The sequence below is a fragment of the Nonomuraea sp. NPDC050451 genome (assembly GCF_044458585.1).
This window is the reverse complement of sequence record NZ_JBITHZ010000048.1, coordinates 1-53371: the sequence shown is the minus strand read 5'-3', so window position 1 is coordinate 53371 and position 53371 is coordinate 1. Positions and strand designations below refer to the sequence as shown.

Genomic DNA, 53371 nt, shown 5'->3' with positions numbered 1-53371 from the left:
GCGGGGGCGGGTCAGGCGAAGACCGTACCCGCCCCCGTGAACAGGGCGTTGAGCGCCCACATGCCCGCGCGCATGCGCGACTGCAGGTCCATGTAGTCGGCGAAGGCGGGGTCGAGACTGCGTACGGCCTGCCGGGTCGGCGCGGGGATCGGGCTGGTCTGCCCGTCGGCGACGATCAGGTGCCCGTCGCCCGTGGGCCGGGCAGGCCCTGCTCGCGTTCAATGTCGACCAGGCGGGCCGGCGCCGACAGGGCCGCCGGGTAGCCGCGCCGCTCGGGAGCAGTGCGCACCACGGCCGAGGTGCGGCGCTGCATGGACGCCGGGATCGCGCCCGCATCCCTGAGCTAGGGATCTTTGATCTCTGGGGCTGTCGGGTGATAAAAGGTTGATTGGTGCGATTCCAAGGTGCGGCGGTGACAGCCCGCCGGTTCTGCCGGTTCCGGCGGGACGACTCGGTGCGATTCCGGGCCACGCGGTGACACCCCGCCACCTCTCGGGCCTGTCCGGCCCCTGGTTCCTGCTGTCGAGAGGTGGTGTCGCATGTTCACCGGGAACATCCAGGAAATCGGCACGGTGGTGGCCGTCGACGAGGCGCGCATCGCGGTCAGCGCCCCCAGGGCCGCCGCGGGCGCGCCGGGTTCGATCTGCCTGAACGGCGTGGGCCTGACCGTCCTTCGGACCGCGCACGAGACGCAACTGCTGGAAGCCGGGCTTTCGGCGGAGACCCGGCGCAGATCGACCCTGGACGAGATCAGGCCGGGCACGCGGGTCAACGTGGAGACTCCGTTGGCGCTGGGCGACCCGCTCGCCGGTCACCTGGTCCAGGGCAACGTGGACGCCGTGGGCAAGATCGTACGGATCGACGACGAGCGGGCCGCCCGGCGTGTGTGGATCAAGCCGCCCGAGCGCTTCCTGCCGCTGATCGTCGCGAAGGGGCAGATCGCGGTCGACGGCGTCAGCCTGACCGTCGCCGAGGTGGCCCGGGACCGGTTCTCAGTGGCGCTGATCCCGCTGACGCTGGAGGCCACCACGCTGTCGGAGCTGTCCGTCGGCGATCGGGTGAACCTGGAACCCGACCTGGTCGTCCGTCTGGTACGGCGCCGCCTGCCCGACCTGGCGCGGTCGGTGACCGAGGTGGTCGCGGCTCTTCCATGGGCCGGACGGCTCTCGGGCGGTCGCGGTGTGCAGCAGGCGCTCACGCAGCTCGCCGCCGGAGGAGCCGTGGTGATCTGGGACCCCGAGCGGGAGGGCGAAGGTGACGTGGTGTTCGCCGGGGCCCGGTTGCGCCCGGAGGCGTTCACGTTCCTGCTCACCCAGGTGTGCGGCCATCCGACCGTGCCCTGCGCGCCCGAGGTCCTCGACCGGCTGGAGATCGGCCCCGTACCCGGCCCCGGCGACCGGCACGGCACCCGCCCGCACATCCCCGTGGACCTCACCTCCGGGACGGGCACCGGGGTGTCGGCCGCCGAACGCGCCGCGACCGTGCGCCGCCTGGCCCACCCGGAGGCCAGGCCGGCCGACTTCCTGCGGCCGGGACACGTCTTCCCGCTCGCCGCCCGCCCCGGAGGGCTCCCCGAACGCGCCGGACACACCGAGGCCACCGTGGCCATGTGCGTGGCGGCCGGGCTGCCGCCCGTCGGGGTGTGCTGCGAGGTCATGAACCCCGACGGCACCATGGCCGACGCCGCCGACCTGGAGATCGCCGCCCTGCGCTGGGGCCTGCCCCTGCTGGACGTGGCCGACCTCAGGAAGCACCTGTGACCGCCAATCCGTACGAGACGATCGGGCTCGGATACTCCCGTCACCGCCGCCCCGACCCCCGGATCGCCGGCCTGATCGACCAGGCCCTGGGATCCGCCCGGACGGTGATCAACGTGGGCGCCGGAACCGGCTCCTACGAACCGCGCGACCGGCAGGTCACCGCCGTGGAGCCGTCCACGGTGATGATCGGGCAGCGTCCCCCCGGTTCCGCGGCGGTCGTCCAGGGGTGTGCCGAGTCCCTGCCCTTCCCCGATCAGTCGTTCGACGCCGCGATGGCGATCCTCACCGTCCACCACTGGACCGACCCGGCCGAGGGACTCGCCGAGCTGCGCCGGGTGTCCGCCCGGCACGTCGTCCTCACCTGGGACCCCGCCGTCACGGCGCGATTCTGGCTGGTCGCGGAGTACCTCCCGGAGATCGCCGAAGCCGACGCCCGGCTCGCCGCGCTCGACGTCGTCGAGGCCCACCTTCGGCGTGGCGGCATGCCGGTGACCGTCGTCCCGGTCCCGGTGCCGGCCGACTGCGCCGACGGGTTCCTGGGCGCGTACTGGCGACGCCCGCACCGCTACCTCGATCCGCAGGTCCGCGCCGCCGTCTCCGCGCTGGCGATCCTCGACCAGGAGCGGGTCGGGCGGGCGGTGCGGCGCCTGGCCGCCGACCTCGCCACCGGGCGCTGGCACGAACGCCACCGGGCTCTCCTCGACGCCGACACCCTGGACCTCGGCTACCGCCTGGTGGTCCGCCCCGGCCGCCACCGGTCAGAGGAGGTGGAGGGTGGCGACGGCGCCTCCGTCGGGGGCGTTGGCCAGGGTCAGGTCGGCGCCAATGACATGAGCCTGCCCTAGCGCGATCGTCAGCCCGAGGCCGTGGCCGCGGCCGCGTTCGGCGGCGCCGGTGCGGAAGCGGCTCGGGCCGTCGGCGAGGAGCTCGGGAGGGAAGCCGGGTCCCCGGTCGCGGACCTCGATCAGGTGGTCCCGGACCGTGATCTCCACCGGGGGCGCGCCGTGGCGGTGGGCGTTGAGTACGAGGTTGGCGAGGATCCGGTCCAGGCGGCGCGGGTCGGTCTCGGCCACCGGATCCCCCGAGGCCAGCACCCGGGCCTCGACCCCCACCCGAGCCGCGGACTCCTGGGCCAGCTCGGCCAGCGGCACCCGTACGCGCTCGGCGACCTCGGCGCCCGCGTCCAGCCTGGAGACCTCCAGCAGGTCCTCCACCAGCGAGCGCAGGACCCGGACCCGGTCGCGTACAAGATCGGTGGCCTGGCTCTCCTCCAGCAGTTCGACCGCGGCGACCAGGCCCATCAGCGGGGTACGCAGGTCATGGGCGACATCGGCGGTGAAGCGCTGCTCGGCCTGCAGCCGGTGCTGCAGGCTCGCCGCCATGGAGTTCACGGCGGCGGAGATGCCGGCGATCTCGTCCCGCCCGCCCCACCGTGCCGAGCCGCGGCGGACGCGGGCGTCCAGGTCGCCGTCCGCGATCCTGCGGGCGGTGGCGGCGACCCGGCGCAGGCGCCGGTTGGCCAGCTCGGCCAGGCCCATCGAGACCGGCAGCACTACCGCGAGCGCGGTCAGCGCGGCCCGGACCATGGCCCGGTCGAGGGCACCCAGCCCTCGCATGTCCGAGGTCATGTCGATCTTCGGGGCGGCCACGAGCCCGTCGCCCACCGGCTGTGCCGCCCACATCCACAGCTCTTCGGACTCCAGGTCGTCGTACCAGGTGGCGGGCGACTCGACGGCCAGCCGCTCGCGCAGGGGGGCGGGGAGCCGGTTCACACTCATGATCGATTCGGTGTACGGGACAAGTCCCTCCTCGGGAGGGGCGTTCACGCGGTGCTGCTCGGCGACCACCGCGGCCGACTCCAGCGCCCGCTCCTCACCCAGCCGCATCGTGCGCTCAAGAGTCGTGCGGTGGACCAGGATCCCGACCACGGTCACGATCGCGCAGCAGGCCAGCGTGATCAGTGCCGCCAGCTTCCACCGCAGCGAGCCCAGCATCATGACCTGCGCAGCTTGTAGCCGAACCCGCGCACCGTCTCGATCCGGTCCGTGCCGATCTTCCTGCGCAGCCGCTGCACGCAGAGGTCGACGACGCGGCTGTCGCCGTCCCAGCCGTAGTCCCACACGTTGCGCAGCAGCGTGGCGCGCTCCAGCACGATCCCCGGATTGGCGGCGAACTCCAGCAGCAGGCGCAGCTCGGTCGGCGCCAGCTCGACCAGCCGCCCGCCGAGCCGTACCTCCAGCGCGGCCGGGTCCACCGTCAGCTCGCCGAACGTCAGCAGGCCCGAGGAAGGGGCAGAAGCGGTGGTACGGCGCAGCAGCGACCTGATCCGGGCCACCAGCACCGGGATGTCGACCGGTTTGACCACATAGTCGTCGGCACCGGCCTCCAGGCCCGACACCACGTCCAGCGAGTCGCCGCGCGCCGACATCATCAGGATCGGCACCTGGCTGGACTCCCTGACCCTGCGGCACAGGCCGATGCCGTCCAGGCCGGGCAGCATCACATCCAGCAGCAGGAGGTCGTGACCGCCTGCCTGGGCCGCCTCCAGGCCGCTCAGCCCGTCGGCGACGGTGGTCATCCGGTAGCCGTAGCGTTCCAGGGCCAGGCCGAGCGATTCACGGATCACCGCGTCATCTTCGACGAGCAGCAGGGATGTCATGAAAGGGCACCATATCTACCGAAGTGCGTTGACCGGTTCCATGCGAGCGGCACGCAGGGCCGGGTAGAGGCCCGCGAGCAGCCCGACGACGGCACCGGCCACAGGGGCCATGAGGGCCAGCCGTACGTCCATGACCGGCGTCCACTGCTTGACGGCGCAGACCGCGACGATCACGACGATCCCTCCGGAAGCGCCGATGATGCCGCCGGTCAGCCCGGTGAGGGTCGACTCCAGCAGGAACTGTGCGGCGATGTGGCGGCGGGCGGCGCCGAGGGCGCGGCGCAGGCCGATCTCGGCGATGCGCTCCATCACGGTCACCAGCGTGACGTTGGCGATGCCGACCGCGCCGACGACCAGGGAGACCAGCCCGAGGACCAGGAAGAGGGCGTTGACGTCGCCTTCCACCGCATCGCGCGCCCTGGTGGGGCTGGGCGGCGAGCTGACCTGGAGCAGGGCCTCGTTGCCGGGGCTGAGCGCGGCCGGCGCCTGCTTCGCGATCAGCTCCGCGGCGCCGAGGCCGGTGTTGATCAGGACCCGGGTCACGATGCTCAGGCCGTAACGCTTGCCGGCGGCCGGTGGCAACATGACCGCGCTCGCGAGGCTCTTCTCGCGTCGCAGGTCGCCGAGCACGCCGATGACGGTGTACGCCTGCGTGCCGATGAAGACGGCCGGGGCCCGTGTCAGCCGGGTGATGCCCAGCAGCTTGGCCGCGTGCCGGCCCAGCACGACGACCTTGTCCCCGCGGGCGATGTGCCCGGCGTCGAAGTAGCGGCCCTCGATCATCCTGCCCTTGACCGCGGCGGGCAGGCCGGGGCTGCTGGAGACCACGGTGAGCGTCTGGTCGGTGACCCGGGTCGGGTCCACGATGTCGTTGGAGCGGACGCTGAGGTTGGCGCTCTGCTTGGACTCGGCGAGCGCGGCGGCGGAGACCACCCCGCGCAGCCGGGTCACCCGGCTGATGTCGGCCCAATCGACCAGGGGGAACGGGCTCTCCGGGACGTCGACCGTGACGGAGGTGGCGGTGAGCTCGTCGAAGCGGCCGACGATCTGGTTTCCCGCCGTAGCGGCGACGCCCAGGGTGACCACGAGCGTGGTGATGCCCAGCACGGTGCCCAGCGTGGTCAGCGCCGAGCGCACCGGGCGGGCCAGCAGCCCGGCCACGGCCTCGTTCAGCAGGTCGCGAGGGTGCACGTCTACTCCTCCGTGAGGACGCCGTCGGTGATGCGCACCCGGCGCGCGGCCCGGTCGCTCACGTCGCTCTCGTGAGTGATGACCACGATGGTCATCCCCTGGGCGCGCAGGTCGTCGAACAGGTCGAGCACGGCGTCGGTGTTCTTGCTGTCGAGGTTGCCGGTGGGTTCGTCGCACAGCAGGAGCGACGGTCCGCCCATGAGGGCGCGGGCGATGGCGGCGCGCTGCCGCTCGCCGCCGGACAGCCTGCCGGGCAGGAAGTCCACCCGGTGCGACAGCCGTACCCGCTCCAGGGCCCGCATCGCGCGTTGCCGCCGCCCCGCGCGCGGTGCCGCGCCGTAGACCTCGGCCAGCATGACGTTCTCCAGCACGCTGCGGTGCGGCAGCAGGTGGAAGGACTGGAAGACGAAGCCGATCCGGCTGCCGCGGATGGTGGTCCGCGCACCGTCCTTCAGGGTGGTGGTCTCGATGCCGTCGAGCCGGTAGCTGCCGCTGGTGGGCCGGTCAAGCAGCCCGAGGGTGTTGAGCAGGGTGGACTTCCCGGACCCCGAAGGGCCAACTATGGCGACATAGTCCGATTTTTCTACTCTTAGGTGGACGGCGGAGAGCGCTCTGACGGGAGGATCGGCAGGGAACTCCTTGGTCAGGCCGTCGAGCACGATGACCGGCTCAGGCACTGTTGACCACCACCAGGTCGCCCGGCTCCAGGTCGCCGGTCACCTCCACGGCTCCGTCGGCGGACAGGCCGGTGCGTACCTCGACCTCCTCGGTCCGGTCGGGCGCGATCTCCACCTGCACCCGGGCCCGGCCGTCCGTGGCGGTGACGACCGCCGCGGCGGGGACCACGAGCACTTCCCGGTCGGTGGCGCCGATGGTGACGCGAACCGTGACGGGCGCGCCGGCGAGCTTCCTGAGGCTCTTCATCGACGTGGGGGTGATCGTCACCGGCACGGCGCCCTTCGCGTCGCGTCCGCCGAGGGAGGTCACCGTGCCGGCGACGGTCTTGCCGGCCTCGGTTTCGATGCTCGCGTTCAGCCCGGGTTTCACCCGTTCGGCCTCGGCCACGTCCACCGAGCCCGAGACCACGAAGGACGAGCTGGTCACCGTGGCGATCGACTTGTCCACCGGCTCTCCCGCCTTGACGGTCGGCTTGTGCAGGCGGGCGGGCAGCCTGGGCAGGAAGACGACCTCTCCCGGCGGGACGGTGATGCCGTAGGTGCGGGAGAACTCGGCCAGCAGCGCCCGTGCCGCGGCCAGGTCACGCTGGGCGTTGGCCACCTTCAGCTTGACGGGCGAGAGCTGCCTGGCCTGCCTGAGCGCCTGCTCGGCGGTGGCGACGGCCTCGCGCGCCAGCCGGACGTTCTTCCCCAGCTCGGTCAGGCGCGCGGCCCGCGTGGTCCCGGCCTCCTTCAGCACGCGCTCCAGCGCCGACCTGGCGGCGGCCAGCTCCGCTGTGGCGTTGGCGACCCGGAGCTCGAGCAGGCGGGTGTCGCCGGGCGGCCCGGCCGTGGCGGCCCCAGTGGGGCTGGACGCGGGGGTGGGCGTCGCCGTGGCCTGGGCGAGCTCCTGCCGGGCCGCCAGCAGCTTCTCCTCAGCCGCCCGTACGGCGCTCTCGGCGGCCTCGATCTTGGCCTCGTCCTCGGTGGTGCGGTCCTGTGCCCGCGCGCTCTTGAGCGCCTGTTCGGCCTCCTTGAGATCCTGCCGGGCGTTGGCGAGCTTGGCCTTCAGCGGGAGCACGTCCTTGCCCTGGTCGAGGGCCACACGCTCGGTCGCGAGCACTTCCTGCGCGGTCCGTACGGCCCGGCGCAGGTCGTCGCGCTTCTGCCGGAGCTCCAAGGTGGGTTGCTGCGCCTCATAGCCCTTCTTGGCGTAGAAGCGCGACACCGCGGCGATGGTGGCCTGGTCGAACACGCCGGTCGCGGGGGCGCGGTAACCAAGCCTGCGCAGCGCCTTCTGCAACTGCTCGACATCGGCCCCCTTGGCGCCGGAGACGATGCTGCGGTGCATCGGCACCGTGCCGAAGAAGACGAACACCGGGCGCCCGTTCACCTCCATGATCACCGCGCCCTCGGCCAGGGTGCCCCGCCGGGGAGCGCGGGTGGCGCGCTGGGTGGTCTCGCTGCCGCCCACCACCCCGGCCAGCGACACCGGATAGGGCGAGCCGTACTCCAATGTCCCGCTGACCACGACGGTGGCGACCAGCTTGCGCCGTTCGACCGCGACGGTGACCAGCGACGGTTCGGGTGGCCTGCGCGCCGCCGCCTCGTCGGCCGGGGAGCGCAGCAGGGCGGCCACTCCCCAGCCGGTCCCCGCGACCGCCAGGACCACGGCCAGCACGAGCAGCAGCTTTCCGCGAGGGGTGCGCATCACCGCTCTTGGAACCCGTACTTCACCCTGGCCTCGTTGGTGAGCCGCTTCTGCAGGGGGATGAAGGCGGCGTAGAAGTCCTTGCCGCACTCCAGGTCGACCAGCGCCGACTTGATCTCCTTGGCGAGGTACGGCCTGGCCGCCTCCGCCGTGACGGTGCCCGCCTTGCCGAGCTGGTCGGCCTGCTCGCTCCACAGCACCACGCCGCGGCCGCTCAGCGCGACCGGCTTCTCGGAGGTCACCCGCTCGCCCTTGGACTTCAGGCACTCGGCGAACGGCGCGGCGAGCTCCAGCAGCTTGGGGTCGCCGTCGAGCGTCTTGTCGATGTTCTCGATCTCCGTGGCCATCTGGTCCTGATAGTCGGCGACCGAGGTGGCTTTGAGGCCGTTCACCTGGCGGAGGGCGGTGACCCGGCACTCGTTCAGGGTCTTGAGGTAGGCGTCCCGCCTGGCGCCGGAGAGGCCGTCGATCGTCGCCTGGTTGGGGTCCGGGGCCTGCGTTTCCGGCGGCTTCGGATAGACGACGGCGGAGAAGACGCCGAAGCCGTTCTTGCCGCGCTCGGCCTTCATCGCCGCGTAGTCAGCGGGGTTCGCCTCGGACTTCCTGGGCGGGCTGACCGAGGGGGTGTAGGCGAAACCCTTCTGCTTCATACAGGTGGCGATGACGGTCTCGCGCTCGCGGGCCTTGTCCACCGTGGCACCGCCGCCGCCGTCGGCCGCGGGGGCCGGGTCTCCCCCGCAGCCGGTCAGCACCGCCAGACCGAGCAGGCCGCACATCAGCACACGCATCGAGGACTCCTTCTCGGTGACTCGCGCCGCCCTTCACGACGCCGTGGCCACTTTGGAGCCCTCTTCCGGCCGATCTGTATTGACCGGGTATCCGCGCGTGCTCAGCTGTGTATCCGCCGCGTATCAACGCTCCTGTTCGGGGGCGTAGAAGGCGGTGGTGGCGGCGACGGAGGCCGCGACCTGGTCGGGCCGGCCGCCCGCGGCCAGGTGGGCCTCGCCCCAGGCCCGGCTGCTCCCGGTGATGTAGCGCCGTCCCTCGCTGGTCTCGTGGAAGGTGGCCTCGTCGACCCCTGTGTCGCCACCGGTCGCCAGGTGCAGGGCCAGGCCCAGCAGCGCCAGGTCCCAGCCCACGCCGGTCGCGCCCGGCCCGAACTGTCCCCAGAACTCGGGCGGCACCTCGGCGCTGTGGCGCAGCTCGAAGAGGGTGCCGCCGTCCTGGGCGGACAGGTGTACCTCCACCTCGGAGAAGCCGGGGTTCTCGCCGAAGAGCCAGCTGACCTTCAGCAGGTTGGGCGGCTCGCAGCGCAGGATCTCCCCGCCCGCGTTGCCCTGGAGCTGGTACGTCCCCCCGACCCGGAGGTCCCCGCTCACGGGCAGGAACCAGCGGGACAGGCGCGAGGCGTCGGTGCAGGCGTCCCAGACGTCCTCGACCTCGGCGTCGTAGTGGCGTCGCAGCACCACGGTCTTGACGTCGCCGTCCTTCAGCTCACGCTGGGCCTTGAGCAGCTCGTCCACGATATCCATCAGGTGTCCTTTTCGTTCATGCGGCGCTCGCGCTTGCCGCGGGCCAGCTCCGTCGCCAGCGCGTCCAGTCGTTGGGTCCAGAAGCCGCGAAATCGCTCCAGCCAGAGGTCGACCTCCTGCAGCGGCCCCGGCTCGACGGCGTAGAGCCGCCGGGTGCCCTGGGCTCGTACGCTGGCGAAGCCGTGGTCGCGCAGCACCCGCAGGTGCTGGGAGACGGCCGGTTGGGAGATGCCGAACTCGCGCTGGATGACGCCGGTGAGCTCTCCCGAGCTCTGCTCGCCGGCGGCGAGCAGCTCCAGGATCCGCCGCCGGACCGGATCGCCGAGGACGTCGAATGCGTGCACGACCCGATTGTTTCAGGGTGCGCTTATATAAGTCAAACCTGGGATAAGCGCGATCAGTCGTCCAGGCCGCGGGCGCTGAGGGCCTCGCCGAGGGCGTCGGCGTGGCGGAGGGAGCCGACCACCAGCGGCACGGCGAAGGCGCGGAAGCTGCGTTCGACGCCCCTGGCCCGCTGGGCCTCCCGGACGCGGGTGGCCAGCGCGGCCACCACGGGCACGCTGCGTACCGTCAGCGACAGCAGCAACGACAGCCGGAACGGGTCCAGCCCCACGAACCTGGCCGGCGACAGGCAGCGCTCCAGCGCCGACATCATGGCCGAGGTGCGGGTGGTGAGCGTGACCAGCCCGGCCAGCGCGACCGCGAGCACCACGCGCAGCGTCGTGGACACCGCCCCCGGCAGGTCCACGAGCACCCACTGCATCCCGAACAGCCCCACCGCGAACCACCGCACCGGCCTGACCTGCGCCCACGCCGCCGCCCCGCCGACCCCGGACAGCGCGTAGAGACCGGCCGCCACGACCGCCGCGCCGGCCAGCGCCAACGGCGAGCTCAGCAGCACCAAGCCCGTGCACGCCAGCGCCAGCCCGGCCAGCTTGGCCCCGGCCGGGAGCCGGTGCAGCGGCGAGGAGCCGGGGACGAAGGCGCCGGTGAGGCCGTTCACGACATGATCTTCCGGTAGTGGGCGACGGCCTCGTCCGGGGTGCCGTCGGCGACGACGCGGCCCTCGTCGAGCACCAGCACGCGGTCGAAGTCGGCCAGCAGCGGCAGGTCGTGGCTGACCACCAGCACCTGTTGCGGCAGCTCGCGCAGCAGGTCGGCGACCTGGCGGGAGTGGCGCAGGTCCAGCAGTGTGGTCGGCTCGTCCATGACGAGGATGTCCGGTTCGAGCACCATGACCGAGCACAGGGCGAGCAGCTGCTTCTGTCCTCCCGACAGGTGGTGCGCGGGGTGGTCGGCGTGCCCGGCCAGGCCGTACCGGCTGAGCACGTCGTGCACGCGCCGCTCGACCTCCTCGCGCGCCAGGCCCTTGCGGCGCAGGGAGAAGCCCACGTCCTCGGCCACCGTGGGCATCACGATCTGCGCGTCCGGGTCGGTGAACAGGAACCCGACGCCCCGCCTGATCTTGGCGGCCTGGCGGCGGGTGTCGAGGCCGAGCACGGTGACGCTGCCCGAGGTCGGCAGGGCCAGGCCGTTGATCAGGCGGGCGAAGGTGCTCTTGCCCGAGCCGTTGGCGCCGACCACGCCGATCCGCCGCTCGGGCAGGGCGGCGGTGACGCCGTTGAGGACGTCGCGGGCGCCGAGGCGTACGTGCACGTCGGCGAACTCGATCACGCCCGCGCTCCGTCCCGGCCTGGGCCGACCACTTCGAAAAGGGCTGCCACGCCGAGCCCGCCGCCCACCGCGGCCGCCGCCAGGCCCAGCGTCCCCGGCGGGGCGCCCCCGCGCACGAGGCGGCTGAACAGCCGGGTCACCACGACCGCGCCGGTCGCCCCCCACGGATGCCCCAGGGCCAGCGCACCGCCGTCGGCGCACACCCGATCGTCGTCCAGGGCGTCGATCCCGAGCGCGTCGGTGACGGCCAGCACCTGCGCCGCGAACGCCTCCACGATCTCCACCGCCGCGACCCGTTCCAACTCCACCCCCGCACGCGCCAGCACCCGCCGCACCGCCGGCACCGGGCCCCATCCGGGCAGCTCAGGGTCGCACCCGACGACGGACCCGGCCACCAGCCGCATCCCCGGCAGTCCCGCGCGCAGCCGCTCGGGCACGATGGCCACGGCCGCGGCGCCGTCGCTGACCGGGGAGGAATTACCGGCCGTCACTGTACCGTCCGCCACGAACGCCGCGGGCAGCCGGGCCAGCGACGCCGCCCGCAGCGGCCGGGGCCGCTGGTCGTCGCAGCGCCCGCCGATCGGGACGATCTCCTCCTTGAACCGGCCCGCCTCGCGGGCGGCCAGCGCCCTGGCATGGCTGCGGCAGGCGTAGGCGTCCTGGCGCGCCCGGCTGACGCCACGCGCCGCCGCCAGCGCCTCGGCGGCCGGCCCCATGTCGGGGTCGGGCCGGCCGTGCGGGGCGAAGGGCGCCCTGGGGTACGGCTCCGTCGCGCCCCGATGCGTACGCAGCGGCGCGGTCGAGGCGCTCTCCGCCCCTCCCGCGATCACCAGGTCCATCTCCCCCGCCCGCACGGCCTGACCGGCCACCAGGATCGCGGCCAGCCCGCTGCCGCACTGCCGGTCCACCGTCAGGCCGGGCACCTCGTGCCCCAGGCCCGCAGCCAGGGCCGACACCCTGGCCACGTTCCCGCCGGGCCCCATGCAGTTGCCCAGCACCACGTCGTCCACCCGCCGCCCGGCCAGCTCGCGCGCCACGGCGGCGATCACGGGCGCGGCCAGCCGATCGACCGTCAGGTCCTTGAACGCGTGCCCGGCGGTCCCGATGGGGGTGCGCCGGGCGGCCACGACGACGGGCTGGTGGCGCAGGTCGGAGTCGCGCATGTCAGATCAGCCGCCGGATGTCGGGGTCGCCGCCCGCCAGCCGGGCCGCGACCAGGGCGCGGGCGGGCTTGCCCGCCTGGGTGCGCGGCAGGCTGGGCACCGCGTACCAGCGGCGTGGCCGCTGGGCCTCGTCCAGGCCGCCCCTGGCCGTCGCCTCGAGCAGCGCGCGTGGCGGCGGCGTGGCGCACTCCGCCTCGATGACCGCCGTGACCACGGCACCCAGCGACGGATGCGGCGAGCCGATCACGACGATGTCCCCCACGCCGGGCACCTTCCTGAGCACCTCCTCGACGTCCTCGGGCACGACGGTGGCGCCCCCGGTCTGGATCGCGCCGTCACCCCGGCCGCGTACCCGCAGCATCTCTCCTACCCGGTACGGCTCCGCCACGTCTCCCACGCTCGCCCAACCGTCAGCGTCCCGGCGCAACGGGCCCGCTGCGTCGCCCAGATATCCCTCGGCCAGCCACGGCGAACGCGCCCACACCTCGCCGAGCCCGCGAGCCCGCCTGACCTCGATCTCGACGCCCGGAAAAGGGCGCAACCCGCCCCCGTCGGCGTTCACCGCCACGAACGACAGCTCCGTCGCCCCGTAATAGGACACGACCCGGATCCCCGCCCGGACGGCCGCCGCCCGCGTGCCGGGGTCGAGGGCAGCACCGCCGACGACGGCCACGCGCAGCGCCCCCGGGTGCTCCAGCAGGTCAGGCAGCCGGTGCGGCACCAGGTGCACGACCGTGGCCCTGTCCAGCAGGCCGGGCAGGGCGCGGGAGGGCCGGCGGCCGGGAAGGAGGGCCGTCGCCCCGGTGGCCAGGGTGTGGACGGCGGCGAAGGCGTACAGGCTGGAGACGAGGGGACCCGGGATCAGCACGACGTCGTCCGGGCCGATCCCGGCCAGCTCGCCGAGGTGCGGGAACGACTCCGTCCACGACGCGCGGGTGCGTACGACGGCGCGCGGCCGGCCGGTGCTGCCCGAGCTGAAACACGCCCACGCCCGATCCCCGGGCTCCGGATCGTGCCGGACCGCCGGACCCGCCGCCCCGGGCAGCGGCGCGTCCACGTAGCAGCCGGGCCCGGCCGCCGCGGTGACGCTCGACCACCGCTCCCGCCCCCAGGCGGGGTCGCCCACCAGCGGCGTCGCGCCCGCCAGGTCGGCGGCGAGGACGGCGGTGAGCAGCTCGACGGGGTCCGCCAGGCCGATCGCGACCAGTGCGCCCGGGCCGATCCCGCGGCCGAGCAGGTGGCGGGCGGCGCCGTGGATCCGTTCGGCGAACCGGGCGTAGGTGAGCTCGCCCTGGGGGCCGCACACCGCCGGGCGCGAAGGGCGCTCGGCGGCGTGCCGCATCACGTGTTGTGCTACGGGCATCGAGCGGTCAACGCCCTTCGCCGGAGCGCAGCCGTTCGCGGTGCACGGCCGGGACCGCGTCCGGGTAGGCCCGCTGCGTGCCCCTGGCCACGACGGACGCCAGCAGCACCTTGATCAGGTCGCCGGGCAGGAAGACGAGGCTGGACACCGCCGTCGCGCCCAGGGACACCCCCGTGACGAGCGACTGGACGGGGATGCCGAACAGGTAGATCACCCCGATCCCGCCCACCAGGCACGCCACCATCAGCGGGAAGATCCCCGGGTTGCGGCCCGCGCGCTCGACGAGCCAGCCGGTCACCGCCGCGCCGGGGATCCAGCCGATCAGGTATCCGGCCGACGGCAGGGCGAACACGCCGAGGCCGCCGCGCCCGCCCGCCAGCAGCGGCAGGCCGGCCGCGACGAGCACGAGCAGCACCACCACGGCCAGCGCGGCCCGCCACGTGCCGAGGATCGCCCCCGCCAGCATCACGCCCAGCGTCTGGAGCGTGATCGGGACCGCGTTGCCGAACAGGTTGAGCGAGCCGGGCACGCCCAGCACCGCGATCAGCGCCGCGAACACGGCCACCCGCGCCAGGTCGCCCGTGGGGAACCCGCGCCGCTTCGATGCATCCATCATGGGGTCGATCCCACACCAGATCCGCACGCTTCAGGCATGGAGAGATCCCACAACTTTCCGGGTGTTCCTCTGCGACCGATCGATACCCTCTCCACAACTGCGGCTCCACAACTCCCAGTCAGGCCGCCAGGCGGAGGGCCCGGGCCACGTCGGAGGCGGACGAGGAGGTCTCCGTCGAGGAGTAGCCGCCGCGCAGGGAGGCGTCCAGGTCCTTCAGGCCGTTGCCGCTGAGCGTGATCACGATCCGCAGGCCCGGCTCCAGCAGGCCCCGCTCGTGCCGGTCGATCAGGCCCGCGACCCCGGCCGCCGACGCGGGCTCGGCGAAGACGCCGTCGCGGCGGGCCAGCAACCGGTACGCGGCGAAGATCTGCTCGTCGGTCACCGCCTCGATCAGCCCGCCGGACTCGTCGCGGGCGGCCACGGCGCCGTCCCAGGTGGCCGGGTTGCCCACGCTGATGGCGGTGGCCGCCGTCTGCGGAGCCGGCACGGGAGCGCCGTGGACGAGCGGGGCCGCCCCGGCCGCCTGGAAGCCCCACATGCGCGGCAGCCGGCCGACCAGGCCCGCGCCGTGGTAGTTGCGGTAGCCGCCCCAGGTGGCGGTGATGTTGCCGCCGTTGCCGACCGGCAGGCAGTGCACGTCGGGGGCCTCGCCGAGGGCGTCCACGATCTCGTAGGCGACCGTGCGCTGCCCGGCCAGGCGCAGCTCGTTGCCGACCGAGTTGACCAGCGCGATCGGGTGGTGGGCGGCCAGCTCGCGGGCCACGCGCAGGCAGTCGTCGAAGTTGCCGTCGATCTCGACGATCTCGGCGCCGTAGCGTACGGCCTGGCTCAGCTTGCCGAGCGCGATCCGTCCCTTGGGAACCAGCACGGCGGCCGTCACCCCGGCGCGGGCGGCGTAGGCGGCGGCCGAGGCGCTGGTGTTGCCGGTGGAGGCGCAGATGACGGCCTGCGCGCCGGCCTCGGCGGCCTTGCTGATCGCCACCGTCATCCCGCGGTCCTTGAACGAGCCCGTCGGGTTGGCGCCCTCGACCTTCAGCCAGACCTCGCACCCGGTGAGCTCCGACAGGTGCGCGGAGCGCAGGAGCGGCGTGTTGCCCTCGTTGAGCGAGATGGAGGGGGTGTCGGCGGTGACCGGCAGCCAGCGCCGGTAGTCGCTGTCGATCAGGCCATGCCAGGTTCTCATACCCGGAACCGTAACATTCGTTTCGTAAGGATGGGTAGCCGGGCATGATGTAACATTTGTCATTGTGGAGAACGATCCGGTGGCCGGCCGCCTCAGCGCCGTCTATCCCGAGCTGCCGCCCGGGGAGCGGGCGATCGTGCGGGTGCTGCTCGACGACTATCCGTTCGCGGCGCTGGGCTCGCTGCGGGCGCTGGCCGAGCGCGCCGGGGTGAGCCCGCCCACGGCGTCGCGGCTGTTCGACCGGCTGGGGTACGGCGGGTTCGCCGACTTCCAGGCCGCGGTGCGTGACGGGGCGCGGGACCGGTCGCGGCTGCTGGAGTTCGTCACGCGGGCGCCCGACGCCCCCGCCACCAGTCCCGAGCTGCGGCAGGCCGCCGAGGACCTGCGCGCGGGGCTGGACGGCACGCTCGCCGCCGCCACGGACCCGCTCCTCGACGCGTCCGCGGCCCTGCTCGCCGAGGCCAGGACGGTGTGGGCGCTGGGCGGGCCGCTGAGCGAGCTGGCCGCGGAATATCTGATCCGCCAGCTGGCCAGCCTGCGGCCCGGCGCGCACCGGGTGCCCGACTCCGCGCAGGCCCGGGCGCGTACCGTGCTGGATCTGAAGGGGTCCGACGTGGTGGTGGCGTACGACTTCCGGCGCTACTCCTCCGGCACCGCCCGCTTCGCCAAAGCCGCGCGCGCCCGGGGCGCGCGGCTGGTGCTCGTCACCGACGCGTGGGAGTCGCCGCTGGCCGCGGAAGCGGAGGTGCTGATCAGGCTGCCGCGCGAGGCCGCCGGGCCGATCGCGCCGCTCGCCCACGAGATCGCCGTCACCGAGCTGCTGCTCGTCGCCACGGCCGCCCGCCTGGCGCCCGCCGAGCGGCTGGCCGACCTCGACGCGCTCACCCAGACGCTGTGAGGCGCTTGTAGAAGAAGCTGCAATCCTGGAGCGTGCCGTCAGGGGATCCGGCGTAGTCGGGGACGATGCCGTAGCGGGTCCAGCCGCCGGTGAGGTAGACGTGCTCGGCGGTGCTGCCGGTCTCGGTGTCCAGGATCAGCAGGTTTGCCCCGGCGTCGAGGGCGGCCTGCTCGGCGGTGGCCAGCAGGGCGCGTGACAGGCCCCGGCCCCGGGCGTCGCGGTGGACCATCAGCTTGACGATCTCGGCGCGGTGGCGGGCGTTCGGCTTGCTCACCAGGGCCAGGCTGATGGTGCCGGTGACGGAGCTCCCCTCGCGGCTCACCCACACCAGGAGGCGGCCGTCGGCCACCGCCGGAGCCTGGGCGCGCCACCAGGCGGCGGCCTCCTCGTGGCCGAACGGTGCCAGGAAGCCCACGGACGCGCCGCCGTCCACGGCGTCGACCAGCAGGCCCGCCAGCTCCTTGACGTCGGCGTCGAAGTCGTCGGCGGTCAGGCGCTCGATGGCGTGCATGAAATTCCTCATCTCGAGGTCCTTCGGGGAGGAAGAGGCGCCTGCCGGTGGCGGCGGCCCTGGTGGGCGGGGTGAGCCGGGCGGGTGGGTGTCATGGGAGGACCACCAGGAGGGCGTACCGGACCGGGTCGGGGCCGGGGCAGCGGAAGCGGGACGGCCCCCACAGGCGGAAGCGCAGGCAGTCGCCCGGCTCCACGGTGTGCGTGTGACCGTTGGCGGTGATCTCCACGACTCCCTCCAGCACCCAGATGTGCTGCTCGAGCCCGGGCACCGGTGGCGCGTCGTACGAGATGTCCGCCCCCGGCCGCAGCCTGCCCTCCACGACCTCGCCCCGCATCCCGGGGTGGGGCGGCGACACCGAACGCCGGACGAACCCGGACTCCTGATCCCGGAACACCGCCTGCGCCCCCGCCCGTACGAGCTGCGGCGGCTCGGACTCCACCTCGGCCAGCAGCCGCGACATCGTGCGCCCGTAGACGGCGCACAGCCTGCCCAGCAGGGCGGCGGTCGGGCTGATCTCGCCCCGCTCGAGCCGCGACAGCGTCGAGCGGCTGATCCCCGACCGGCTCGCCAGCTCCTCCAGCGACCAGCCCTGCTCGACGCGCAGCTCCGCGAGCCGTCCGGCGAGCCGGACCTCGACCTCCTCCATCTGTCTCACATAAGAGAATATATCCCAAATCTGAGATCAGCGGCGACGGCGGACCTTGATGTCACGCATGTCGGTCACCGCGAGCTGCAGGATCTCGTGCGGATGCCCGTGCGCCTCCAGCGCCGCCATCGCCCCCAGTGCCGCCTCGTCCTCGCCGTCGTCGGGCCCGGCGGGCACCTGGCAGCGGAAGGTGAACGCCGTGACGCTCGCGTCATGGGTGAAGGTCCCGGCCTCGGTGTACGCCGCATCGCTCACCGCCAGCACGGCGGCCCGCCCGGCGTCGTCGAGCTCCTTGAACTTGCCCCTGATCGTCACCCTGAACACGGTCATCCCTTTCGTACGGCATAGGCCAGGACACGCTCGCCCAGCAGCCCTTCTGCGACATCCATCAGCTCCAGCACGGCGGCGGCGATGGCATCGGGCGACTCGGCCGCGACCGTCCGCCGGCCGATCTCGGCGTAGACCAGCGCGTGCAGGCACCCGATGTGCCAGGCCGCCACGCGCGGCAGCGGATCGCCCTCGGCCGCCCCGGTCTCCTCGGCCAGCACGACGGCCAGCTCGTCGGTCATCCGGCGGCCGAGGTCCTCCAGCCGGGCGGCCAGCGTGGGCGCGGCCCGCATCATCTCCAGCACCGGCCCGAACCCCTTTGTCAGCCCCACCCGGCGCTCGCGCCCGCGCACCTCCTCGCGCAGCCGCGCCAGCACCGCCCCGGCCGCCGACTGACCGGGCGGGCGCGCCCGCACGATGTCGGCCAGCCGGTGCGGCGAGGCCTCCTCCGGCGGCAGGACGAGGTCCTCCTTGGCCGGGAAGTAGTTGTAGACGGTGTTCACCGACACCTCGGCGGCCGCCGCGACCTCGGCGATCGTGACGTGCTCGAAGCCGCGCTCCACGAACAGGCCGATGGCCACGTCGCCGATGCGCTGCCGCGTCTGCCGCTTCTTCCGCTCCCGGAGCCCCTCCGCCATGCTTGGAGTCTACTCCAAATTTAGAGTCCATTGCAGTTTTCTGCGGGCGATGGACAGCGCCGCGCGCGACATGATCACATTGGGCTCCCTACTTGCCCAAGTGTTCGGAGTGACCCATGGTCAAGCGCAAGTTCATCCGGGTTTTAGCCCTTGCCGCCCTCTTTCTGAGCGTGACCGCTCCCGGTGCTGTGGCCGACGACAAGCCCGCCGACCCGACATATCCGGGACCGGTCTACAAGACGGTCACCGATCGGAACGGCCTGCTCTCGCTCCAGACTTTCGGCCGTCCCGACGGCAAGGACATGGTCTTCCGGATCTCCGGCAGCGTGTACGCCAACATCGAGGGCAACAGCCTGGACCCGGCGATGCGGCACGGCCAGAAGCTGTTCAACATCGAGGGTTACAACATCAGGCGGCTGTACCGGGTGCCGGACACGACGCAGCTCTACCAGCTCTCCCGTGAGATCGTCTTCTACACCGACCCAGCCGACCCCACGCGGATCCTGCGGGAATGGAAGAACCCGATCGACCAGAAGACCTATCCGGTCATCCCCATCAACAACGACGCGGTTAACTTCGGCCCGTTCAACATCACCTCCTCCTACGTGGGCCCGGCGGTGACCCAGTTGCATGATGAGAACGTGTGGACCAGTGACATCCCGGTACGCGCCGACTTCGGCACCGCGCTCGGCGAGCGGTTCGGCCTGGTGGGCGGCGTGTACGCGGCCCAGGAGATGTTCGACTTCTCCGTGGACGAGCGCGAGGTGGCCGCCAGGACCGTCGCGGGCACCGTCCCCTCCGGGGCCATGAAGACGAAGATCAGCTGGGCGCGTACGAGCCCGTGGACGCCGTTCATGTGCCTGGCCGAGAGCGACGTACGCGGCCAGCTCACCTACCACGCCCGCAGCTGGTCGCTGAACTCCTACGCCGAGATCGAGCCCTGGCTGCGCGCCGAGGTCGAGGCGAACCACCCGCTCTTCAAGGCCGCCCCCACCGCGCCCGGCGCCAGCGAGAACTCCTGGAGCTCCTTCTACAACAAGCAGCTCGGCAAGGGCGCCACCACCTGGTCGGCCTGGTGCGCGGCCAACGGGCACTCATGACCGCCTGCACGGCCCTGGCTCTCCAGATGGAGACCAGGGCCGTCAACGCCGCCGCCGACCCGAGGGCCGCCATCCGCGCCGCCATCGAGCGGATCGCCGAGCAGGTCGGCGGTAGCAAGGCGTGGCTCGGTCGCGATCTGCGCCTGGTGGTGCTGCCCGAGTACGTGCTGACCGGCTTCCCGATGCGCGAGAGCTTCGCCGAGTGGCGCGACAGGGCCGCGCTCGACCCCGGCGGCCCGGAGTACGAGGCGCTGGCCGGGATCGCCGCCCGGCACGACGTCTACCTGTGCGTGAACGCCTACGAGCGCGACGAGCACTTCCCCGAGCTGTACTTCCAGGCGTCGGTGATCCTCTCTCCGCAGGGTGTGCCGGTCCTGCGCTACCGCAGGCTGCACTCGATGTTCACGCCGAGCCCGTACGACGTCTGGGAGCGCTACCTGGAGGTCTACGGCATCGACGGGGTGCTGCCGGTGGCCCGCACCGAGATCGGCAACCTGGCGGTGCTGGCCTCGGAGGAGATCCTCATGCCCGAGCTGGCCCGCGCGCTGGCCCTGCGCGGCGCCGAGGTCTTCTGCCACCCCACGTCCGAGGCCTCCTCACCGGCGCTGACCCCGAAGGCGATCGCCCGCCGCGCCAGGGCCGTCGAGAACCTCGCCTACGTGGTCTCCGCCAACAGCGGCGGCCTGAGGGGCATCCCGATCCCCGGCGACTCCACCAACGGCGGCTCGGAGGTGCTCGACCACCAGGGACGCGTGCTCGCGCAGGCGGGCGCGGGCGAGTCGCTGGTGGCCGCCGCCGAGCTGGACGTGGGCGCGCTGCGCCGGCTGCGCCGGCGGCCCGGCATGGGCAACCTGCCGAGCAGGGTGAAGACCGGGCTGTGGGCCGAGGAGTACGCCAGGCACGACGGGGAGCGGCCCGGCGGGCTGTCGCAGGGCGCGCGCGATCGGGCCTGGTTCGCCGCCCGGCAGCTCGAGGCGATCGAGCGCCTGTACGGCCCCGGCGACTAACCGGGTTGGGAAACGGGTTCGGGGACGACCATGGAGGCCACGTCCACCTTGGACTTCAGGTAGCCGAACTCGTACATCAGGTCGGCCACCCGCTGGATCCGCTTGGGGTTGAGGGAGGTCGGGAAGGTGCCCATCGCCATGGTCATCACCGCCTGCTTGGGCGTCTGCGTGTAGAGCGGGACGACCTCGGCCAGCTCGGCGCGGTTGGTGGCGGCCAGGCGCTGAGCCTTCGCGACCGCGCGCTGGAAGGCGGCGGCGGTCTTGGGGTGCTTGCTCACCCACTCCGCCGTGCCGGCCCAGCCGTCGATCGGCAGCGCGTCGGTCGGGCCGGTGTTGGTGTCGAGCAGCAGCCGGGCGCCCGCCTGCTGGGCGGCCGACAGGAACGGCTCCACCATCCAGGCCGCGTCCACCTTCTCGCTCGTCAGCGCGCCCAGCTGCGCCTGGAAATCGATGGCGACGAACTTCACCTGTTTCGGCGTTACTTCATGCGCCTTCAAATGGGCGCTCATGGACATGGTGCCCAGGTTGTTCAGGGAGTTGACCGCGATCGTCTTGTCCTTGAGGTCTTTGGGGGTCTGCAGCGGGGAATCCTTGCGTACCACGACGCCGGCGATGCCGGGCGCGCCCTGCAAACTGTCTGAAAGGATCTTCAATTTGGCGGCGCCGCTGTCCTGGATGTTGATCAGGGAGACGTAGCTGCCCTTGAATATGTCGATGCTGCCGTTGAGAATCTTCGGCATGACCGGCTGCGGAGCCTGGATGATCTCCGTCTTGATGGTCAGGCCCTCGGCTTTGAAGAAGCCCTTGCGATCGGCGATGAACACCGGCGCCGAGGAGGGGGTGGGGCTGACGCCGATGGTCAGCGTGGTCTTCTCCAACTCGCCCGGAGCGGCCGGGTTCGCCACGGAGCCACTGCCGCCGCCGCACCCGGCGAGGGCTGCGGCGGCCAGTAACGCCAGGAACGCCCGAAAAGCAGAACCGGATTCCATTGAGGGTTTCTCCTTGGCGAGTCCACGCATCCGAAAGGCCGCCGGTGATCGTACAGCAGGATCTGCGGCAATTGCCATGAAATGTCATGAGTCATGACTCGGCGGATCATTACGGGTTGTCCAAAAGTGTCCTATTTCTGGCGACCTTGGACAGAGAGGCGGGATTCCAGGTCAATCAGCCATTCCAATGGAAGTCACGGTCTTTGTAAGGTTGGCCTACCTCGTCGGTGTGTGCTCAAATTGCTCTTCGTCTCAGGGCGCGCGTCTCGCGCCTCGCATGCCGGCGTGCGTTTAGGCGACAGAGTGGGGAGCCAGTGACGAAGCAACCGACCGCGCGCGGCCCTCGCCCCCGATTAGCGCACGTCCGCAGGAGGCAGAAGCGGCGGCTGCGCCTGCGGGACTGGCGGGTGCGGGCGCGCCTCGTCGCCCTGATCCTCATCCCCACCGGGGTGGGCGTCATACTCGGCGCCCAGCAGGTGATCACCTCGTGGGCCGCGGCGGGCCAGTACCAGCGCGTGCTGGAGAAGGCCGAGCTGGGCGACGCCGTCATCGAGCTGACCCACCAGCTCGCCCGCGAGCGGGACCTCGCGGTCTTCTTCGTGGCCGCCGGCCGTTCGGCCACGCGCGCGGAGCCGCTGCGCCGGCAGTTCGCCCCCGTCGACGAGGCGGTCGCCGCCGTACGCGCGAAGGCCCAGGTGATCACCCCCGACCACGGGGAGAGCGCCTGGACCATCACCCAGCAGATGATCAGCCGCCTGCCGGAGATCCCCGCGACCCGCGGCATCGTGCAGTCCACCCAGTTGCTCGCGCTGCCCGCGCTGACCAAGTACTCCCAGATCATCAACGCCTTCCAGCAGTTCCACGACCAGATCGCCCAGGGCGGCGACCAGGAGGCCCTGGGCAACAGCGTCCGCGCGCTGTCGGCCCTGTCCAAGGCGCACGACGCCGCCTCGCAGCAGCGCGGCCTGCTCGCCGCGGTGGCCTCGGCGGGCCGCTTCCAGAGCGGCGAGCTCGAACGTTTCATGGCCGCACGCGCCCAGCAGGAGAGCGAGATCGCCGTGTTCAGGTCGGTGGCCACGCTGGACCAGCTGCAGACCTACGACGACACCGTCACCGGCACGCTGGTGGACCGCGCCGAGGTGATCAGGCTGCGCGCGCTGGCCCAGGTCACCGAGGGTGGCCGGGTCGATCTCGACCCGGACCGCAAGGACGACGCCGAGCGCTGGTTCGAGGCGATCAGCGGCACCGTGGACGGCATGTGGACCGTCCAGCGGCGGCTCGGCGAGTCGATCAACGTGCAGAGCCGCACGCTGCAGGACTCCGCGCGCCGCGACGCGCTGCTGGCCGCCACCTACAGCCTCCTGCTGCTGCTCGCGGTCCTGATGGTGACCGCCATCATGGCCCAGTCACTGGTCAGGCCGCTGCGCCGGCTGCGCACCGAGGCCCTGCACATCGCCGGGGTACGCCTGCCGCAGACCGTACGCTCGCTCCACGAGACCGGCGACGAGACCACCAGGGCCATCCCACCCATCGGGGTCGACTCCCTGGACGAGGTCGGCGAGGTCGCGCGGGCCTTCGACGAGGTCCACCGCGAGGCCGTCCGGCTGGCCGGCGAGGAGTCCAGGCTGCGCGCCAACGTCAACGCCATGTTCGTCAGCCTCTCCAGGCGCAGCCAGACCCTGGTGCAGCGGCAGATCAAGCTCATCGACGGGCTGGAGCGGGGCGAGCAGGACGAGCAGCGGCTGGCCAGCCTGTTCACGCTCGACCACCTGGCCACGCGCATGCGGCGCAACAACGAGAACCTGCTGCTCCTGGCCGGTCAGGAGCCTCCCAGGCGCTGGAACAAGCCGGTCAGCGTGGCCGACGTCGTACGCGCCTGCCTGTCGGAGGTGGAGAACTACGAGCGGGTCACGCCCCGGGTCGCCACCCGCAGCGCCGTCTCGGGGCAGGCGGTCAACGACATCATCCACCTGCTGGCCGAGCTGGTGGAGAACGCGCTGTCGTTCTCGCCCCAGACCACGCCCGTCGTCGTCACCGCCGCCGCCATCGAGGGCGGCGGCGCCGTCCTGTCCATCTCCGACAGCGGTATCGGCATGGTCCCCGACGAGCTCGCGCAGGCCAACGAGCGCCTGGCCCACGTGCCCACGGTGGACGTGTCGGTCTCGCGGCGCATGGGGCTGTTCGTGGTCGCCCGGCTGGCCCATCGCCACGGCATCCGGGTGCAGCTGCACCTCAACGACTCCAAGGGCCTGACCGCCACGGTGTTCCTGCCGGAGGCGCTGCTGCAGGCGCCCGCCCAGCCGACGCCCGCGGCCTCCTTCGGGCGGCCGTTCGACATCTCCGACTCCTGGGCCACCAATCCCCCGCCCGTGGTCCCGCCCCCGCGGCCGTACTCGCCGGCCATGGGCACTGGTTCGGCCGACTGGCCGTCGTTCGCCACCGATCCCGCGCCCGACCAGCCCTCAACGGGCTGGTCGGCGCCCTCCATCTGGCCGGGCATGTTCGACACGCCCGGGGCCAGGGCGCGCTTCGACCTCCTGCGCGGCGGCCCGGGCCCGCTCCCGGAAGGCCCGGCGCTCGGTGGCCCGGTCCCACAAGGCCCTGCCTTCGGTGGCGCGGTGCCGGCCCCGGACGGCAACGTCCCCGCCAGGGTGATCCCCATGGACCCGCTCGGCACGGGGCTGAGCGTCGCGTCCGTCCCCGACGACGGCTACCTGCCGATCTTCGCGGCGGTGAAGTCGGCCTGGTTCAACCACGACACCTCCGACGGCGCCTGGAGCTCCGCCCAGGCCGACGCCGGCTGGAGCGCGGCCGAGGCCGCCGCCAGCCCGGCCAACGACGGCACCACCGCCTCGGGCCTGCCCAAACGCGTGCCCAAGGCCAATCTGGTGCCCGGCAGCGCCGACACCCCCTCGGTGCCCAAGGGCGTCGCCCCCATCCCGCAGATCTCGCCCGAGCAGGTACGCGACCGCATGGCCAGCTACCAGCAGGGGTTCCGAGCGGCCCGCGACGACATCTGCATGCGCAGCATCCCTCCCTTCGATGCAGGGAGCACGACCCGCGAGGAAGGCCCATGACCCGCAGCAGCAATCTCGACTGGCTGATCACCGACTTCGTCCGGTCGGTTCCCGGCGTCGCCCACGCGGCGGTCGTCTCCTCCGACGGACTCCCGCTCGCCGTCTCGGCCGGTTTCCCGCCTGAACGCGCCGAGCAACTGGCCGCCGTCGCCTCGGGGCTGACCAGCCTGACGCAGGGCGCGGCCACGCTGTTCGAGGGCGGGCCGGTCATCCAGTCCGCCATCGAGATGCAGCGCGGGCTCATGGTGAACGTGTCCATCAGCGACGGCTCCTGCCTGACCGTGCTGGCCGCCCCGGATTGCGACATGGGCGTGGTGGCCTACCAGATGACGCTTCTGGCCGACCGGGCCGGGCAGGTGCTCACGCCCGCCCTTCGCGCCCGGCAGCCCTGGTGAGCGCGCATGACCGACCCGCCCTGGGGCGGCGGCTGGCGGCCGCCGCCCGACCCCGACGAGCAGGACCCGGATTCGCCGGTCCGGCCGTACGCCGTCACCGGCGGGCGCACCGCGCCGCGCATCAAGCTGGCGATGGAGGCCCTGGTCTGCTCCGCCGACGCGCCGCCGCACACCTTCGCCCTGATCACGCCCGAGTACGCCGCCATCAGCGAGCTGTGCCGGCAGGTCCGCTCGGTGGCCGAGGTGGCGGCGGTGCTGCAGATCCCGCTCGGGGTGGCCCGCGTGCTGATCGCCGACATGGCGGCCGAGGGCCTGCTGCACCTGTACCACCCGCGCCTGCCCGGCGGACGGCCGGAGGCCGGCCTGCTGGAACGGGTGCTCAGCGGGCTGCAGCGGCTCTGAACCCGGCGTCCGCGGGCTGACCGGGTCGCCGACTATCCGGGTATATATTCGAATATTGGGGCGGCCCGTGCGGCCTCCTCGCCAAGGCGTCCTGAGAGCCATCCCGCGAGCCGGGGTGGTCCGGCCGGCGGTGACGTCTGCCCCGCCTGGCAGCGGGGTCCGCGCCAAGGCGTCCCGCCGGCCGCGCACTGGGCGCCCTCCCGGCGGAAATTCGGCCACATCGCCGCCAGATGGCGCCCGCACGGGGGTGGGTGCCACCCTCGGGGGCGTAGTCGGTCCCGCGACCCGTTCTCAGCGGGCGGGCGGGACGAACTCGGGCTGGTCGATCACGCGCAGCCAGCTTCCGTCCGGCTGGCGGCGTACGACCTGTGCCCGCGCCCCGGCCCCGTCCCTCGGCGGGGTGGAGGTGAGCGCGATGTCACCGTGGACCAGGGTCGGCAGCGGCTGTTCGGGCTCGAAGTGCGGCCGCCCGGCCAGCACCTTCTCCCACAGCTCACGGATCGCCTCCCGGCCCACGGTCTGGCTGCCCGGCGGGTAGGCCAGCACCGCGTCCTCCTCGTACAGCGCCGCCACCCCGGCCGCGTCACCGGCGTTGGAGCGCTCGACGAACAGGCGGGTGATGTCCTCCGGCCGCATGGCCTTCTCATATTCCGTCATGGCTCCAGCCTGCCCGCGCTCGTTCCAGAAGTCCAACAGATGGTTCTCATGGAAGCTAGAATCTCCAGTTATGGAACTGAGGCAGCTGGAGTACTTCGTCGCGGTCGCCGAGGAGCAGAACTTCACCCGGGCCGCCGAGCGGGTGCACATCAGCCAGTCCGGCGTCAGCGCCCAGATCCGCCAGCTCGAGCGGGAGCTCGGCGCCGAGCTGTTCGACCGCTCGGGCCGCACCGCCACGCTGACCGTCGCGGGCCGGGCGGCGCTCGATCACGCCCGGGCCGCGCTCGCGGCGGCGGGGGCGGTCAGCGAGGCGGTGGGCGAGGTGACCGACCTGATCCGGGGGCGGCTCACGATCGGGATGGTGATCGGCTGCACGGTCACGCCGCTGTTCGACGCGCTGGCCGCCTTCCACCGGGCGCATCCCGGCGTGGAGCTCTCCCTGCTGGAGGACAACTCGGACCGGCTCATCGACGGGGTCCGCGCCGGCACGATCGACCTGGCCCTCGTGGGCACGGCCACCGACGCCCTCGACGGGCTGGAGGCGCTCACGATCATCAGCGAGCGCCTCGTCGTGGCCGTCCCGCCCGGCCACCCCCTGGCCGAGCTCCCCCAGGTCGGCCTGCGCGACCTGGAGGCGTACCCGATCGCGTGCATGCCGCCCGGCACGGGGCTGCGCGCCGTGTTCGACCAGGCCTGCGCCGCGCGGGGCCGCAGGCCCGTGATCGCTCTGCAGGCCAGCGCCGCCGACGCCATCGCCGATCTCGCCGCCCGCGGCGTCGCCGTCGGCGTCCTCAGCGACTCCATGGCCGCCCGCCACCCCGACCGGCTCGTCGCCCGCCCCATCGCCGACGCCGAGGCGCCCGCCCTGCTGGCGCTGGTCTGGCGCACCGGCCACGGCCCGGCCGTGCGGGAGCTCCTGGCCCGCGGCCGCCAGGCCTTCGCGGTCAGCCCCTAAAACTCGCTGAAGAGACGCAGGGCACCCTTGACGCCCTCCGGGGAGAAGAGGGCGTCGAGGCCGTCCGTGGCGAAGCGGGCCAGGCGCGCCGCACGGGGGAACATGGCGCTCTCGTAGGCGCGGACCGCCGCGTCCACGTCGGACTCGCCGGCCAGGGCGTCGGCCAGCTCGGCGCCCTCGAGCATGGCGAGGTTGGCGCCCACGCCCAGCGGCGGCATCAGGTGGGCGGCATCGCCCAGCAGCGTGCGGCCCGGGGTGTGCGGCCAGGAATGGCCGACGGGCAGCGTGAACAGCGGGCGGGTCTCGAACGGCTCGTCGGCCTCCAGCAGGAGCGCGCGTACGCTCTCCGCCCAGCCGTCGAACATCGACAGCACCTCGGAGACGGGCCGGCCCTGAGGGCCGCGGTAGGCGGCGTAGACGCGGATGCGGCCGTTGCTGTTGCGCTGGGCGACCACGGCCTTGTTGGGACCGTAGGCCGACATGCTGCCGTTGCCGACCAGGCGCGCCAGCTCGGGGTGGCGGGCCTCCTCGAAGCCGGTCTCGACGTGGCTGACGCCGGTGTAGGCGGGCGTCACCTCCGACAGGCTGGAACGCACTCGGGACCAGGCGCCGTCCGCGCCCACGACCAGGTCGAACTCCTCGCTGGAGCCGTCGCGGAAGAGCACGCTCCGCCCGGCGGCCCCCTCCACACCGCGGCCCCAGCGGATGGTGCCGTCGGCGAGCGAGTCGATGAGCAGGCCGCGCAGCTGCCCCCGGTCGATCTCCGGCATGCTCTCGTCGCCGTCGGCGGGCTGCTCGTGGTGGAGCAGGGTCCCGTCCTCGTCGAGGATCCGCCTCTCCTGCCCTTCCCGCCGGGCCAGCGCGCGGAACTCGTCGAGCAGCCCGGCCTTGGCCAGCGCGGTCTGCCCGGAGCCCGTGTGCATGTCGAGGGTGCCGCCTTGGGAGCGGGAATCGGGTGACGGCTCGCGTTCGAAGACGGTGACGGGCAGGCCGTGGAGCTGCAGGACGCGGGCGAGGGTGAGGCCGCCGAGCCCGGCTCCGACGACGGCGATGCGGGGAGAGGTCATGACACGATCCCTTCGATACAGTGTATTGGTCGATACGCTGTATCAACGATAGACGGTGTAGTCTCGTTCCTCAAGGAGGTGAGCCCATGCTCGTCTGGGAGCGGCCCGAGCCGCCGAGCAGGCCCACGCCGAGCCCGCTGAGCAGGGATCGGATCGTGCGCGCGGCCATCGACCTCGCCGACCGCGAGGGGCTCGACGCGGTGTCGCTGCGCAAGGTCGCCGCCGCGCTCGACGCGGGCCCCATGCGCCTGTACGGCTATCTGTCCACCAAGGAAGAGCTGCTGGACCTCATGGTGGACGAGGTCTACGGCGAGATCGTCCCGTCAGAGCCGGCCGGCGACGACTGGCGGGCGGCGCTGCGGGATCTCGCCCGGCGCACCAGGCAGGCGGCGCTGCGCCACGAGTGGTTCGCCGACCTGCTGGGCGGGCGGCCCAATCTCGGGCCCAATGCGCTGGCCTACCTGGAGACCTCCCTGACCGCGCTGAAGGACGTGCCGGTCACCACGATGCTGCAGGTCGCCACCACCGTGAACGCGTACGTGATGGGCGCGGTCCGCCGCGAGATCACCGAGCTGCGGACCGAGCGCGCGAGCGGCCTGGACGAGCAGGAGTGGCGGAGCACCGTCGGCCCGTACCTCACCCGGATGCTGGCCACCGGCCGCTACCCGGCGGTGGCCAGGTTCGTCGCGAGCGACGACGTCCAGCCCGACTTCGACGAAGGTCTCGACTGGGTGCTCGACGGGGTCGCCCCGCACGTCACCGGCGCGCCATGATCCGCATCGCCTGCCGTACGACCTCGGCCTGCGCGGGGGCGAGCCCGTCGAGGAACGGCTCCACCGCCGCCGGGTCCCAGTCGGGCGGGCCGGAGCCGGCCAGCAGGTGCACCGTGCTGTAGTCGGCCAGCGACTCCGCCAGCGGCCCCACCCGCGGATCGTCCGGCGAGGCGTCGGCCAGTTCGTCGAGCCTGCGGTAGAAGTCGTGGCCGCGCGCCGCCATCTCGGGGTCGGCGGCCAGCGCGTCGAACATCGCGAACGCCTGCTTGCGATCGCCGCTCGTCGCCATGCTGTCCATCAGCACCAGCAGATCGCGGTCCCAGGCCGCCGCCTTCGACGCCGGGAGCTCCACCGTGCGCAGGAAGGCCAGCAGGTCGGGCGATGAGGTGTCGTCGGGGCCCAGCGACCCGGTCTCCGCCTGCTTGAGCACCTCGGCCAGCCGCAGGCGGCGCAGCTGGATCTCGTGCTCCTGCCGGGCCAGGTCCGCGTCGATCTCGGTGAGGATCTCGGACAGCTCGCGGGAGCGGTCGTCCGCGATGACGTCCCGCGCCTCCTCCAGGCTCAGCCCGAGCTCCACCAGGCGCCGCACGCGGGCCAGGGCGATGGCGTCGCGCATGCCGTACTCGCGGTAGCCGTTGGCCAGGCGCGCCGGCTCCGGCAGGATGCCTTGCTGGTGGTAGTAGCGCACGGTCCGGGTGGACACCCCGAGCAGCGCGGCAAGCTCTCCGATCCGCATGCTCCGACCATAAATCAATGGCATTCGCCGAGGCGCACCGGCTACTGTCATGTTCGTCCGAAGAACGAAAGGAAAGGCCCGCCATGAGATTCGCAGCCGAACGCCGCTATCGCCGGGGCGCGGCGTGCGGCGGCGCGCTCGTGCTCGCCGGGCGGGCTTCTGGATAATCCCTCTCAAGGATCGTCCAGAGGCCGCCGGGAAAGCATCCGGGCGGCCTTTCTCTTTGGGCTGATGGTGAAAAGGCATCACACCTGCCCTGCAAGCAGGAGTTCAGGTTTCGAGATCCTGTCGGTCCACGAAAGTGCTGGCACGTCCGTAGCCCAATGGCAGAGGCACCGGTCTAAGGAACCGGACGGTGCGGGTTCGAGTCCCGCCGGACGTACGAAAGTAAAAGGCCCCGTTGGTCCAGCGGTCAGGACGCCCGGCTTTCACCCGGGAAATCGCCGGTTCGAGTCCGGTACGGGGTACGGCCGGCCATTCATCGGCCCGATGAACCATTGACCATGCGCGAGCTGGGCACGTTGGGGAGCCCACCCGGCTGTAAACCGGACGCTTCGGCTGTGGCGGTTCGACTCCGTCCTCGCGCACTCCCATCCGGGCGGGTTGACATCCGTCGCGGATCAACGTGTAATGGCCGTCGCGTCGCGTGACGCCGGCCGTGGGGACGGCGGCGGCATGGAGGCGCCGAAACCAAAGGGGATGAGGCCGATGACTTCTCACATCGCTGGGCGTGCCTGAACGCAGCTGACCCGCGCACGTCGTTCCGACGTGCCGTGACGGGTTTCCAGGTCATCGAAAAGACTCATCCCGCTTTGGAGCGAAAACACGCATGCCCATTGACTTCAACCAGCAGATCATCGACGAGTTCCGGGCCAACCGCGGCCAGGTCGGCGGCATGTTCGAGGGAGCCAGGCTGCTCCTTCTGACGACCGTCGGAGCGCGCACGGGCGCGCGCCACACGACGCCGCTCGGCTACCTGCCCGACGGCGAGCGCAACCTGATCATCGCCTCGGCCGGGGGCGCGCCGCGGCACCCTGCCTGGTACCACAATCTGGTCGCCAACCCGCAGGTCGGCGTGGAGGACGGCGTCTTCACCTACCAGGCGAAGGCGGTCGTGCTGGAGGGCGAGGAACGCGACCGCATGTTCGCCCGCGCCGTCGAAGCCGACCCCGGCTGGGGCCGGTACCAGGAGAGCGCGGGCCGCGTCCTGCCCGTGGTCGCGCTCCTCCCGATCTTCGACGGGCCGCCACCGGGCCGCTTGGGCGACGCGCTCAAGCTGGTGCACGACGCCTTCCGCAGGGAGCTGTCCCGCATCCGCACCGAGGTCACCCGGTCGGGGCCGCGCCTTGGCGCGCAGCTGCGCGTCAACTGCCTGACCATGTGCGGCAACCTGCACGAGCACCACGCGCGCGAGGACGGCACCGTCTTCCCCGCGGTGGAGGCGCGTTATCCGGAGCTGGAGCCGGTGATGGCCCGGCTGCGCGCCGAGCACGAGACCGTCCAGCGGCTGCTGGAAGAGCTCCAGGCGCTCCTCCGCGACGACGCCCTCTCCCCCGGCACGTTGCTGGAGGAGGTCGACCGGCTCACCCGGGAGGTCGAGGCGCACCTCGACTACGAGGAGGAATACCTCGTGCCGCTGCTGAACGGCTGATCCCGCACTACGGGCGCGAGGTCCGCGGCTCCCAGTGGGCGATGCGGACCTCGCGCAGCCACGCTTCGACCGTCGCGGCATCGGGCTGGTCGGGCAGCGGCGTACGCACGGTGTCGAACGCCTCCTCGGTGGCCGCCAGGAGGGCTTGGGCCTCCTCGAAGCTGCCGGCGGCGACCCTTTTCCCGAAGGCGCGGATCCCCTCGGGGTCGGCGAGCCGGATCGGCAGGTGGCCGGTCTCGTACAGCTCTCGCCCCTGGTGCAGGAGGCGGGCGAGGTGGCGGGCATGCTTGCTGGTCCGCTTGCGGGTGTCGGCCGAGAACGAGCCGTCGCCGCGCTGGTCGAGGCGTTTGAACTGCTGGGTGGCGTACCCGAGGTAGGCGTTGCGGACCCGCGGGCCGGACAGGAACGCGGTGCGGATGGCGATGAGCTGGTCACCGAGCGGGGTGCGGGTCTCGTACAGGTCGTCGGGCAGCCACACCAGCTCCATCACGGTCGGATTGCCTCCCAGCGCGAGGGAGCACCACTTGCCCACCTCGTGGAGCGACCGGTCGGGGTTCGTCTGGACGATGCTCTCCTTGGGCCGGGATAGGCCGACCAGGTCCAGCGTGGGGGTGGCGAAGACGCCGAGCCGGTCGACGTCGGAGTCGGGCCCCGCCAGACCGTAGGCGGTGGAGCCGACGACGCCGGCGAGCAGCACGTTGCTGGGGGTGTTGGTCACGGGATGCCCTTCGAGTCGCACGCTTCCGTCGAAGATAGGGCAAAAGATCAAATTTCGCGGCAGTTCCTGAGTCAGCGCAGCTCAAACAAGATCCGGTATGTTCTCGGCGTGGACGACACCTCGCGCGACGACCTCGACGTGGACGCCTTCACCACGGCGATCGAGCACTTCAACCGCTTCTACATCCGGCTGCCCGTGCTGGAGAAGCTGCCGTTCACGACACTGTCGGTGCTGGACACCCTCGCCTTCAGCGAAGGCCCGATGCGGCTGACCGACCTGACCAGGACCGAGCAGGTCAGCCAGCCCGGGATCACCCAGCTCATCACCCGGCTGGAGCGCGACGGCCTGGTGGAGCGCCGCCCCGACCCGACCGACGGCCGTGCCGTGCTCGTCCACATCACCGAGGCCGGCCGCCGGATCGGCCGCTCCCGCCACGACGACCGCACCCGCCACCTGGCCCCGCTCATTGCCCGGCTGACCCCCGAACAGCGCCGGGCGATCGCCGCCGCCCTCCCCGCCCTGACCCGCCTCGCCGAGCTCGGCCGCGAAAGCTCCTGATCATGGTGATACGTCCGGTGCCCTGATGCTCAGGCGAGACCCGCGTCGTGGGCGAGGAGCGCGATCTGGGTGCGATTGTCCAGGCCGAGCTTGGTGAGGATGTTGGAGACGTGCGCCTTCACCGTCGTGATGCCCATGGCGAGCTCCGCGGCGATGTCCGCGTTCGTCCGGCCGCGCCCGATCGCGAGGGCGACCTCGTACTCGCGAGGGGTGAGGGCGGCCAGCGCGGCGCGGGCCCGCTCATAGGACCCGGCCTGGGCGACGGTGCGCTCCATCAGCCGCCGGGTGATGCGCGGGGAAAGGATCGGATCCCCCGCCGCGACCCGGGTGACCGCCTCCACGATCTGCGGCGGCGGGGTGTCCTTGAGCAGGAACCCGCTGGCGCCGGCGCGCAGCGCGTGCAGGATGTTCTCGTCGGTGTCGAAGGTGGTCAGCACGATCACCTCCGGCGGACGGGCGCGGGCGCGGAGCCGGCGGGTGGCGGTGATGCCGTCCAGACGCGGCATCCGCAGGTCCATGAGCACGACGTCGGGTGCGTGGGCGTCGGTGGCGGTGATGGCCTCCTGGCCGTCGGCCGCCTCGCCGACGACGGAGATGCCCGCGGCGCCGTCCAGCATCATGGACAGCCCGGCCCGGACCAGGGCGTCGTCGTCGACCAGGAGCACGCGGATCACGCGGGCCATGGTAGCCAGGCCTGGAGCCGGAACTGCCCGCCGGTGATCTGGTGGTCGAGTTGCCCACCGGCCAGCCGTACCCGCTCGGTGAGGCCGACCAGGCCGACGCCGCTGCCGGGCGCGGTCGGCGCCGAGCCGGGCGGGGGCAGCGGGTTGCTGATGTCGATCAGCAGGCGCGTGCCGGGGGCGCCGCGCAGCAGCACCTCCACCGGCTGGCCGGGGGCGTGCTTGCGGGCGTTGGTCAGCCCTTCCTGGACGACGCGGTAGCCGGTCCGTCCGGTGGCGGGCGGGGCGGCGCCGTCGGTCTCGTCGCTGACCTGTACGGCCTGACCGGCTTGGCGTGCTTCGGCGGCCAACCGCTCCACGTCGGCCAGCGTGGGCTGGGGTTCCAGCTCGTCCAGGAGGTCGTCCTCCTCGCGCAGCAGGCCGATCACCTGGCGCAACTCCTCCAGCGCCTGGTGCACCCCGGTGCGGACCACCCCGGCCGCCCGGGCGAGCTGGTCGGGCGATGAGTGAGGCCGGTATTCCAGCGCCCCCGCGTGGGTGGCCACCAGCGACAGGCGGTGGGCCAGTACGTCGTGCATCTCCCGGGCGAGCCGGCGGCGCTCGGCCATGCGGGCCTCGGCGACCCGCCTGCCCTGCTCGGCTTCGGCGCGGCGGGCGCGTTCGTGCAGCGAGATGAGCAGGGCGCGGCGGGAACGAGCCAGCCCGCCCCAGCCGAGCAGCGCGCCGTACGCGGCGCAGATCAGCAGCAGCCACCAGCCGAGGGAGATGCCGGAGTTCGGCCGCCACAGCCCCTGGACCAGGTGGGCCGCCATGCCCGCCGCCGCCACCGCCGCCGCGACGGGGAAGCGCCTGCGCTGGGCCACCTGCAGCGCCCCGGTCGTCGCCGCCGGCGTGGCCACCGGGGAGACCACGGCGAGCAGGGCGGCGGCGAGCGCCCCGGAGACCGGCCACCACAGCTGGGCGACCGCCGCGACCAGGCTCGACACCGCGACCGCGACATCCAGCCCCAGCAGCGGCCCGCCGCCCCGCCCCCACAGCGTCACGCCGGTCAGCGCGCTCAGCCCGAGGATTATGCTCGCCACGGCCACGGGCCGCGGGGGTCGCATCTCGCTCACCGGGCCAGGTTAGTGGCCGGTACGAAGGAGCCATCACCTACTAAAGGAGGACCCGTACCCCACCGGGGACGGACAGAGCGCGACCGCCGGCCCGATGCGGCGACCCGCCCGGCCGGGCGAGGCTGAGCGGCGTGAACACCTCCCTCAGAAGACTGCTCCTCACCGCGATCGGCGCGCCCGCGGCCGCCCTGGCCGTGTGGGCCCTGGCGGTGCCGCTGGCCGGAACCGCGCTGACCGTGCGGACGGGCGGCGGCACGCAGACCGTCGGCCCAGTGTCCGTCGTCGTGGCGAGCCTGGTGGCCGGGCTCGCGGGCTGGGCGCTGCTGGCCGTCCTGGAACGACGGGCGGCCCGGCCCGGCCGCAGTTGGACGATCACCGCCCTGGTCGTGCTCGTCCTGTCCCTCTCCGGCCCGCTCGGCAGCGCCGTCGGCGCCGCCGCGACGCTGGTGCTGATCCTGTTGCACCTGGTCGTCGGCGCCGTGCTCGTCGCGGGGCTGGCACGGCGATGAACCTGCCCTACGGGTACCTGATCACCCTGGTCCTCGTCGCGATCTGCACCTTCTTCGCGCTGGCCGCGCCCGGTCGCACCCGGCTCCTGGCCATGCTGAGCTTCCGGCTCGGCCTGGCCGTCAACGAGCTGCCCTTCGTGGTGTCGGCCTGGCTCCTGGCCGCCTCCGTGCTGGCCTTCGTCCAACGCGACCTGACCTCGCCGATCATCGCGGGGGTGGCGGCCCTGACCATGGCGGGCCTGGTCCGGGTGGCCTGGCGCGGCCGCCAGGCGCTGCCCGTCGTGCAACGCGCCCTGGGGGCGGTGCCCGTCTCGCGCCGCCTGCCGTACGGGCGCATCCTGCTCAGTCCCTTCCTGCGCCGCCACCGAGCCGTGGAACGGATCCGGAACCTCCCGTACGGTACGGCCGGCAGGCACAACCTGCTGGACCTCTACCGCCACCGCTCCCGGCCCACCGCGGCCCCGGTCCTGATCCACCTGCACGGCGGCGGCTACTCCGGCGGCAGAAAGGACAGCCAGTCCCTCCCGCTCCTCTACCGCCTGGCCGGCCAGGGCTGGGTGTGCGTCAGCGCGAACTACCGCCTGCGTCCGCAGGCGACCTTCGAGGACCACCTGGAGGATGCGAAGAAGGTGATCGCCTGGGTACGGGAGCACGGCCGCTCCTATGGCGCCGATCCGGACCGGATCTTCCTCTCGGGCAGCTCGGCCGGCGCTCACCTGTCGGCCATGGTCGCCCTCACTTCCGACGATCCGGCGTCCATCGCGGGGGTGATCGGGCTGGGCGGCTACTACGACGCCTACTACGGCGGGGATCCTCGGACCTCGCCCCTCGCCCACGTCCGGCCGGACGCGCCCCCGTTCTTCCTCATCCACGGTGACCACGACACCGTCGCCCCGGTCGAGGGCGCCCGGCTCCTCGCCGGACGCCTGCGCGAGGTCTCGGCCCAGCCGGTCGTCTACGCCGAGCTGCCCGGCGGGCAGCACGCCTTCGACCTGTTCCACTCGCTGCGCTTCGAGGCCGTCATCAACGCCATCGAGGCGTTCTGCGCGGTGAGCCTCAGGCGGTCAGCCGGCGCTCGGGAGCCTGGCCTCGCCCGCCGGCCGGCGGACCGCGGTCTCGGCGAGCTTGGCGACCTGCGCCGCGGGGACGGCGATGCCGGGATTCCGGAGAGTCCAGCGGAGGAAGTCCTCCACGCTCATGGCGGGTAGTTCGCCGAGGTAGGGCTGGATGTAGACCGGTGTGTTCGGTTCGCTGCGCCAGCTGTCGGCGAGCGTGCCGATGTCCACCGCGTCGTGCCCGAGGACGTCCAGCAGCCGGGTGGCCTCTGCCTTGGCCTCCGCGTCATCGCCGGCGATGGGCAGGGCGCTGCGGTCGGGCGCGCCGGTGGGCCGGGCGAGGGTGAACAGCTGGTGCGGGGTGATGTTGTTGAAGGCCTTGACCACCCGGGAGCCCGCGAGGTGGCGCTGTACGAGGGCGCTGGAGGTCAGTTCGCCCGTGTCGAGTTCGGCCAGGTGGCCGTCCCGCTCGGGATAGTAGTTCGCGGGGTCCAGCACCGTCTTGCCGGTCAGGGCGTCGGCGGGGAGCTGTTCGCAGGCCTTCAGCGGGACGGCCGCCACCACCAGGTCCGCGGCGCGGGCCGCTTCCGCCGGTGTGGCCGCCCGGGCCCGACCGCCCAGCTCGGCGACGAGATCGGCGAGCGTCTCGGGACCTCGCGAATTGCTGAGGACGACCTCGAGGCCGGCCGCGACGGCCAGGCGGGCGACGGAAGAACCGATCATTCCGCTCCCGATGAGTCCGAGCGTTCGGGACATGGTTCATCTCCAATTCGTTCATGTGGGTGGCTCGCCTGACAGCTTGGAACCCGCGCGGCCGCCCTGCCAGGTCCGTGGCTTGCGTACTCACGGCGTGATCACCCTCGGCGTAGGGTTGTCGCGTGAACGACCGGACCGAGCTGAGCGAGTTCCTCAAGTCGCGCCGTGCCCGCCTGCGTCCCGAGGATGTCGGGCTGCGCGACTACGGCGGAGCGCGGCGGGTCGCGGGGCTGCGGCGCGAGGAGCTGGCCCGGCTCGCGGGGGTGAGCATCGCCCACTACACGCGGCTGGAGCAGGGCAAGGGCGACAGCGTCTCCGACGAGATCCTGGACGCCGTCGGCGCGGCGCTGCGTCTGGACGGCGACGAGCTGACCTACCTGCGCCGGATCGCCCGGCCTCCCCTGTCGTGCGCGGCGGGCGCGGCCACGGTGCCTGCGAGCCTGCGTTACCTGCTGGAGTCGTTCGTGATGACGCCGGCGCTGGTGGTCGGGCGGCACACCCAGATCGTCGGCTGGAACCAGCTCGCGGTGGCGGTGTTCGGCGACTTCCCCGCGCTGCCGGCGGACCGGCGTACGCTCTCACACCTGCTGTTCACCGAGCCCCACCTGCGCGAGCTGCACCGCACCGGCTGGGAACGGGCGGCGCGCGAGCACGTGGCGCACCTGCGCGTCCTGCTCGGGCGATATCGCGGGGACTCCGGGCTCGCGACGCACATCGACCACCTGCGGGAGCTGAGCGCGGACTTCGCGCGGATGTGGGCCGAGCACCCGGTCGCGCAGGTCCGGTCCCGGACGTACGTGCTGCACCACCCGGTCGTGGGCGAGCTGACCCTGCACGGCGAGCTCATCGCGCTGCCCGACGAGCCGGCGTGCTGCGGGCTGGACCTGTTCGCCGCCGAGCCGGGCTCGGCCTCCGAGCAGGCGCTGCGGAAACTCGCGAGTCCGGGCGCGGCCGAGCCGGCGGCGGTGCCGTCCGCCCTGTGAGCCGACTGCCCCGGGTGCGGGGGCGGCCGGCTCTTGCGGTCAGTCCGCCGGCCGGCGGGCCTGGGTCGTCTCGCGGAGGATCGCCCAGGCGTCCGCCACCGGGCCCATGTGCTCAAGTTTGTCGGGGTTGAGCACCGCACGGATGGCCTGGACCCGTCCGTCGAGGACGTCGAGCGTCCAGGTGTTGATGACCTTGCCGTCCCGGTCGCGGAAGATCGCGCCCGGCTGGCCGTTCACCTGGTGCGGCTCCACCACGCCACCGATCCGGGCGAACAGCGGGGCGAGCGTGGCGAACACCCGGATCACATTCTCGGCGCCGAAGATCCCCGTACCCCACTGCGGGGCCTTGCCGCCGCTGTCGGAGACCAGGTGAACGTCGGCGGCGAGCAGTTCGCGCAACCCGTCGAAGTCGCCTTCCCGGAAGGCGTCGAAGAACCGTCCGGCGAGCTCCTCCCGCTCCTTGCGGCCGGCCTCGAACCGGGGCCGGCCCGCGTCCATGTGGCGGCGCGCCCGCGTCGCGAGCTGGCGGCACGCCGCCTCCGAACGTCCCACCGCCGACGCGATCTCGCCGAAGCCGAACCCGAACACCTCCCGCAGCACGAAGACCGCGCGCTCGAGCGGGCTGAGCCGCTCCAGCAGCAGCAGGGCCGCCGTGGACAGCGAGTCGGCCAGCTCCGCCGAGCGCTCCGGGTCCTGGTAGGGATCGGCGAGCAGCGGCTCGGGGAACCACGGCCCGACGTACTCCTCGCGCCGGACGCGGGCCGAGCGCAGCACGTCGATGGAGATCCGGGTCACCACGGCCGCCAGGAAGGACTTGACCGAGGCGGGCTCCGTCTGGGAGGTCTGGTAGCGCACCCAGGTCTCCTGGACCGCGTCCTCGGCCTCGCTCACGCTGCCGAGGATCCGGTAGGCGATCGAGAACAGCAGCGGCCGCAGCTCCTCGAACTCTTCGGCGCGGGTCATGCCAGCTCTTCCTTGAAGCCCTGCCGCCACGACGGGTGGCGCAGCTCCCAGCCGAGCTCCCGCTTGGCCCTGGCGTTGGAGAAGCCGCGCCCCTCGGTCATCATCGTCACCGCCACGTCCCCGGCTAGCGGCCGGGCCAGCCAGGCGGGGACCCGCATCGGCCGCTTGGCGCCGGCGCACTCGGCCAGGTAGGGCAGCCACTCGCCGGCCGGGGCCGGTTCGTCGTCGACGATGTTGAACACCCCCCTCGCCCGCTGCTCCACGGCCAGGACGGTGGCGCTCGCCGCGTCGTCCAGATGCACCCACGAGCAGTGGCCGGCACCGCTCCCGACGACCGGGAACTGCCGCTTGCGTACGGGCTCGACCAGGTCGTCCATGGCGCCCGGCCCGTAGAACCAGCCGTACCGCAGGACCGCGCCGCCGGCCTTGACGACCGTGTCCTCGACGTGGCCGATCGCCTTCATCCCGGGCTCCGCAGGCGTCCCCGTCATCGGGTCCACCGGGTCCCTCTCCGTCTTCACCCAGCCGCCCGCGCGGATGCCGTTCCAGGCGCCGTAGCTCTGCGCGACGAAGTTGGTCACGCCGGTCGCCTCGGCGGCGGCCAGCAGGTGGTCCGTCCCCTCGGTACGCAGCCGGTTGGTGCCGGCGAACCACCGATCCATGTGCTTCATGTCGGGCTTGCCGGCGTGTGTCACGGAGATCGCGGTCATCTGGTGCACGATCGCCTCCGGCCGGGCGTTGGCCACCGCCTCACCGACCGCCACCGCGTCCAGCCCGTCCATCACCACCGCCTCCGCGCCCAGTTGCTCCAGCGATCCCACCTTGGCCCCGCTCGTCGTCGAAGCCGTCACCTGGTGCCCCCGAGCCACCAGCAGCGGCACCAGCCGCCGCCCCAGAACCCCGCTCCCGCCAGCCACGAACACCCGCATGACCCTCACCTGCCCGATCAAGAGAACCTGTCTTCGCAACCCGAGACGAAACAGCCCGCCCGGATGTGACACGGCCGGACTCAGCGGTGCAGGGCGGTCTCCCGCTCCATGCGCGCCAGCTTCTCGGGATTGCGCACGGCGTAGAGCCCGGTGATGAGACCCTCTTCGATGCGCACCGCCATGACGGTGTCGATCTCGCCGTCGAGCCGGAGGACGAGCGCCGGGTAGCCGTTGACCTGCACTGCCTGCAGCGACGCCGTGGGGCTGAGCCTGCTCAGCACGGGGGCGACCTTGCCGGCCCCCACGACGGGCGCCAGCGCGGCCTGCTTGATTCCGCCGCCGTCGGTCAGGAGGACGATGTCCGGCGCGAGGATGTCGAGCAGGCGCTGCAGATCGCCGGTTTCGACCGCCCGCTGGAACGCCTCCAGCGCTTCTCGGGTTTCGGCCTGGGACACGACCCCGCGCGGCCGGCGCGCGGCGACGTGTGCCCGTGCCCGGTGCGCGATCTGGCGTACGGCGGCCGGGCTCTTGTCGACGGCTTCGGCGATCTCGTCGTAGTCCAGGTCGAACACCTCGCGCAGCACGAACACCGCCCGCTCGGTCGGCTGGAGCGTCTCCAGCACCAGCAGCATCGCCATCGAGACGCTGTCGGCCAGCTCGACGTCCTCGGCCACGTCGGGCGCGGTCAGCAGCGGCTCGGGCAGCCAGGGGCCGACGTAGGACTCCTTGCGCCGGCCCAGCGTACGCAGCCGGCTCAGCGCCTGACGGGTGGCGATCTGGACCAGGTAGGCACGCTGATCCCGTACGTCGTCAAGGTCGACACCCGCCCACCGCAGCCAGGTCTCCTGCAGGACGTCCTCGGCGTCGGCGGCCGAGCCGAGCATCTCGTAGGCGACGGTGAACAGCAGGTTGCGGTGGGTGAGGAACGCCGCGGTGGCGGCGTCCGGGCTCATGTCCCCGCCGCGATCTTCGGGTGCGGTGTGCGGCATGGGTGGCTCCTGTTCGCTCTCGACTGTGTCACCCACCAGACGCCGGACCTCGCCGTTTTGTGACGTCGTGGTGCTTGTGGCACACGTCACGTGCTCCGGCTGTCACAAGGATCGGCTCGCCGGCATCTCGTGTTCGCCCAGTACGTGTGAAAGGAACATCATGAGCTCAGCACTTGAAACCCTCCGCCGCGACTTCGGCGGCGACATCATCGAGCCGGGCGCGGCGGAGTACGGGTCGGCCAGGCGCTCGGTACTGACTTCGGGCAGCCCAGCTTATGTTCTGCGGCCCGAGGACGTCGCGGACGTGCGGGCGGGCGTCAGGTTCGCTGCCGGCACCGGACTCCTGCTGTCCGTACGCGGCGGCGGCCACGCCTTCGCGGGCTTCGGCACCAACGACGGCGGCATCGTGATCGACCTCAGCCGCCTCGCGCAGGTGGAGGTCATCGACAAGGAACGTCACCTCGTACGGATCGGCGGCGGCGCCACCTGGGGTCAGGTCGCGACCGCTCTGGCCCCGCATGGCCTGGCGATCTCCTCGGGCGACACCAGGAGCGTCGGCGTCGGCGGGCTGACCTTGACCGGCGGCATCGGCTGGAAGGTCAGGAAGTACGGCCTGGCCCTGGACAGCATGGTCGCCGCAGAGCTGGTCACGGCCGGCGGGGAGGTCGTGCGCGCGAGCGCGGAGGAGAACCCGGAGCTGTTCTGGGCGATCCGCGGTGGCGGCGGCAACTTCGGGATCGTGACCGCCTTCGAGTTCGCGGCACACCCGACGACGGACGTCTTCCACGGCAAGATCGCCTTCCCGGCGTCGGAGGCGGCCGGCGTGCTCCAGGGCTGGGCGGACCACCTCCGTACGGCCCCCGAAGAGCTCACCGCCATCGCGAACTTCGCCAACCCCTTCGCCGGCGGGCCCGAAGCGCCGGTCGAGATCTTCGTCGCCTTCGACGGCGATGACCCGGAGCTCGCGGCGCAGGCCATCGACCCGATCCGCCGGCTCGGCACGGTGATCGAGGACGACGTCGCGCTGAAGCCCTATGCGGACACGCTCGTGGACGGCGCGACCCCGCCGCCCGGTATCCGGCTCGTCACCCGAAGTGCCTTCGTCGACGAGGATTCGGTGCCCGAGGTCCTTCGGATCCTCACTGAGGTCGGGGCGTCGGCGGGGTCGCCGTTCATCGCCGTTCGCAGCGTCGGCGGTGCGGTGTCCCGGGTCCCCGACGACGTCACCGCCTACGCGCATCGCCAGGCGGAGTTGATGGTCGTGACGACGGCCCTGGGTCCGGAGCCGGTCGTCGAGGCCGCCCGTCCAGCTCTGGAGGCGATCTGGGCGCGACTCGCGCCTCACGTCAACGGCGCGTACGCGAACTTCCTCGCTTCCGCCGGCGAGGAGGACGTCGCCGCCGTCTATCCGACGGGAACGTATGAGCGGCTGGCGGCGGTCAAGCGCCAGTACGACCCCGGCAACCTGTTCGCCCGCAACCACAACATCCGGCCTGAGTAGGCCGGGCGTCCGGCACCGTGCACGGGCCCCACCCCCGAGTGTGCGTACACCTCGGCCGGGTGGGGCCCGCGCCGTTCGGGCCCCGATTCACCAGGGCAGCGGGCCGTCCTCGCTGAAGAACCCGCCGGTCGGCCCGTCCGCGCCGAGCGTGGCCAGGCGCACCAGGATCGCGGCGCCCTGCGCGGTCGTGAGGAAGCCGCTGTGGTTGTTGATCTCCGTGTCGACGTAGCCGGGGTTGGCGGCGTTCACGAGGATGCCGTCCTTCCGCAGCTCATTGGCGTACTGCACGGTCAGCGCGTTCAGCGCGGTCTTGGAGGGCGAGTACGCGGCCGACGCGGGCAGCATCGTGAAGGGGCCGTCCGGGTCGCTGTTGAGGGTCAGCGATCCGGCGGCGCTGCTGACGTTGACGATGCGCGGCTCCGGTGAGCGCCGCAGCAGCGGCAGCATGGCGTTGGTCACCGCGATCACCCCGAAGACGTTGGTCTCGAACACCGCCCGGACCATGTCCAGGTCGACGGAGCTGGGGACCTGGTCGCGGGCGTCAACCGGCGTGACCTGCCCGGACCCGGTGATGCCGCCGTTGTTGACCAGCACGTCGAGGTGGCCGAAGCGCTCCTCGACCTGCTTCGCGGCCGCCCGGGCGGTGGCCGGGTCGGTGACGTCCAGGGTGACCGCGTGCGCGTCGCCGCCTGCCGCGCGCACCGCCGCGGCGGCCTCCTCACCGCGCCGCTGATCTCTGGCGCCGATCAGGACCGTCATGCCCAGCGCGGCGAGTTGCTCGGCGGCCGCTCGGCCGATCCCCTTGTTCGCCCCGGTGACCAGCGCGATCTTGCGATGCGGGGTGTGCTCGCTCATGTCCGGCTCCTTGCTATGGGATGGTGCGTTCTCCTGTGAACGTGCCTTCGGAACCCGTGACGAGACGGCCCACCCGGATGTGACATGCGGTCCGAGTAGACATTGTCTACGACGATCGGGTAGACAGTGTCTATGCAAGCGGAGGGGACTCTTCGGGACCGGCTGGTCGATGTCGGTGTGGAGCTGGTGCTGAGCGAGGGCGTCGCGTCATTGGGGCTGCGGGAGATCGCCCGTCGGGCCGGGGTGTCGCACGGGGCGCCTCGCCGGTACTTCCCCACCCATCAGGCGTTGCTGTCGGCGATCGCCGGGCGCGGGTTCGCCGATCTGGCCGAGCGTTTCGCCGGGGCCGCCGACGAGGCGGCGGCGCCGCGGGCACAGTTGCGAGCGCTGTCCCGCGCGTACGTACGGTATGCGCAGGAGCGTCCCGGCATGTTCGAGCTGATGTTCCGGCACGACCTGCTGCGCGGACAAGCGCGTGCGGCAGGCCGGCCGCAGTTGCGGGAGGCGAGCCTGCCGCTGTTCGGCCGCATCGTCGAGCTCGTCGGCAACTGCCTGGAGCAGGAGGACGGAGGGCGACGGGACGTCCCGGCGGAGGTGACCGCGGTCGCGCTGTGGGCGAACGTGCACGGCCTGACCCAGCTGTGGGGTTGGGGCAGCATCGGGCTCGCGCTGGGCGAGGACGACTCGCCACCGTCCGACGACCGGCTCGACCAGCTCGTCAGCGCGATCATCGACGCCCACCTGGGCGGGGCGGACGCGTGAACGGCACGACCCGGCAGCGCCTGGCCCTGATCGTCAGCGCCGCGGGCGCGATGCTGGTCGCCCTGGACGGCACGGTCCTCATGGTGGCGCAGCCCAGCGTCCAGCACGACCTGGGCGCCAGTGTGGCGCAGACGCAGTGGACCAGCACCGGCTACCTGCTCGCCGTGGCCGCTTTGCTGGTCATCGCCGGACGGCTGGGCGACCGGTACGGGCACCGGCGAATGCTGCTGGGCGGCCTGCTCGGCTTCGCGGGGTCTCGGCCGCCATCGCGCTCGCGCCGGACATCGGCTGGATGATCGCCCTGCGGGTGGCGCAGGGCGTGTTCGGCGCCCTGCTCCAGCCCGCGACCTTGGCTCTGCTGCGCCTGACCTTCCCGGGAAACCGGCTCGGCGCGGCGGTCGCCGTCCGCACCAGCGCCATCGGGGTGGCCGCCGCTGCCGGGCCGTTGCTCGGGGGCGTTCTGGTGGCGCACCTGGGCTGGCGCAGCGTGTTCATGGTCAACGTGCCCGTGGCGCTGGTGGTCGCCGCGGCCGCCATGGCGGTGCGGGCACCCGCGCCGCCGCGCTCGGGGCCTGCGGAGCGACTCAATGCAGTGGGGGCGGTGCTGATGGCGGGCGTTCTGGCCGTCGGGGTGCACACCCTGGTCGGCGTGCCCGAGCACGGCTGGACCGGCGGGCCCACCCTGGCCGGCCTGCTCTGCACCGCGGGCGGCGCGGCGCTCCTGGTCGTCCACGAACGCCGCGCCGCCCACCCGATCGTGCCGTCCGTGGTGGCGCGCTCGATCCCGGTGACGGCCGCCATGACCCTTCTTCTCCTCACCACGGGCGGCATGTTCGGCGCCTTGTTCGTGGCCACCTTCCTGCTCCAGGACGTGCGGGGACTGACTCCGCTGGCGGCAGGGTTGCGCGTCCTGCCGTTGACGGTGCTCATGGTCCTCGGCGCGCCACTGGCCGGCGTCGTGTTACGCCGGTACGGGCCACGCCGTGTCGCGGTCGCCGGCTCCGCGCTGGTCACCCTCGGCATCCTCGGCATGTCGCGGCTGACCTCGACCGACGCCTGGGCCGTGAGCGGCGTGTGCTTCGCCCTGCTGGGCGCCGGCTTCGCCACCGTGATGGTCACCGCCACCGGCACCGTCGTCGGTGACGCCCCGGCCGGGTACGCCGGAGTCGTCGGCGGGCTCAAGCAGACCGCCATGAACATCGGCCCGACCCTCGGCATCGGCATCGCCGCCGGCCTGATGCAGGCCGAAGGATTCCCCGCATCACTGCGAACGGCGTCCGACTCCGCCCAGGCCGCAGAGCCGGCACTGCTGGGACTGGCCGCGCTCGCCGCACTCGGGCTGCTCCCCGGCCTGCTGCTGCCCACCCGGTCAGGCTCCGCTGAGCATCCCGAGCAAGCGACGGCACGGACCACCCCGTAAGTCCTCTTTGGTCAGTCGGAGCCGTCGAACCGCCCGGCGAAGTACTCGCAGCCGCCGAACTCCTCGCCAGGTCCGAACCGGGCCGCCCACTCGTTCACCTGACGCGGCGTGGGGTCGCCGCCCAGCCCGGCCGCGGCCAGCGGCGGCGGCTCGCCGAGTCGCCGCCACTGCTCGGGCGAGAGCGTGAGGGACAGCAGCCCCTTCAGCTCGTCGATCACGGCGAGGTCCTGGACGGCGGACTCCGCCAGTTCGAGTCCTTCCAGGCGCGGCAACGTCCGCAGCACGCCGAGATCGACGGGTTCCCGCGTGCGGAGGGTCACCGCGCGCAAGGTCGGATGGCCGGCCAGCGGGCTCAGGTCGGCCGCGTTGAGTTCGAGCCGCAACGCCTCGAGCGGGACCTCGCGCAAGGGACGCAGGTCGACGGGCCCCTCTCCGAACAACGCCACCATGCGCAGGTGGGGCGCGCCCCGGACCGGCTCCAGATCAAGATCTGTGACCTTGTCGACGACGAGGGCCTGGATCCTGCGCGGCTTCTTCGGGATCGGGGCCTCCCCGCGCCAGTAGGTGCGGCTGTCGTCCAGGTAGCTCGGCAGCTCGGCGTACACATCGAGGTAGCTGCCGTCTTCCTCGTAGTCGCCCCGGTCGAGTGCCTCCACGAGCCGGCGCAGCATGGTCGTGACGGAGTCGGCGACGTAGACAGGCGCGCCGTCGTAGTGGATGCCGACGCGGATGACCTGGCCGGGGCGGCCCGCGGGTCCCGGGTCCATGTCGACCGCCAGGTAGTCGCCGCCGGTGCTGGTGGCGAACGGGATCCAGCGCGGGCTGCTGAGCTGCCGCCGGATGGTGCCGGGCGGCTCGGCGTCTCCGGTCATCGACCAGAGCGGGTCGCCGGTCCATGTCCGCTCGGGCCGGTGGTGGACGAAGGTCGTCGTGGACTCCAGGGTGAACCACGGGTGGTTGTGGAAGAGCCCGATCTCTTCGTCGCCGTCGGCCTCGCCGTACAGGGCCACCAGGTCGGGGGGCAGGTCGCCGGGGAAGGCGTCCAGCAGCGCGGCCCGCTCGGCCGGGGCCGGCGGATCGGGCAGGAGCTCCTCCTCCCCGAGGATGTCGGCGCGTTTTCTCATGTACTCCCGGAACAGCCGGACGGCCTCCTTCGGGTCGCCCGCCGGCGTCGGGTTCGACGGAGGGGCCTGGTCGGCGCTGGGCTCGCGGGGCAGCATGTCAGGGTGCAGGACGTACAGGAACCGGCCCGAATCGTCCCGGCTGATCGCTCGACTGGTCACCGCCTCGAACCGGCCCGAGGGCTCGACGGCCAGCTCGACCATCAGATCCGCCGGCGAGACGCCGCTGAGCTGGTAGAGCTTGCTCAGCCCGCCGAGGCCGACGCGCATGCCGTCGATGCTGCCGTCGGACATCTCGTAGCCCGCGCCGCGGTGCCCCGAGGAGGACGGGCCGCGGTAGGCGTGCACCCATCCTCGCCGCCAACCCCGCGGAGCGCCTTTCGCGACCTGCGCGGCCACGCCTCGCAGGACCTCGGCCATGGCGTCCTTGCGTTGATCATCCATGCGGGCCAGTTCTACACCCTCCCACCGACGATCGAGCGAGACGGTGCGGTGGTGGGCAACGGCGTCAACGACCGGCAGGCGCTGGCGGCGGCCGTGCTGGGCGTCGCCGTACTCGGCCCGGAGGGCGCCTCCTCTCGCGCATTGCTGGTCGCGGACGTGGTCTGCGCGACGATCATCGACGCGCTGGACCTGCTGCTGGGCCCGCGCGCGCTGACCGCCACCTTGCGCCCCTGACCCGCGCGGCTCCGGCACCGCCCGCCGCGACCCGTGACCCGTCATCCGCCGCGACCCTGTCACGATCTGCTGGGGCTGCCGGTGGGTGCGGGGCCGGGCAGGTAGCGGCGTACCTACTGGCTGTCGGAATTGACGACAGGCCCGTGGTCTCCTGGTCGATGGGGAGCGAGCGCCATCCGCCCTGGACCGCGAGCCTGAGCACGCTGTCCAAGGCGTCCTTCATCGCCTCATGCGGAGGCAGTGCCGGACTGGTCTCCCTGGTCCAGCAGGGCGTTGATCATCTCCTGGAGCTGGGTGCGTCCGGTGGTGCCGAGTGCGCCGGTCAGGGCCTGGGCGAGCTTGTCGAAGGGGTCTTCCATCGGCAGCTCTTTCACCTTCTCGGCCAGTTCCTCCACGCTCCATAGCCCGTCTTTGTGGATGTGGCCGCCGAGGGACCAGCCGTGGTTGACAGCAACTGTCCCGCCTCGCACCGACAGCACCTGGCCGGTGAGCCGGCAGGCCGCGCTGGCCAGGTAGGCGGCGACTGGCGCACACGCGGCCGGGTCCAGGGGATCGAAGTTGCCCGCCGGCGGTTCCTGGCTCATGCCGGGAACGCCGAGGGTGAGCCTGGTGCGCGCCATCGAGGGCGAGATGCAGTTGACCCGTACCCCGTAGCGACCCAGCTCGAGGGCGGCCACGGTGGTCAGCGCCGCGACCCCGGCGTTGCCCGCCGCATAGGAGACCTGCGTCGGCAGCGGGTTGAGCAGCCCGGAGCCGGAGGAGGTGTTGACGACGGCGCGATCGGCGTCGACCCCGGCCTGGTGTTGGTCGCGCCAGTGCTGGGCCGCCCAGTGTGTCACGGCGAAGGTGCCCTTCAACTTGACGGCCAGGACGTCGTCGAAGTCCTCCTCCGACAGGTCGGCCAGGCCCATGTTCCGTTCGATGGTCGCGTTGTTGACCACGACGTGCAGGTCGCCGAAGGACTGCAGGGCTGTCTCCACCATGCGGCGGGCCCCGTCCCAGTCGGCGACGCTGTCGGTGCTGGTCACGGCCTGCCCGCCGCGAGCGGTGATTTCCTCGACGACCGCTGCGGCCACGCCGGCGTTGCCGCCCGTGCCGTCGATGGCGACGCCGGGGTCGTTGACGACGACTTTGGCGCCTTCGGCGGCGAAGAACAGCGCCTCTTCCCGCCCGATGCCGCGCCCTGCTCCGGTGATGAGGACGACGCGTCCGTCCAGACTTCCCATGTTGACCACCTTCAATCGCTACACTTTCTGCATTGATTCATAGTATGCATCTATACGTCAACTGCACTATAATGGTTGACATGGTGGAAACCCCCGGACTACGGGAGCGTAAGAAGCGACGCACCCGGCAAGCACTGATGGAAGCGGCCGTTCGCCTGTTCGAAGCCAAGGGCTACGACAAAGTGACCGTGGCCGAGATCGCCGATGCGGCGGAGGTGTCCCCCCGTACCTTCTTCCTCCACTTCCAGACCAAAGAAGACGTGCTCCTGGCCGACGCCGACCTGCGCGTCGACCTGGCGTTGCGAGTGATCGCCGAGCACCGCACCGGGGAGTCACTGTCCGAGGTCCTGGTGCGGGCAACGGACCAGATGATCGCCGATGCCTGGGGCCGAGACCTGCCCAGCGGAATCGCGGCGCTCCGAGCGAGATTGGCGGCTTCAGTGCCGGCCCTGCAGGCCCGGCTGCTGCAGCGGTATCTCGCCGCGCAGGCCGAGCTGGCCCAGGGGCTGCAGCGGGCCTTCCCCCGCACGCTCGACCCGATCACCGCCTCCGCGCTGGTCGGCGCGATGGTGGGCGCGGTCAGCGCCTCCGCCGTGACAGCGCTGACGCGTGGCGAGGGACCTGACGAAGTACGGGAGGCCATGCGTCGAGCCATGGCCTTGGTCGCGCGATCCGTCACCTGACCGACGATCGCGGTGCGACCCGCCACACAGCTCGCAGTGACTGATCCTGCTACATTCCGGACAACCGTTTCTTGGAGTGCCATGCTGTACGGCCGCCAGGCGGAACAAGCCGCCATAGACGAGCTGCTACGAGCCCGCTCCGGCGCCGCGATCGTGCGCGGCGAGGCGGGCATCGGCAAGTCGGCCCTCCTCGACTACGCCGCCGAGCAGGCCCAGGCACGCGTCCTGCGAGTGAACGGCGTCGAGTCCGAGGCCGACCTGCCGTTCGCCGCCCTGCACCTGCTGCTCCGCCCGGTTCTCGACGAGCTGGAAGCGCTGCCGCCGCAACAGGCCGACGCCCTGCGCGGCGCGCTCGGCCTCGGCGGCCCGACCCGGGGAGACCGTTTCCTGGTCGGGCTGGCGACGCTCAGCCTGCTCGTGGAGCTGTCGGCGGCGGGCCCGGTGGTGTGCCTGATCGACGACGCCCACTGGCTGGACGGCGAGTCGGCCGACGCGCTGCTGTTCGCGGTGCGCCGCCTGCACACCGAACCCGTCGCCGCCCTGTTCGCCGCGCGCGAGGGCGAGTTCCCCGCGAGAGGGCTGCCCGAGCTGCGGCTGGGCGAGCTGGACGCCGAGGCCGCCCGCGGCCTGCTCACCGGGCAGGCCGCCGACCTGCCGCCCGCCGTACGTGAACAGCTCCTCGCCGAGGCCCAGGGCAATCCCCTCGCGCTGATCGAGCTGCCCCGCATGCTCACCGCGGAGCAACGCAGGGGCGGTCTCGTCCCGCTGTCCTTCTCCCTCGCCACGGCGAAGCCGGTGACCGACCGAGTCCTTCGAGGCTTCCGCGACCGGATCGCCGCCCTGTCGCGCGCCACCCGTTCCTGCCTGCTGGTGGCGGCCCTTGACGACCGCGCCGAGCTGAGCGTGCTCGCGCGGGCGGTCGGCCTGCTCGGCGCCTCGCTGATGGATTTCGCCGAGGCCGAGCGGGCGGACCTGCTCGGCGTGGGCCCGGAGGGTGTCGCCTTCCGCCACCCGCTGGTACGGGCCGCGGTACTGCTCGCCTGCGACATCGGCACCAGGATGGCGGCGCACCGGGCGCTGGCCGAGGCGGTCGACGACGACCGGCGGGCCTGGCACCTGGCCGCCGTCACCCTCCAGCCCGGAGAGGAGGTCGCCGGAGAGCTGGAGCGGCTGGCGCTGCGCGCACGACAGCGCGGAGGGCAGACCGCGGTGTCGGCCGCCTACGTCCGGGCGGCCGAGCTGTCGGCCGATCCGGCCGAGGCGACGCGCCGGTGGACGGCCGCGGCCGTCGCCGCGGCGGAGGCGGGCCTGTGGGAACGCGCGAGAGAGCTCGTCGGCAGAGCGCAGCGGTCGGCGGAACGGGCGTCGCCGCCAGGCTCGGTGCTGGCCGAGCTGGCCCAGGTGAAGGCGAAACTGGAGATCGAGGCGGGCCGGCCGCTGGAGGGCGTGCGCCTGCTGCACCAGGGAGCCGAGTCGGTCGCGGACCTGCCCGCCAAGCTGTCGCTGCTCAGCCTGGCCGGCTTCTACACCTGGGCCGGCGCTCCCCACCCCGACCAGGTCACCCTGGCGCGCCGTACCGAGGAACTGTGCCCTGACGGCGGCGGGCTGGCCGCGGCGGTGCGCACGGTGAACCACGCCATCCGCCTCATTCTCGAGGGGGACGCGGCGACCACGCTCACCTACCGGACGCCGAAACAGGTCGATCGCATCCCGTTCGAGGTGCGCTTCGTCCTCAGTTACGCGGACGTCGTCCGCGCCGACCACGACGGCATGCTGGACGGCGCGGCCCGGCTGGTCGAGGACTGCCGGGCGGACGGGCGGCTGGGACGCATGCCCCTGGCCATGACGGCCCTGACCATCGCCCAGCTCGTCAGCGGGCGCCACCGGTCGGCGCGAACCACGGTGACCGCGGGCCTGGCCTTGGCCTCCGACGTGGGCCAGTCGCAGTGGAGCAGCTATCTGGCGGGGCTGCACGCCTGGCTGTCGGCGGTCGCCGGCGCGCAGGAGGAGTGCGCGGCGCTGGCCGAGCAGGCGAGCCGGGAAGCCGAGCACCGCAGGTGGATGCCGGGAGCCTTTTGGGCGGAGTACGCGCGGCTGATGCTGGACCTCGGGGCGGGCCGCTACGAGGCGGTGCTGGAACGGGTGGAGCGAGCGGTGGACGGCCCCATGCGCCACGCCTTCCTCTGGCGGTACGCCTGGCCCGACTACGTCGAGGCCGCCGCCCGGGCGGGACATCCCCGGCGCGCCGAGGAACCGCTGCGACGGTACGCCGAGTGGGCGCAGGCCACCGGCCAGGCCAGAGTGCTTGCCGTCCTGCATCGGGCCCGTGCCTTGCTGGCTCCCGACCACGAGGCCGAGGACCTGTTCGAGCAGGCGCTGGCCTTCCACGCCGAGGGCGAGCAGCCATTCGACGGTGCACGTACCCGCCTGGCCTACGGGGAGTGGCTGCGACGCCAGCAACGGCGCATCGAGGCACGCACCCACCTCGCGGCCGCCATCGAGGCCTTCGACCGGCTCGACGCCGCTCCGTGGTCCGCCCGCGCGGCGGCCGAACTGCGGGCCACCGGCGCCTCCGTGCCCGACCGCTCCCGCGCCGGTGATCCACTGGCTGCGCTGACACCGCAGGAGCTCGAGGTGGTCCGGCTGGCTGTCACCGGAGCGTCCAACCGGGACATCGGCGCCCAGTTGTTCCTCAGCCCCCGCACCGTCGCCTCGCATCTGTACAAGGCGTTCCCCAAGCTGGGCGTCTCCTCCCGGGCGGAGCTGGCCAGGCTGGAACTGGCCTAGGTGGACGTCACACCCTGCAGTAGATGATCGGCTGCGCTGCGATGCCGTTGGCCTTGAAGTCGGCCAGCACGAAACTGCGGGAGGTGGGCCGGAAGACGAGACTGGGCAGGAAGGTCCGCCAGTTCGGCCAACTGGCGTGGTTGACGAGCCCGTAGTCGGCAGGCTCCCCCTCCACCGCCCCGGACCTGCTCTAACGCGATCGCATGTACCCCATGGCTCCCCATCTCGGAGGAGGAGGAGGAGGAAAGTCTTCGCGGGTGTGGTCGATGACGTGGTCGGCGCCGAGGGAGCGGACCAGGTCGGTCTTCGCGGTGCGGCACACGCCGGTGACTTGGGCGTCACGGGGGCGCCGAACAGGCCGTCCTGACGCGCCGAACGCACGCTCTCCTCGACGTCGCCGTCGACATGCCTTGGGGACCGCTGATCAACCGATGGCTCCAGCGCAGCGGAGCGCTCACCTCCCACTATGCCGACAGCATCGTCGAGGCCGCTCTCAACGGTCTGCGCCCGCGTCGCTGAGACGACGATGACGGCTGCACGCCGCGGTCAGGCTGGTGCTCGCCGTACTCCTGCTGTTCCGGTCGAGCGGATCCGCGCCAGGCGTACCTGTCGCGCAGGCTGGCCGAACGCATCGGCCGGGCCATCCGCGGCGGCCAGTCGGTCGGGCACCTACACGAGGGTCCGCGTCCTGGCGGCGCCGGCCACGGCGGACCGGCTCAAGACGGCGGCAAGGGCCAGAGACCAAAGAGCTGACAGCCGCGGGATCGTTGCGGTGTTCCGTAGGGCGATCCCCACTGGAACACCAGCCACTTGGACAACCGCCCCAGGTCAGGTTGTTCCGCGAACCGTTCCCGTGGTGGCCCCTATCCGGAAAATGTGGAGCCGTGAACGGAACCCGGTTCAGCTACGCCCGCTGCTCGACCGACGAGCAAGACGTGATCATCCAGACCGAGCAGTTCCTGACCCTCGGCGTCCCGGAGGACAGGATCTACATCGACCGCGGCTTCTCCGGCACCACCCGCCGCAACCGCGCCGGCCCCGACCAGGCACTCGCCGCCGTGTGGGACGGCAACGTCTTCACCGTAACCACGTTCGACCGGCTCGCCCGCAACATGGCCGAGGTTAACGAGATCCTGACCGACCTGTCCGGCCGTGGCGTCCTGCTCGGACTCGGCGGCTCGGTCTACGACTGGAACGACCCGTTCGGGCGGCTGTTCCTGCAGGCCCTCGCCATGGTCGCCGAGTTCGAGGCCAACCTCGGGCACCTGCGCACTCGCGAGGGCATGGCCCTGGCCAAGAAGAACGGCAAGCTCAAGGGCAAGCAACCCAAACTGCCTGAACCAGCCCGGCGCTCCATCCGCCGTCGATACGCCGAGGGCGAGGTGCCCCTGGCCGACCTGGCCATCGAGTACAGCGTCGGACGCTCCACCACCCACCGCACCGTCCACGGACCAGAAGCCTCCAGTAGAGCGGTCACGCGTGGAACTACCGGCCACGGCACCGCGAGTGGGTCCTCGGCCGGGAGCGGAGGGCCGACCCGCAGCACTGGCGCGAGGGCCTCCCAGAGGCTTTGACGAATCCTCAACATGGAGTCAACGCGGCCGCACCTACCTTCCTCTCATCAGCCACAACACACGAGAGGAACACAACGATGAGCATCAAGCTTCGTAAGTCGCTCACCGCCCTGGCCATCGGCGGCGCGGCCTCCATCGCCATGCTGACGGCCACCTCGACCGGCGCCGT

56 protein-coding genes, 4 tRNA genes and 1 pseudogene are annotated in these 53371 nt (G+C 72.3%); 27 read left to right on the top strand and 34 right to left on the bottom strand.

The features are described from left to right. Positions 1–175: 175 nt before the first annotated feature. Positions 176–313, bottom strand: coding sequence for a hypothetical protein (locus ACIBI9_RS60250; protein WP_397236902.1), 138 nt, complete (start codon positions 311–313; stop codon positions 176–178). 226 nt (positions 314–539) lie between these two features. Between ACIBI9_RS60250 and ACIBI9_RS60245 the strand changes: the two genes are divergently transcribed. Together ACIBI9_RS60245 and ACIBI9_RS60240 are read left to right on the top strand one after the other, a co-directional pair. Beyond that, complete coding sequence (locus ACIBI9_RS60245) at positions 540–1760, top strand: riboflavin synthase (RefSeq protein ID WP_397236900.1); 1221 nt, start codon at positions 540–542, stop codon at positions 1758–1760. Beyond that, positions 1757–2605, top strand: coding sequence for a class I SAM-dependent methyltransferase (locus ACIBI9_RS60240; RefSeq protein WP_397236898.1), 849 nt, complete (start codon positions 1757–1759; stop codon positions 2603–2605). The genes ACIBI9_RS60245 and ACIBI9_RS60240 overlap by 4 nt, the downstream gene beginning before the upstream one ends. On the opposite strand, the gene ACIBI9_RS60235 is transcribed toward ACIBI9_RS60240, so the two are convergent. The 14 genes from ACIBI9_RS60235 to thrC all read right to left on the bottom strand — a co-directional run bounded on the left by ACIBI9_RS60235 (position 2519) and on the right by thrC (position 15508). Then, positions 2519–3757 (bottom strand): ATP-binding protein, encoded by a 1239-nt coding sequence (locus ACIBI9_RS60235; RefSeq protein WP_397236896.1) that lies wholly within the window; start codon positions 3755–3757, stop codon positions 2519–2521. The genes ACIBI9_RS60240 and ACIBI9_RS60235 overlap by 87 nt on opposite strands. Then, the gene (gene cseB / locus ACIBI9_RS60230; RefSeq protein WP_397236894.1) at positions 3754–4419 is read right to left on the bottom strand and encodes a two-component system response regulator CseB; all 666 of its coding nucleotides are present in this window, start codon (positions 4417–4419) and stop codon (positions 3754–3756) included. Before cseB ends, ACIBI9_RS60235 begins: the two co-directional genes overlap by 4 nt. 15 nt (positions 4420–4434) lie before the next feature. Beyond that, positions 4435–5610 carry an ABC transporter permease gene (locus tag ACIBI9_RS60225; protein ID WP_397236892.1) on the bottom strand — a complete coding sequence of 392 codons (1176 nt, stop codon included), beginning with the start codon at positions 5608–5610 and terminating at the stop codon, positions 4435–4437. A 2-nt stretch (positions 5611–5612) separates the two neighbouring features. Next, the gene (locus tag ACIBI9_RS60220) at positions 5613–6287 is read right to left on the bottom strand and encodes an ABC transporter ATP-binding protein (protein WP_397236890.1); all 675 of its coding nucleotides are present in this window, start codon (positions 6285–6287) and stop codon (positions 5613–5615) included. Next, a complete protein-coding gene (locus ACIBI9_RS60215; RefSeq protein WP_397236888.1) occupies positions 6280–7977 on the bottom strand; it encodes a peptidoglycan-binding protein in 1698 nt (565 codons plus the stop codon). The genes ACIBI9_RS60220 and ACIBI9_RS60215 overlap by 8 nt, the downstream gene beginning before the upstream one ends. Then, the gene (locus ACIBI9_RS60210) at positions 7977–8765 is read right to left on the bottom strand and encodes a hypothetical protein (RefSeq protein WP_397236886.1); all 789 of its coding nucleotides are present in this window, start codon (positions 8763–8765) and stop codon (positions 7977–7979) included. Before ACIBI9_RS60210 ends, ACIBI9_RS60215 begins: the two co-directional genes overlap by 1 nt. Positions 8766–8888: 123 nt before the next feature. After that, positions 8889–9509, bottom strand: coding sequence for an SRPBCC family protein (locus ACIBI9_RS60205; protein ID WP_397236884.1), 621 nt, complete (start codon positions 9507–9509; stop codon positions 8889–8891). Continuing rightward, complete coding sequence (locus ACIBI9_RS60200) at positions 9509–9853, bottom strand: ArsR/SmtB family transcription factor (RefSeq protein ID WP_394498984.1); 345 nt, start codon at positions 9851–9853, stop codon at positions 9509–9511. Before ACIBI9_RS60200 ends, ACIBI9_RS60205 begins: the two co-directional genes overlap by 1 nt. Before the next feature lie 53 nt (positions 9854–9906). Further along, on the bottom strand, positions 9907–10512 hold the full coding sequence (locus ACIBI9_RS60195) for an energy-coupling factor transporter transmembrane component T family protein (protein WP_397236882.1): 606 nt from the start codon (positions 10510–10512) through the stop codon (positions 9907–9909). Further along, positions 10509–11183, bottom strand: coding sequence for an energy-coupling factor ABC transporter ATP-binding protein (locus ACIBI9_RS60190; protein ID WP_397236880.1), 675 nt, complete (start codon positions 11181–11183; stop codon positions 10509–10511). The genes ACIBI9_RS60195 and ACIBI9_RS60190 overlap by 4 nt, the downstream gene beginning before the upstream one ends. Continuing rightward, positions 11180–12346: a thiolase family protein gene (locus ACIBI9_RS60185; RefSeq protein ID WP_397236878.1), complete on the bottom strand. Its 1167-nt coding sequence runs from the start codon at positions 12344–12346 to the stop codon at positions 11180–11182. Before ACIBI9_RS60185 ends, ACIBI9_RS60190 begins: the two co-directional genes overlap by 4 nt. A 1-nt stretch (position 12347) precedes the next feature. Then, complete coding sequence (locus tag ACIBI9_RS60180; protein WP_397236876.1) at positions 12348–13709, bottom strand: class I adenylate-forming enzyme family protein; 1362 nt, start codon at positions 13707–13709, stop codon at positions 12348–12350. A gap of 7 nt (positions 13710–13716) precedes the next feature. Beyond that, entirely contained in the window at positions 13717–14325 is a 609-nt protein-coding gene (locus ACIBI9_RS60175) for a biotin transporter BioY (protein ID WP_397236874.1), read from the bottom strand. A gap of 118 nt (positions 14326–14443) precedes the next feature. After that, positions 14444–15508 carry a threonine synthase gene (gene thrC / locus ACIBI9_RS60170; RefSeq protein ID WP_397236872.1) on the bottom strand — a complete coding sequence of 355 codons (1065 nt, stop codon included), beginning with the start codon at positions 15506–15508 and terminating at the stop codon, positions 14444–14446. Between the two features lie 64 nt (positions 15509–15572). Between thrC and ACIBI9_RS60165 the strand changes: the two genes are divergently transcribed. Continuing rightward, the gene (locus ACIBI9_RS60165; RefSeq protein ID WP_397236870.1) at positions 15573–16406 is read left to right on the top strand and encodes a MurR/RpiR family transcriptional regulator; all 834 of its coding nucleotides are present in this window, start codon (positions 15573–15575) and stop codon (positions 16404–16406) included. On the opposite strand, the gene ACIBI9_RS60160 is transcribed toward ACIBI9_RS60165, so the two are convergent. From ACIBI9_RS60160 to ACIBI9_RS60145, 4 genes are all read right to left on the bottom strand, one after another. Continuing rightward, positions 16390–16929, bottom strand: coding sequence for a GNAT family N-acetyltransferase (locus tag ACIBI9_RS60160; protein WP_397236868.1), 540 nt, complete (start codon positions 16927–16929; stop codon positions 16390–16392). The two genes, ACIBI9_RS60165 and ACIBI9_RS60160, sit on opposite strands and share 17 nt — an antisense overlap. Before the next feature lie 79 nt (positions 16930–17008). Further along, on the bottom strand, positions 17009–17566 hold the full coding sequence (locus tag ACIBI9_RS60155) for a helix-turn-helix domain-containing protein (RefSeq protein ID WP_397236968.1): 558 nt from the start codon (positions 17564–17566) through the stop codon (positions 17009–17011). A 36-nt stretch (positions 17567–17602) separates the two neighbouring features. Then, entirely contained in the window at positions 17603–17890 is a 288-nt protein-coding gene (locus ACIBI9_RS60150; protein ID WP_397236866.1) for a DUF6204 family protein, read from the bottom strand. A gap of 2 nt (positions 17891–17892) precedes the next feature. Next, positions 17893–18531 carry a TetR/AcrR family transcriptional regulator gene (locus ACIBI9_RS60145; RefSeq protein ID WP_397236864.1) on the bottom strand — a complete coding sequence of 213 codons (639 nt, stop codon included), beginning with the start codon at positions 18529–18531 and terminating at the stop codon, positions 17893–17895. Between the two features lie 116 nt (positions 18532–18647). Between ACIBI9_RS60145 and ACIBI9_RS60140 the strand changes: the two genes are divergently transcribed. Continuing rightward, positions 18648–19631: a DUF1838 family protein gene (locus tag ACIBI9_RS60140; RefSeq protein ID WP_397236862.1), complete on the top strand. Its 984-nt coding sequence runs from the start codon at positions 18648–18650 to the stop codon at positions 19629–19631. Continuing rightward, positions 19628–20638, top strand: a complete 1011-nt coding sequence (locus ACIBI9_RS60135) for a nitrilase-related carbon-nitrogen hydrolase (protein WP_397236860.1) — start codon at positions 19628–19630, stop codon at positions 20636–20638. Before ACIBI9_RS60140 ends, ACIBI9_RS60135 begins: the two co-directional genes overlap by 4 nt. Here ACIBI9_RS60135 and ACIBI9_RS60130 read toward each other — a convergent pair. Then, complete coding sequence (locus ACIBI9_RS60130; RefSeq protein WP_397236858.1) at positions 20635–21627, bottom strand: ABC transporter substrate-binding protein; 993 nt, start codon at positions 21625–21627, stop codon at positions 20635–20637. The two genes, ACIBI9_RS60135 and ACIBI9_RS60130, sit on opposite strands and share 4 nt — an antisense overlap. A gap of 314 nt (positions 21628–21941) precedes the next feature. Here ACIBI9_RS60130 and ACIBI9_RS60125 point away from each other — a divergent pair, with 314 nt between their 5' ends. Genes ACIBI9_RS60125 through ACIBI9_RS60115 form a run of 3 tightly spaced genes read left to right on the top strand, consistent with a single transcriptional unit; the run spans position 21942 to position 25501 of the window. After that, on the top strand, positions 21942–24704 hold the full coding sequence (locus ACIBI9_RS60125) for a nitrate- and nitrite sensing domain-containing protein (RefSeq protein WP_397236856.1): 2763 nt from the start codon (positions 21942–21944) through the stop codon (positions 24702–24704). Then, entirely contained in the window at positions 24701–25099 is a 399-nt protein-coding gene (locus ACIBI9_RS60120) for a roadblock/LC7 domain-containing protein (RefSeq protein ID WP_394498969.1), read from the top strand. The genes ACIBI9_RS60125 and ACIBI9_RS60120 overlap by 4 nt, the downstream gene beginning before the upstream one ends. A gap of 6 nt (positions 25100–25105) precedes the next feature. Next, positions 25106–25501 carry a DUF742 domain-containing protein gene (locus ACIBI9_RS60115; RefSeq protein WP_350730597.1) on the top strand — a complete coding sequence of 132 codons (396 nt, stop codon included), beginning with the start codon at positions 25106–25108 and terminating at the stop codon, positions 25499–25501. A gap of 291 nt (positions 25502–25792) precedes the next feature. Here ACIBI9_RS60115 and ACIBI9_RS60110 read toward each other — a convergent pair whose 3' ends face one another. Then, on the bottom strand, positions 25793–26158 hold the full coding sequence (locus ACIBI9_RS60110) for a YybH family protein (RefSeq protein ID WP_397236854.1): 366 nt from the start codon (positions 26156–26158) through the stop codon (positions 25793–25795). Positions 26159–26228: 70 nt separating this feature from the next. Between ACIBI9_RS60110 and ACIBI9_RS60105 the strand changes: the two genes are divergently transcribed. Beyond that, positions 26229–27113 carry a LysR family transcriptional regulator gene (locus ACIBI9_RS60105; RefSeq protein ID WP_397236852.1) on the top strand — a complete coding sequence of 295 codons (885 nt, stop codon included), beginning with the start codon at positions 26229–26231 and terminating at the stop codon, positions 27111–27113. On the opposite strand, the gene ACIBI9_RS60100 is transcribed toward ACIBI9_RS60105, so the two are convergent. Then, on the bottom strand, positions 27110–28180 hold the full coding sequence (locus tag ACIBI9_RS60100) for an FAD-dependent oxidoreductase (RefSeq protein WP_397236850.1): 1071 nt from the start codon (positions 28178–28180) through the stop codon (positions 27110–27112). The genes ACIBI9_RS60105 and ACIBI9_RS60100 overlap by 4 nt on opposite strands. 86 nt (positions 28181–28266) lie before the next feature. Here ACIBI9_RS60100 and ACIBI9_RS60095 point away from each other — a divergent pair, with 86 nt between their 5' ends. Further along, on the top strand, positions 28267–28953 hold the full coding sequence (locus tag ACIBI9_RS60095) for a TetR/AcrR family transcriptional regulator (RefSeq protein WP_397236848.1): 687 nt from the start codon (positions 28267–28269) through the stop codon (positions 28951–28953). On the opposite strand, the gene ACIBI9_RS60090 is transcribed toward ACIBI9_RS60095, so the two are convergent. Beyond that, positions 28937–29689: a MerR family transcriptional regulator gene (locus tag ACIBI9_RS60090; protein ID WP_397236846.1), complete on the bottom strand. Its 753-nt coding sequence runs from the start codon at positions 29687–29689 to the stop codon at positions 28937–28939. The genes ACIBI9_RS60095 and ACIBI9_RS60090 overlap by 17 nt on opposite strands. Before the next feature lie 225 nt (positions 29690–29914). On the opposite strand from ACIBI9_RS60090, the gene ACIBI9_RS60085 reads away from it, so the two are divergent. The 5 genes from ACIBI9_RS60085 to ACIBI9_RS60065 all read left to right on the top strand — a co-directional run bounded on the left by ACIBI9_RS60085 (position 29915) and on the right by ACIBI9_RS60065 (position 31340). After that, positions 29915–29985: transfer RNA gene (locus ACIBI9_RS60085), tRNA-Ala, on the top strand. 13 nt (positions 29986–29998) lie between these two features. Further along, positions 29999–30071: transfer RNA gene (locus ACIBI9_RS60080), tRNA-Leu, on the top strand. A 12-nt stretch (positions 30072–30083) separates the two neighbouring features. Continuing rightward, positions 30084–30156: transfer RNA gene (locus ACIBI9_RS60075), tRNA-Glu, on the top strand. A 38-nt stretch (positions 30157–30194) separates the two neighbouring features. Beyond that, positions 30195–30276 (top strand) — tRNA-Tyr (locus tag ACIBI9_RS60070). A gap of 242 nt (positions 30277–30518) precedes the next feature. Then, positions 30519–31340: a nitroreductase/quinone reductase family protein gene (locus ACIBI9_RS60065; protein ID WP_397236844.1), complete on the top strand. Its 822-nt coding sequence runs from the start codon at positions 30519–30521 to the stop codon at positions 31338–31340. Positions 31341–31347: 7 nt separating this feature from the next. Here the strand turns inward: ACIBI9_RS60065 and ACIBI9_RS60060 are convergent, their stop codons facing one another. Further along, positions 31348–32058 carry a DNA polymerase beta superfamily protein gene (locus tag ACIBI9_RS60060; protein ID WP_397236842.1) on the bottom strand — a complete coding sequence of 237 codons (711 nt, stop codon included), beginning with the start codon at positions 32056–32058 and terminating at the stop codon, positions 31348–31350. 108 nt (positions 32059–32166) lie between these two features. Here ACIBI9_RS60060 and ACIBI9_RS60055 point away from each other — a divergent pair, with 108 nt between their 5' ends. Then, a complete protein-coding gene (locus ACIBI9_RS60055; RefSeq protein ID WP_397236840.1) occupies positions 32167–32616 on the top strand; it encodes a MarR family winged helix-turn-helix transcriptional regulator in 450 nt (149 codons plus the stop codon). Between the two features lie 29 nt (positions 32617–32645). On the opposite strand, the gene ACIBI9_RS60050 is transcribed toward ACIBI9_RS60055, so the two are convergent. Both ACIBI9_RS60050 and ACIBI9_RS60045 read right to left on the bottom strand, forming a co-directional pair. Then, the gene (locus ACIBI9_RS60050) at positions 32646–33299 is read right to left on the bottom strand and encodes a response regulator (protein WP_397236838.1); all 654 of its coding nucleotides are present in this window, start codon (positions 33297–33299) and stop codon (positions 32646–32648) included. Next, positions 33287–34402, bottom strand: a complete 1116-nt coding sequence (locus tag ACIBI9_RS60045) for a sensor histidine kinase (RefSeq protein WP_397236966.1) — start codon at positions 34400–34402, stop codon at positions 33287–33289. Before ACIBI9_RS60045 ends, ACIBI9_RS60050 begins: the two co-directional genes overlap by 13 nt. 140 nt (positions 34403–34542) lie before the next feature. Between ACIBI9_RS60045 and ACIBI9_RS60040 the strand changes: the two genes are divergently transcribed. Continuing rightward, positions 34543–34920: a DUF6069 family protein gene (locus ACIBI9_RS60040; protein ID WP_397236836.1), complete on the top strand. Its 378-nt coding sequence runs from the start codon at positions 34543–34545 to the stop codon at positions 34918–34920. Continuing rightward, positions 34917–35660, top strand: a pseudogene (locus ACIBI9_RS60035) (alpha/beta hydrolase); the annotation flags it as partial. The gene ACIBI9_RS60040 and the pseudogene ACIBI9_RS60035, both read left to right, overlap by 4 nt. A gap of 324 nt (positions 35661–35984) precedes the next feature. Here ACIBI9_RS60035 and ACIBI9_RS60030 read toward each other — a convergent pair. Continuing rightward, a complete protein-coding gene (locus tag ACIBI9_RS60030; RefSeq protein ID WP_397236834.1) occupies positions 35985–36731 on the bottom strand; it encodes an NADPH-dependent F420 reductase in 747 nt (248 codons plus the stop codon). Positions 36732–36853: 122 nt separating this feature from the next. On the opposite strand from ACIBI9_RS60030, the gene ACIBI9_RS60025 reads away from it, so the two are divergent. Then, the gene (locus ACIBI9_RS60025) at positions 36854–37714 is read left to right on the top strand and encodes a helix-turn-helix domain-containing protein (RefSeq protein ID WP_397236832.1); all 861 of its coding nucleotides are present in this window, start codon (positions 36854–36856) and stop codon (positions 37712–37714) included. 39 nt (positions 37715–37753) lie between these two features. On the opposite strand, the gene ACIBI9_RS60020 is transcribed toward ACIBI9_RS60025, so the two are convergent. The 3 genes from ACIBI9_RS60020 to ACIBI9_RS60010 all read right to left on the bottom strand — a co-directional run bounded on the left by ACIBI9_RS60020 (position 37754) and on the right by ACIBI9_RS60010 (position 40595). Further along, a complete protein-coding gene (locus ACIBI9_RS60020; RefSeq protein WP_397236830.1) occupies positions 37754–38677 on the bottom strand; it encodes an RNA polymerase sigma-70 factor in 924 nt (307 codons plus the stop codon). Beyond that, positions 38674–39606: an NAD-dependent epimerase/dehydratase family protein gene (locus tag ACIBI9_RS60015; RefSeq protein WP_397236828.1), complete on the bottom strand. Its 933-nt coding sequence runs from the start codon at positions 39604–39606 to the stop codon at positions 38674–38676. The genes ACIBI9_RS60020 and ACIBI9_RS60015 overlap by 4 nt, the downstream gene beginning before the upstream one ends. 80 nt (positions 39607–39686) lie before the next feature. Then, on the bottom strand, positions 39687–40595 hold the full coding sequence (locus ACIBI9_RS60010; RefSeq protein ID WP_397236826.1) for an RNA polymerase sigma-70 factor: 909 nt from the start codon (positions 40593–40595) through the stop codon (positions 39687–39689). 160 nt (positions 40596–40755) lie between these two features. Between ACIBI9_RS60010 and ACIBI9_RS60005 the strand changes: the two genes are divergently transcribed. Then, positions 40756–42096: an FAD-binding oxidoreductase gene (locus ACIBI9_RS60005; protein WP_397236824.1), complete on the top strand. Its 1341-nt coding sequence runs from the start codon at positions 40756–40758 to the stop codon at positions 42094–42096. Between the two features lie 87 nt (positions 42097–42183). On the opposite strand, the gene ACIBI9_RS60000 is transcribed toward ACIBI9_RS60005, so the two are convergent. After that, entirely contained in the window at positions 42184–42951 is a 768-nt protein-coding gene (locus ACIBI9_RS60000) for an SDR family NAD(P)-dependent oxidoreductase (RefSeq protein WP_397236822.1), read from the bottom strand. 132 nt (positions 42952–43083) lie between these two features. Here ACIBI9_RS60000 and ACIBI9_RS59995 point away from each other — a divergent pair, with 132 nt between their 5' ends. From ACIBI9_RS59995 to ACIBI9_RS59985, 3 genes are read left to right on the top strand one after another with little or no spacing between them, the layout of a single operon-like run. Then, a complete protein-coding gene (locus ACIBI9_RS59995) occupies positions 43084–43713 on the top strand; it encodes a TetR/AcrR family transcriptional regulator (protein ID WP_397236820.1) in 630 nt (209 codons plus the stop codon). Beyond that, on the top strand, positions 43710–44009 hold the full coding sequence (locus ACIBI9_RS59990; protein ID WP_397236818.1) for an MFS transporter: 300 nt from the start codon (positions 43710–43712) through the stop codon (positions 44007–44009). The genes ACIBI9_RS59995 and ACIBI9_RS59990 overlap by 4 nt, the downstream gene beginning before the upstream one ends. Further along, a complete protein-coding gene (locus tag ACIBI9_RS59985) occupies positions 44006–45133 on the top strand; it encodes an MFS transporter (RefSeq protein WP_397236816.1) in 1128 nt (375 codons plus the stop codon). Before ACIBI9_RS59990 ends, ACIBI9_RS59985 begins: the two co-directional genes overlap by 4 nt. 11 nt (positions 45134–45144) lie before the next feature. On the opposite strand, the gene ACIBI9_RS59980 is transcribed toward ACIBI9_RS59985, so the two are convergent. Next, on the bottom strand, positions 45145–46698 hold the full coding sequence (locus ACIBI9_RS59980; protein ID WP_397236814.1) for an SMI1/KNR4 family protein: 1554 nt from the start codon (positions 46696–46698) through the stop codon (positions 45145–45147). On the opposite strand from ACIBI9_RS59980, the gene ACIBI9_RS59975 reads away from it, so the two are divergent. Beyond that, positions 46687–46932 carry a hypothetical protein gene (locus ACIBI9_RS59975; RefSeq protein WP_397236812.1) on the top strand — a complete coding sequence of 82 codons (246 nt, stop codon included), beginning with the start codon at positions 46687–46689 and terminating at the stop codon, positions 46930–46932. The two genes, ACIBI9_RS59980 and ACIBI9_RS59975, sit on opposite strands and share 12 nt — an antisense overlap. A 227-nt stretch (positions 46933–47159) precedes the next feature. Here the strand turns inward: ACIBI9_RS59975 and ACIBI9_RS59970 are convergent, their stop codons facing one another. Continuing rightward, entirely contained in the window at positions 47160–48158 is a 999-nt protein-coding gene (locus ACIBI9_RS59970; protein ID WP_397236810.1) for an SDR family NAD(P)-dependent oxidoreductase, read from the bottom strand. An 80-nt stretch (positions 48159–48238) separates the two neighbouring features. On the opposite strand from ACIBI9_RS59970, the gene ACIBI9_RS59965 reads away from it, so the two are divergent. Further along, positions 48239–48841, top strand: a complete 603-nt coding sequence (locus ACIBI9_RS59965; protein WP_397236808.1) for a TetR/AcrR family transcriptional regulator — start codon at positions 48239–48241, stop codon at positions 48839–48841. A gap of 81 nt (positions 48842–48922) precedes the next feature. Then, complete coding sequence (locus tag ACIBI9_RS59960) at positions 48923–51628, top strand: ATP-binding protein (RefSeq protein WP_397236806.1); 2706 nt, start codon at positions 48923–48925, stop codon at positions 51626–51628. Positions 51629–51635: 7 nt separating this feature from the next. On the opposite strand, the gene ACIBI9_RS59955 is transcribed toward ACIBI9_RS59960, so the two are convergent. Then, positions 51636–51803 carry a hypothetical protein gene (locus ACIBI9_RS59955; protein WP_397236804.1) on the bottom strand — a complete coding sequence of 56 codons (168 nt, stop codon included), beginning with the start codon at positions 51801–51803 and terminating at the stop codon, positions 51636–51638. A 709-nt stretch (positions 51804–52512) separates the two neighbouring features. On the opposite strand from ACIBI9_RS59955, the gene ACIBI9_RS59950 reads away from it, so the two are divergent. Further along, on the top strand, positions 52513–53202 hold the full coding sequence (locus tag ACIBI9_RS59950; RefSeq protein ID WP_397236802.1) for a recombinase family protein: 690 nt from the start codon (positions 52513–52515) through the stop codon (positions 53200–53202). The last annotated feature ends 169 nt before the right edge of the window (positions 53203–53371 follow it).

Coding starts and splice junctions, on each gene's coding strand:
- ACIBI9_RS60250 (WP_397236902.1), bottom strand. CDS start 313: ATGCAGCGCCGCACCTCGGCCGTGGTGCGCACTGCTCCCGAGCGGCGC.
- ACIBI9_RS60245 (WP_397236900.1), top strand. CDS start 540: ATGTTCACCGGGAACATCCAGGAAATCGGCACGGTGGTGGCCGTCGAC.
- ACIBI9_RS60235 (WP_397236896.1), bottom strand. CDS start 3,757: ATGATGCTGGGCTCGCTGCGGTGGAAGCTGGCGGCACTGATCACGCTG.
- cseB (WP_397236894.1), bottom strand. CDS start 4,419: ATGACATCCCTGCTGCTCGTCGAAGATGACGCGGTGATCCGTGAATCG.
- ACIBI9_RS60215 (WP_397236888.1), bottom strand. CDS start 7,977: ATGCGCACCCCTCGCGGAAAGCTGCTGCTCGTGCTGGCCGTGGTCCTG.
- ACIBI9_RS60210 (WP_397236886.1), bottom strand. CDS start 8,765: ATGCGTGTGCTGATGTGCGGCCTGCTCGGTCTGGCGGTGCTGACCGGC.
- ACIBI9_RS60205 (WP_397236884.1), bottom strand. CDS start 9,509: ATGGATATCGTGGACGAGCTGCTCAAGGCCCAGCGTGAGCTGAAGGAC.
- ACIBI9_RS60185 (WP_397236878.1), bottom strand. CDS start 12,346: ATGCGCGACTCCGACCTGCGCCACCAGCCCGTCGTCGTGGCCGCCCGG.
- ACIBI9_RS60180 (WP_397236876.1), bottom strand. CDS start 13,709: ATGCCCGTAGCACAACACGTGATGCGGCACGCCGCCGAGCGCCCTTCG.
- ACIBI9_RS60175 (WP_397236874.1), bottom strand. CDS start 14,325: ATGATGGATGCATCGAAGCGGCGCGGGTTCCCCACGGGCGACCTGGCG.
- thrC (WP_397236872.1), bottom strand. CDS start 15,508: ATGAGAACCTGGCATGGCCTGATCGACAGCGACTACCGGCGCTGGCTG.
- ACIBI9_RS60160 (WP_397236868.1), bottom strand. CDS start 16,929: ATGAGGAATTTCATGCACGCCATCGAGCGCCTGACCGCCGACGACTTC.
- ACIBI9_RS60155 (WP_397236968.1), bottom strand. CDS start 17,566: ATGGAGGAGGTCGAGGTCCGGCTCGCCGGACGGCTCGCGGAGCTGCGC.
- ACIBI9_RS60145 (WP_397236864.1), bottom strand. CDS start 18,531: ATGGCGGAGGGGCTCCGGGAGCGGAAGAAGCGGCAGACGCGGCAGCGC.
- ACIBI9_RS60140 (WP_397236862.1), top strand. CDS start 18,648: ATGGTCAAGCGCAAGTTCATCCGGGTTTTAGCCCTTGCCGCCCTCTTT.
- ACIBI9_RS60135 (WP_397236860.1), top strand. CDS start 19,628: ATGACCGCCTGCACGGCCCTGGCTCTCCAGATGGAGACCAGGGCCGTC.
- ACIBI9_RS60130 (WP_397236858.1), bottom strand. CDS start 21,627: ATGGAATCCGGTTCTGCTTTTCGGGCGTTCCTGGCGTTACTGGCCGCC.
- ACIBI9_RS60120 (WP_394498969.1), top strand. CDS start 24,701: ATGACCCGCAGCAGCAATCTCGACTGGCTGATCACCGACTTCGTCCGG.
- ACIBI9_RS60115 (WP_350730597.1), top strand. CDS start 25,106: ATGACCGACCCGCCCTGGGGCGGCGGCTGGCGGCCGCCGCCCGACCCC.
- ACIBI9_RS60110 (WP_397236854.1), bottom strand. CDS start 26,158: ATGACGGAATATGAGAAGGCCATGCGGCCGGAGGACATCACCCGCCTG.
- ACIBI9_RS60105 (WP_397236852.1), top strand. CDS start 26,229: ATGGAACTGAGGCAGCTGGAGTACTTCGTCGCGGTCGCCGAGGAGCAG.
- ACIBI9_RS60100 (WP_397236850.1), bottom strand. CDS start 28,180: ATGACCTCTCCCCGCATCGCCGTCGTCGGAGCCGGGCTCGGCGGCCTC.
- ACIBI9_RS60095 (WP_397236848.1), top strand. CDS start 28,267: ATGCTCGTCTGGGAGCGGCCCGAGCCGCCGAGCAGGCCCACGCCGAGC.
- ACIBI9_RS60090 (WP_397236846.1), bottom strand. CDS start 29,689: ATGCGGATCGGAGAGCTTGCCGCGCTGCTCGGGGTGTCCACCCGGACC.
- ACIBI9_RS60065 (WP_397236844.1), top strand. CDS start 30,519: ATGCCCATTGACTTCAACCAGCAGATCATCGACGAGTTCCGGGCCAAC.
- ACIBI9_RS60050 (WP_397236838.1), bottom strand. CDS start 33,299: ATGGCCCGCGTGATCCGCGTGCTCCTGGTCGACGACGACGCCCTGGTC.
- ACIBI9_RS60045 (WP_397236966.1), bottom strand. CDS start 34,402: ATGCGACCCCCGCGGCCCGTGGCCGTGGCGAGCATAATCCTCGGGCTG.
- ACIBI9_RS60030 (WP_397236834.1), bottom strand. CDS start 36,731: ATGTCCCGAACGCTCGGACTCATCGGGAGCGGAATGATCGGTTCTTCC.
- ACIBI9_RS60020 (WP_397236830.1), bottom strand. CDS start 38,677: ATGACCCGCGCCGAAGAGTTCGAGGAGCTGCGGCCGCTGCTGTTCTCG.
- ACIBI9_RS60015 (WP_397236828.1), bottom strand. CDS start 39,606: ATGCGGGTGTTCGTGGCTGGCGGGAGCGGGGTTCTGGGGCGGCGGCTG.
- ACIBI9_RS60010 (WP_397236826.1), bottom strand. CDS start 40,595: ATGCCGCACACCGCACCCGAAGATCGCGGCGGGGACATGAGCCCGGAC.
- ACIBI9_RS60005 (WP_397236824.1), top strand. CDS start 40,756: ATGAGCTCAGCACTTGAAACCCTCCGCCGCGACTTCGGCGGCGACATC.
- ACIBI9_RS60000 (WP_397236822.1), bottom strand. CDS start 42,951: ATGAGCGAGCACACCCCGCATCGCAAGATCGCGCTGGTCACCGGGGCG.
- ACIBI9_RS59995 (WP_397236820.1), top strand. CDS start 43,084: ATGCAAGCGGAGGGGACTCTTCGGGACCGGCTGGTCGATGTCGGTGTG.
- ACIBI9_RS59985 (WP_397236816.1), top strand. CDS start 44,006: ATGATCGCCCTGCGGGTGGCGCAGGGCGTGTTCGGCGCCCTGCTCCAG.
- ACIBI9_RS59980 (WP_397236814.1), bottom strand. CDS start 46,698: ATGGATGATCAACGCAAGGACGCCATGGCCGAGGTCCTGCGAGGCGTG.
- ACIBI9_RS59970 (WP_397236810.1), bottom strand. CDS start 48,158: ATGGGAAGTCTGGACGGACGCGTCGTCCTCATCACCGGAGCAGGGCGC.
- ACIBI9_RS59965 (WP_397236808.1), top strand. CDS start 48,239: ATGGTGGAAACCCCCGGACTACGGGAGCGTAAGAAGCGACGCACCCGG.
- ACIBI9_RS59960 (WP_397236806.1), top strand. CDS start 48,923: ATGCTGTACGGCCGCCAGGCGGAACAAGCCGCCATAGACGAGCTGCTA.